General features: G+C 31.4%; 45 protein-coding genes and 1 riboswitch (1 of these 46 running past the window's edge). Of the genes, 34 read left to right on the forward strand and 11 right to left on the reverse strand.

What is annotated here, in order from left to right; all coding sequences use genetic code 11:
- Positions 1-274: 274 nt before the first annotated feature.
- The 3 genes from HMPREF2576_RS07840 to HMPREF2576_RS07850 are packed head-to-tail and all read right to left on the reverse strand — an operon-like array spanning position 275 to position 1,337.
- On the reverse strand, positions 275-628 hold the full coding sequence (locus tag HMPREF2576_RS07840; RefSeq protein ID WP_001830729.1) for a fluoride efflux transporter FluC: 354 nt from the start codon (positions 626-628) through the stop codon (positions 275-277).
- Positions 625-990, reverse strand: a complete 366-nt coding sequence (gene crcB / locus HMPREF2576_RS07845) for a fluoride efflux transporter CrcB (protein WP_001830726.1) — start codon at positions 988-990, stop codon at positions 625-627. Before crcB ends, HMPREF2576_RS07840 begins: the two co-directional genes overlap by 4 nt.
- 38 nt (positions 991-1,028) lie before the next feature.
- Positions 1,029-1,337 (reverse strand): hypothetical protein, encoded by a 309-nt coding sequence (locus HMPREF2576_RS07850; protein ID WP_002493962.1) that lies wholly within the window; start codon positions 1,335-1,337, stop codon positions 1,029-1,031.
- A 276-nt stretch (positions 1,338-1,613) separates the two neighbouring features.
- Here HMPREF2576_RS07850 and HMPREF2576_RS07855 point away from each other — a divergent pair, with 276 nt between their 5' ends.
- Both HMPREF2576_RS07855 and HMPREF2576_RS07860 read left to right on the forward strand, forming a co-directional pair.
- Entirely contained in the window at positions 1,614-2,327 is a 714-nt protein-coding gene (locus HMPREF2576_RS07855; RefSeq protein ID WP_001830731.1) for a transaldolase, read from the forward strand.
- A 139-nt stretch (positions 2,328-2,466) separates the two neighbouring features.
- Positions 2,467-2,910: a hypothetical protein gene (locus tag HMPREF2576_RS07860; protein ID WP_070856197.1), complete on the forward strand. Its 444-nt coding sequence runs from the start codon at positions 2,467-2,469 to the stop codon at positions 2,908-2,910.
- Here the strand turns inward: HMPREF2576_RS07860 and HMPREF2576_RS07865 are convergent.
- Both HMPREF2576_RS07865 and HMPREF2576_RS07870 read right to left on the reverse strand, forming a co-directional pair.
- Complete coding sequence (locus tag HMPREF2576_RS07865; protein ID WP_001830734.1) at positions 2,897-3,340, reverse strand: competence protein ComK; 444 nt, start codon at positions 3,338-3,340, stop codon at positions 2,897-2,899. The genes HMPREF2576_RS07860 and HMPREF2576_RS07865 overlap by 14 nt on opposite strands.
- A 5-nt stretch (positions 3,341-3,345) precedes the next feature.
- Complete coding sequence (locus HMPREF2576_RS07870; RefSeq protein ID WP_001830724.1) at positions 3,346-3,825, reverse strand: sigma-70 family RNA polymerase sigma factor; 480 nt, start codon at positions 3,823-3,825, stop codon at positions 3,346-3,348.
- Positions 3,826-4,032: 207 nt separating this feature from the next.
- Here HMPREF2576_RS07870 and HMPREF2576_RS07875 point away from each other — a divergent pair, with 207 nt between their 5' ends.
- The 7 genes from HMPREF2576_RS07875 to ribE all read left to right on the forward strand — a co-directional run bounded on the left by HMPREF2576_RS07875 (position 4,033) and on the right by ribE (position 11,096).
- Positions 4,033-4,248, forward strand: coding sequence for a hypothetical protein (locus HMPREF2576_RS07875; RefSeq protein WP_001830737.1), 216 nt, complete (start codon positions 4,033-4,035; stop codon positions 4,246-4,248).
- Positions 4,249-4,625: 377 nt separating this feature from the next.
- The gene (locus HMPREF2576_RS07880; protein ID WP_001830727.1) at positions 4,626-5,477 is read left to right on the forward strand and encodes a peptidoglycan release complex glucosaminidase SagB; all 852 of its coding nucleotides are present in this window, start codon (positions 4,626-4,628) and stop codon (positions 5,475-5,477) included.
- 347 nt (positions 5,478-5,824) lie between these two features.
- Entirely contained in the window at positions 5,825-7,309 is a 1,485-nt protein-coding gene (locus tag HMPREF2576_RS07885) for an FAD/NAD(P)-binding protein (RefSeq protein WP_070856195.1), read from the forward strand.
- Positions 7,310-7,457: 148 nt separating this feature from the next.
- Positions 7,458-7,596: riboswitch (FMN riboswitch) on the forward strand.
- Between the two features lie 149 nt (positions 7,597-7,745).
- Positions 7,746-8,789, forward strand: coding sequence for a bifunctional diaminohydroxyphosphoribosylaminopyrimidine deaminase/5-amino-6-(5-phosphoribosylamino)uracil reductase RibD (gene ribD / locus HMPREF2576_RS07890; RefSeq protein ID WP_002440254.1), 1,044 nt, complete (start codon positions 7,746-7,748; stop codon positions 8,787-8,789).
- Positions 8,790-8,795: 6 nt separating this feature from the next.
- Positions 8,796-9,428, forward strand: coding sequence for a riboflavin synthase (locus HMPREF2576_RS07895; RefSeq protein WP_001830723.1), 633 nt, complete (start codon positions 8,796-8,798; stop codon positions 9,426-9,428).
- 12 nt (positions 9,429-9,440) lie between these two features.
- Complete coding sequence (locus tag HMPREF2576_RS07900; protein ID WP_002467852.1) at positions 9,441-10,622, forward strand: bifunctional 3,4-dihydroxy-2-butanone-4-phosphate synthase/GTP cyclohydrolase II; 1,182 nt, start codon at positions 9,441-9,443, stop codon at positions 10,620-10,622.
- A gap of 12 nt (positions 10,623-10,634) precedes the next feature.
- Positions 10,635-11,096, forward strand: a complete 462-nt coding sequence (gene ribE / locus HMPREF2576_RS07905) for a 6,7-dimethyl-8-ribityllumazine synthase (protein WP_001830736.1) — start codon at positions 10,635-10,637, stop codon at positions 11,094-11,096.
- A 47-nt stretch (positions 11,097-11,143) separates the two neighbouring features.
- Here ribE and HMPREF2576_RS07910 read toward each other — a convergent pair whose 3' ends face one another.
- Positions 11,144-12,145: a proline dehydrogenase family protein gene (locus HMPREF2576_RS07910; RefSeq protein WP_002468815.1), complete on the reverse strand. Its 1,002-nt coding sequence runs from the start codon at positions 12,143-12,145 to the stop codon at positions 11,144-11,146.
- Positions 12,146-12,387: 242 nt separating this feature from the next.
- Here HMPREF2576_RS07910 and HMPREF2576_RS07915 point away from each other — a divergent pair, with 242 nt between their 5' ends.
- Together HMPREF2576_RS07915 and HMPREF2576_RS07920 are read left to right on the forward strand one after the other, a co-directional pair.
- Positions 12,388-13,215, forward strand: coding sequence for an alpha/beta fold hydrolase (locus tag HMPREF2576_RS07915; protein WP_001830886.1), 828 nt, complete (start codon positions 12,388-12,390; stop codon positions 13,213-13,215).
- A gap of 489 nt (positions 13,216-13,704) precedes the next feature.
- Positions 13,705-14,106, forward strand: coding sequence for a SarA family transcriptional regulator (locus HMPREF2576_RS07920; RefSeq protein WP_001830809.1), 402 nt, complete (start codon positions 13,705-13,707; stop codon positions 14,104-14,106).
- A gap of 236 nt (positions 14,107-14,342) precedes the next feature.
- On the opposite strand, the gene HMPREF2576_RS07925 is transcribed toward HMPREF2576_RS07920, so the two are convergent.
- Together HMPREF2576_RS07925 and HMPREF2576_RS07930 are read right to left on the reverse strand one after the other, a co-directional pair.
- Positions 14,343-14,906 carry a tRNA 5-(aminomethyl)-2-thiouridylate-methyltransferase MnmM gene (locus HMPREF2576_RS07925; RefSeq protein WP_001830894.1) on the reverse strand — a complete coding sequence of 188 codons (564 nt, stop codon included), beginning with the start codon at positions 14,904-14,906 and terminating at the stop codon, positions 14,343-14,345.
- Complete coding sequence (locus tag HMPREF2576_RS07930; RefSeq protein WP_001830802.1) at positions 14,903-15,856, reverse strand: tRNA modification radical SAM protein MnmL/YtqA; 954 nt, start codon at positions 15,854-15,856, stop codon at positions 14,903-14,905. Before HMPREF2576_RS07930 ends, HMPREF2576_RS07925 begins: the two co-directional genes overlap by 4 nt.
- Positions 15,857-15,962: 106 nt before the next feature.
- Here HMPREF2576_RS07930 and HMPREF2576_RS07935 point away from each other — a divergent pair, with 106 nt between their 5' ends.
- The 4 genes from HMPREF2576_RS07935 (at position 15,963) to HMPREF2576_RS07950 (ending at position 31,703) form a co-directional block, all read left to right on the forward strand.
- Entirely contained in the window at positions 15,963-17,177 is a 1,215-nt protein-coding gene (locus HMPREF2576_RS07935) for an MDR family MFS transporter (protein WP_001830884.1), read from the forward strand.
- Between the two features lie 288 nt (positions 17,178-17,465).
- Positions 17,466-19,883 carry a leucine--tRNA ligase gene (gene leuS / locus HMPREF2576_RS07940; RefSeq protein ID WP_001830785.1) on the forward strand — a complete coding sequence of 806 codons (2,418 nt, stop codon included), beginning with the start codon at positions 17,466-17,468 and terminating at the stop codon, positions 19,881-19,883.
- Positions 19,884-19,908: 25 nt separating this feature from the next.
- Entirely contained in the window at positions 19,909-20,220 is a 312-nt protein-coding gene (locus tag HMPREF2576_RS07945) for a rhodanese-like domain-containing protein (protein ID WP_001830891.1), read from the forward strand.
- Positions 20,221-20,624: 404 nt separating this feature from the next.
- On the forward strand, positions 20,625-31,703 hold the full coding sequence (locus tag HMPREF2576_RS07950; protein WP_070856193.1) for a SasC/FmtB family protein: 11,079 nt from the start codon (positions 20,625-20,627) through the stop codon (positions 31,701-31,703).
- A 371-nt stretch (positions 31,704-32,074) separates the two neighbouring features.
- Here the strand turns inward: HMPREF2576_RS07950 and HMPREF2576_RS07955 are convergent, their stop codons facing one another.
- Positions 32,075-33,337, reverse strand: a complete 1,263-nt coding sequence (locus HMPREF2576_RS07955) for a BaiN/RdsA family NAD(P)/FAD-dependent oxidoreductase (protein WP_001830813.1) — start codon at positions 33,335-33,337, stop codon at positions 32,075-32,077.
- Positions 33,338-33,609: 272 nt separating this feature from the next.
- Between HMPREF2576_RS07955 and HMPREF2576_RS07960 the strand changes: the two genes are divergently transcribed.
- The 7 genes from HMPREF2576_RS07960 to trmB all read left to right on the forward strand — a co-directional run bounded on the left by HMPREF2576_RS07960 (position 33,610) and on the right by trmB (position 40,814).
- Positions 33,610-35,271 (forward strand): putative polysaccharide biosynthesis protein, encoded by a 1,662-nt coding sequence (locus HMPREF2576_RS07960; protein ID WP_001830740.1) that lies wholly within the window; start codon positions 33,610-33,612, stop codon positions 35,269-35,271.
- Positions 35,268-35,960: a pseudouridine synthase gene (locus HMPREF2576_RS07965; protein ID WP_001830817.1), complete on the forward strand. Its 693-nt coding sequence runs from the start codon at positions 35,268-35,270 to the stop codon at positions 35,958-35,960. Before HMPREF2576_RS07960 ends, HMPREF2576_RS07965 begins: the two co-directional genes overlap by 4 nt.
- A gap of 17 nt (positions 35,961-35,977) precedes the next feature.
- Positions 35,978-36,406 (forward strand): YtxH domain-containing protein, encoded by a 429-nt coding sequence (locus HMPREF2576_RS07970; RefSeq protein ID WP_001830757.1) that lies wholly within the window; start codon positions 35,978-35,980, stop codon positions 36,404-36,406.
- A 307-nt stretch (positions 36,407-36,713) separates the two neighbouring features.
- On the forward strand, positions 36,714-38,123 hold the full coding sequence (pepV, locus tag HMPREF2576_RS07975; RefSeq protein WP_029376465.1) for a dipeptidase PepV: 1,410 nt from the start codon (positions 36,714-36,716) through the stop codon (positions 38,121-38,123).
- Positions 38,124-38,126: 3 nt separating this feature from the next.
- Positions 38,127-38,975 carry a D-amino-acid transaminase gene (gene dat / locus HMPREF2576_RS07980; protein WP_001830829.1) on the forward strand — a complete coding sequence of 283 codons (849 nt, stop codon included), beginning with the start codon at positions 38,127-38,129 and terminating at the stop codon, positions 38,973-38,975.
- Between the two features lie 386 nt (positions 38,976-39,361).
- On the forward strand, positions 39,362-40,153 hold the full coding sequence (locus tag HMPREF2576_RS07985) for a phosphotransferase family protein (protein ID WP_001830846.1): 792 nt from the start codon (positions 39,362-39,364) through the stop codon (positions 40,151-40,153).
- A gap of 13 nt (positions 40,154-40,166) precedes the next feature.
- Positions 40,167-40,814, forward strand: coding sequence for a tRNA (guanosine(46)-N7)-methyltransferase TrmB (gene trmB / locus HMPREF2576_RS07990; protein ID WP_002493957.1), 648 nt, complete (start codon positions 40,167-40,169; stop codon positions 40,812-40,814).
- Positions 40,815-40,976: 162 nt separating this feature from the next.
- Here the strand turns inward: trmB and HMPREF2576_RS07995 are convergent, their stop codons facing one another.
- A complete protein-coding gene (locus tag HMPREF2576_RS07995; protein WP_002470419.1) occupies positions 40,977-41,291 on the reverse strand; it encodes a PepSY domain-containing protein in 315 nt (104 codons plus the stop codon).
- Between the two features lie 84 nt (positions 41,292-41,375).
- Between HMPREF2576_RS07995 and HMPREF2576_RS08000 the strand changes: the two genes are divergently transcribed.
- The 11 genes from HMPREF2576_RS08000 to HMPREF2576_RS08050 all read left to right on the forward strand — a co-directional run bounded on the left by HMPREF2576_RS08000 (position 41,376) and on the right by HMPREF2576_RS08050 (position 55,978).
- Positions 41,376-42,461: a M42 family metallopeptidase gene (locus HMPREF2576_RS08000; RefSeq protein WP_002456454.1), complete on the forward strand. Its 1,086-nt coding sequence runs from the start codon at positions 41,376-41,378 to the stop codon at positions 42,459-42,461.
- Positions 42,462-42,466: 5 nt separating this feature from the next.
- Positions 42,467-42,778 carry a thioredoxin family protein gene (locus HMPREF2576_RS08005; RefSeq protein WP_001830792.1) on the forward strand — a complete coding sequence of 104 codons (312 nt, stop codon included), beginning with the start codon at positions 42,467-42,469 and terminating at the stop codon, positions 42,776-42,778.
- 137 nt (positions 42,779-42,915) lie between these two features.
- Positions 42,916-43,770 (forward strand): DUF1444 domain-containing protein, encoded by an 855-nt coding sequence (locus HMPREF2576_RS08010; RefSeq protein ID WP_001832670.1) that lies wholly within the window; start codon positions 42,916-42,918, stop codon positions 43,768-43,770.
- A 22-nt stretch (positions 43,771-43,792) separates the two neighbouring features.
- Positions 43,793-44,389 carry a YtpR family tRNA-binding protein gene (gene ytpR, locus HMPREF2576_RS08015; RefSeq protein ID WP_001830779.1) on the forward strand — a complete coding sequence of 199 codons (597 nt, stop codon included), beginning with the start codon at positions 43,793-43,795 and terminating at the stop codon, positions 44,387-44,389.
- 20 nt (positions 44,390-44,409) lie between these two features.
- Entirely contained in the window at positions 44,410-47,919 is a 3,510-nt protein-coding gene (locus HMPREF2576_RS08020) for a DNA translocase FtsK (RefSeq protein ID WP_070856191.1), read from the forward strand.
- A gap of 20 nt (positions 47,920-47,939) precedes the next feature.
- A complete protein-coding gene (gene murC, locus HMPREF2576_RS08025) occupies positions 47,940-49,253 on the forward strand; it encodes a UDP-N-acetylmuramate--L-alanine ligase (RefSeq protein WP_001830747.1) in 1,314 nt (437 codons plus the stop codon).
- A gap of 74 nt (positions 49,254-49,327) precedes the next feature.
- Complete coding sequence (locus HMPREF2576_RS08030) at positions 49,328-49,819, forward strand: DUF948 domain-containing protein (protein ID WP_001830868.1); 492 nt, start codon at positions 49,328-49,330, stop codon at positions 49,817-49,819.
- 77 nt (positions 49,820-49,896) lie between these two features.
- On the forward strand, positions 49,897-51,120 hold the full coding sequence (locus HMPREF2576_RS08035; protein WP_070856189.1) for a YtxH domain-containing protein: 1,224 nt from the start codon (positions 49,897-49,899) through the stop codon (positions 51,118-51,120).
- Between the two features lie 434 nt (positions 51,121-51,554).
- Positions 51,555-52,646, forward strand: coding sequence for a bifunctional 3-deoxy-7-phosphoheptulonate synthase/chorismate mutase (locus HMPREF2576_RS08040; protein ID WP_001830908.1), 1,092 nt, complete (start codon positions 51,555-51,557; stop codon positions 52,644-52,646).
- Between the two features lie 255 nt (positions 52,647-52,901).
- Complete coding sequence (gene ccpA / locus HMPREF2576_RS08045; protein WP_001830844.1) at positions 52,902-53,891, forward strand: catabolite control protein A; 990 nt, start codon at positions 52,902-52,904, stop codon at positions 53,889-53,891.
- Positions 53,892-54,310: 419 nt separating this feature from the next.
- Positions 54,311-55,978 carry a formate--tetrahydrofolate ligase gene (locus tag HMPREF2576_RS08050; protein ID WP_002440219.1) on the forward strand — a complete coding sequence of 556 codons (1,668 nt, stop codon included), beginning with the start codon at positions 54,311-54,313 and terminating at the stop codon, positions 55,976-55,978.
- 89 nt (positions 55,979-56,067) lie between these two features.
- Here HMPREF2576_RS08050 and HMPREF2576_RS08055 read toward each other — a convergent pair whose 3' ends face one another.
- Complete coding sequence (locus HMPREF2576_RS08055) at positions 56,068-56,973, reverse strand: transglycosylase domain-containing protein (protein WP_001830902.1); 906 nt, start codon at positions 56,971-56,973, stop codon at positions 56,068-56,070.
- Between the two features lie 403 nt (positions 56,974-57,376).
- Here HMPREF2576_RS08055 and tyrS point away from each other — a divergent pair, with 403 nt between their 5' ends.
- Positions 57,377-57,671 carry the 5' portion of a tyrosine--tRNA ligase gene (tyrS, locus tag HMPREF2576_RS08060; RefSeq protein ID WP_001830858.1) on the forward strand. 971 nt of this gene lie beyond the right edge of the window, so the window shows 295 of its 1,266 coding nt (coding positions 1-295); the start codon lies at positions 57,377-57,379; the stop codon falls past the right edge of the window.

Consider the following 57,671-nt stretch of genomic DNA (forward strand, 5'->3'; position numbering starts at 1 on the left):
AATTTCTATATTATTTCAATAGAAATTGTCTTTAAATACTTATCTTGGACCTTTTTCTCCCAGGCTCATTATTATATATTGGTATAACATCGTTGAGTTGAGAATATGTTTATTATTTTAACTACAATGATTCTAGTTGTCATGATAGCTTGAGGACCTTAATAAGGATTTAGTTTCGTTGAGCTTCTAAATTAATAAGAAAATTCAAGATACAAATAGAAATCATAATCTATGAAATAAATTAATATAACCGTTAGTAAAAGTTATTTTAATATTAGATGCGATATCCATAAAAGCAAGCAATGAAACCTAAAATAAATTGTAATAGGGAATAAACTACAAAACGTATTGGTTTAAATTGAGGGCTTAACATATTAACAAGTTCAGATGATAATGTTGAAAAAGTAGTTAAACCTCCGAGAACACCTGTAACAAAGAAAGGAAACATATGATGGCTATCGAGTGCGTGTCCCATCATAAACCCGATAATTAAGCTACCTGTAATATTTACTATAGATGTTGCAATAGGAATTTTACTATTGAATAAGCGTTGGCATATATTTGTGATAAGGGCTCTAAGTACAGCACCTATTCCTCCACCTAACATAACGAGCAAAATAGTAATCAAGAAAATCTACCTCCTATTTTGACACCGAGGTAACAACTTAGTATTCCTAGAATATAACTCGTCACACCATATATAGTAAATAGTATAAAATGATGCTGATTAAATAGTGTTACAAGTTCAAATTGAAATGTTGAAAAGGTAGTTAACGCACCAAGTAAACCAGTAGTAAGCCCTTTTTTTATGTTAGGATGAGTTTTAAAAAGTGAAAGGCTTAATGCGCCGATACTACCCATTAAAAAAGCACCTAATAAATTTGCAACAAATGTCCCCAACGGAATGGTTGAACCTTCATTAAGCATTGATAAACAGAATCTTATCAATGCACCTAAAGCACCACCTACAAAAATATATAGATATTGCATCTATATTTCACCTCAAAATATAAAAGAGTTGATTATTATTATTTAAAAATGTAACCAAAAGTATGTAAAGATGAAAGAATATGGATAATAACAGTGATTAAAATAATCAATGGTAATATTTTGCTTGCAAATCTAATCCAATCTGAACTTTCCTTAGCATACTTTATAGATTTATCGGCAAAAACAATCGATAAAATAAGTATTATAATATTAACGATACTTGTAACTACAACAATTTTCATAAACGATTGAAATATATTACTCAATAATGAATTATTGGTATTAAAGAAAAAACTTAAAATTATCATTAATAGACTAAGATAAAAGTACTTTTTTGACCGAGCCATAAACTGCCTCCTAGATAAACATTATTACAATATACTATCATATTTATTAAACTTAAACATAGTAATTTTCATTCCATTTTAAACAGTATATTTAAAATTAAAGCAAATAATTCGCTTACATTTCAAGGTCATGTTATAAATAAGTTATAAAATTTTTAAATTTAAAACGTGATAATAAATCGCTATCCCTAGTTTTAGTCTGATATACATACAAATAATCAATTCTATACATATAATTGATAGTATTGACCTTTCACGTTCAGGAGGAGAAATGACATGACAAAATTAAATGTTAAAGTGTTTGCGGATGGTGCAGATATTGAAGAAATGAAATCAGCATATAAGAATCAACTCGTTGATGGTTTTACAACGAACCCAAGCTTGATGGCTAAAGCGGGTGTAACTGATTATAAAGCTTTTGCAGAGGAAGTGGTTAGTGAAATACCCGACGCTTCAATTTCTTTTGAGGTGTTTGCTGACGATTTACCTACTATGGAAAAAGAAGCTGAGATTTTAAAACAATATGGTGATAATGTATTTGTAAAAATTCCTATTGTTACAACAACTGGTGAGTCTACACTACCATTAATTAAACGTTTATCATCGAAACAGGTAAGGTTGAATGTCACAGCTGTCTATACTATAGAGCAAGTAAAAGCAATTACTGACGCTGTGACTGAAGGTGTGCCAACATATGTGTCAGTATTTGCAGGACGCATTGCAGATACTGGGATTGATCCACTTCCTTTGATGAAAGAATCAGTTAAGGTCACTCATAGTAAAGAAGGTGTTCAATTATTATGGGCAAGTTGTCGTGAAGTATATAATGTAATTCAAGCTGATGAAATTGGAGCTGATATTATTACTTGCCCAGCTGATGTTGTAAAAAAGGTTAATAACAATTTAGGCCGTGATATAGGAGAACTTTCAGTAGATACAGTCAAAGGTTTTGCCAAAGACATTCAAAGTTCCGGTTTGTCAATTTTATAAATGTAAAAAAACAGCAATTAAGTGGATTTATTTCACTAGATTGCTGTTTTATTTTAGTTATATAAGAAGATTTGAAAGAATAGTTTGATTCATTTACTATTGATAAATATGACTAATTCTGAAAAGAGGTACCTATCAAATGAGTAAAAATGAATTCATCAAAAGAGTAAATAAGCAATTATGGTTTTTAAATGCTAAAGAGAAGAATGCGCTTAACAAATATATTGACTCAGTTGATCAGAATAAAAGTATTGATACCAATAAGCCAATAAGATTTTCAAATGAATATTTAAAGAAATTTATATTTAATCATAAGAAAAAATCGACTTCTCATGTGTTCGTACTTTTAATTTGTATGGTTTTAGCTTATGCATTTTTGCTCGGACTCTTTATTTTAGGGTTAGTGGCCAGCTTAGCTATCGTGCATGCCTATATCAACCCAAATATTGATTTATCAGTTTTTGTTATGTTAACTGTTTTGATTGTCGCGATAATTATAATGATTGCTAGTTTATATGCTATTAAACATACGACTTCATTGTTTACTAAGAAGCTTTTAGAATATAAATTTAATAAAAGGTAGTTTTCTCTATGATATGACCTACGGTAAGACTTTCTTGCCATTTTTTTGTTACAAGTGTATAGGGGATGTTCAGTTCGATAGTCGTACCATCTTCAAAAACAATCATTGTGGTATGAATTGAAGAATGAATTCCTATAATATTTCGTGCATTGATAAAATATTTAATCGGTGCACGTTTTTGCGTAACTGGAAATAATATGGTTTCCTCATTAATATAGATAGGTATGAATTTTTTAATGTTTAAAATATTTTTAGATAACATACATTGATTATGATAGGATTTTTGATGTAATTCCAATAAATAATGTAATGTTTTTTCAGGTGTACATGGTAAATGAATAGCGTAATGTTCATACTGAATATAGGTTTCAACATTTGTTGAAAACGCAGTTTGAATATATAAAAGTGAATGCGTTGATATACATTTCATAGATGTCAATCCTTTGTAGATGAATTTAAATAACGACGTAGTTTTCGTATTGCGTTAGATTTTATTTTTTTAATCGTTGTAGGTGAAAAATCTAAAATTTGGGAAATTTCATATTGTTTGTATCCTTGTAAATATAAGGTTAACCAATCTCGTTCGCGTGGAAGTAACTGTTGTGAAATATCTTTAATAAGTAAATCGATTTCGTTGATTGAAAATGACGGAGAAAGTTCTGAAAGGGCGTCAATGCTACATATATTAAGCGTATTGTCTTTTTGTCTAAATAAATCTATAAGATAGAATTTTAGGCGTATAAATAGATAAGATTTAAAAGAAGAAGATTGTTGTTCATCAAAATCGAGTGTAAGTTGCCACATTTTAATGAGCATTTGTTGATAAAATTCATCATAATTATAAGTGATTTGATAACTTTTTAACAAATAATGTATGATATTGTTGTATTTTTTATATGCTTCCTCAAATGACATGTAATTAACTCCTATTTGTGCACATAAAATGATTTCCGGATAAATAGAAGTTAACTTATTGTTTGAAAATAATCATTTGCGTAATTGAAGCAATAGGTGTTAAATAGTAGTCATAGACTTTATTAATATGTAAAAATAAGTGTTTTATTTGCACGCTAACTTGGCTTTTCAACATAAATACTTTTTGAGTAAAAAGGAGGAACTTTTATGGATTATGCACATTTAAATCTCGAGCACTTTTTTGCAAGAAATGATGATTTGGATATTATTAGAGATCGATCTGATTTTGTGATGATTAATAATTTCACCAATGAGATGAAATACCGTGAAGGTGAAATTGAAGGAACTATAGATTTGAATAAATACTATTATAAAAATAGATCACAAGCTGTAAGTTTCATAATGATGAATTATAAGAACTAATATTTAGAGTGTCACCATAGTGACTAAATTTGAGTTTATAAAACCTATTCAACACTATAATATTTAAATGATTTAAAATTTAAATCTAATTGCCATAAAAATAAGGGTTAATATTGTTGTTTAATAATAATTAATGAAATTTTTAAGTTTTGTCAATTTATAAAACATTCATTTGGCATCAAAAATTTTCGATTCTTGTCTTATTATTTTAATATGTGCAACGTGTAACCTATTTATTTAAATTTCAATTTGATTACCATTTATTTATGAATTTGTAACAAAAGAAGTTTCAAATTGTGAATGTGTTTGAATAATGTTAAACTTGATTATCGTAATAGAATGACTAGTTTAACAACAATGACCTAAGAGGTGTGAATATGACTAAGCACAAGAAAGGCTCAATATTAGCTATCATAGGTTTGCTAATTGTATTTGTTGTTACAGGTTTTATCTTCTTTTCAATGATTTCAGATCAAATATTTTTCAAACATGTCAAACCAGTTGAAAAGGTTGAAAAATTAGATAAAACTTTAGATAAAGCATCTAAAAAGCAAATACACAATTATACGAGCCAACAAGTATCTAACAAAGCAAATACAGCTTGGCGTGATGCGTCTGGTACAGAAATTAAAGAAGCTATGGATAGTAGTAAATTCATAGATGATGATAAACAAAAATATCAATTTTTAGATTTGTCTAAGTATCAAGGCATTGATAAAAACAGAATTAAACGCATGTTGTTTGATAGACCAGTACTACTAAAACATACAGATGATTTTATTAATGCTGCAAAGTCTAAACATGTCAATGAAGTATATCTTATTTCTCATGCTCTATTAGAAACAGGCGCAGCTAAAAGTGAACTGGCTAATGGTGTAGAAATAGATGGTAAAAAATATTACAATTTCTATGGTGTTGGTGCATTAGATAGTGACCCTATTAAAACAGGTGCCGAATATGCTAAAAAACATGGATGGGACACACCACAAAAAGCTATTTATGGTGGCGCTGATTTTATTCATAAGCATTTCTTATCTCATGACGATCAAAATACACTTTATAGTATGAGATGGAACCCTAAAAACCCGGGTGAACACCAATATGCTACTGATATAAAATGGGCTGAAAGTAACGCGAATATCATTGCAGATTTCTACAAGAACATGAAAACAGAAGGTAAATACTTCAAATTATATGTTTATAAAGATGACGATAAACACCAAAAATAAATTAAATAGTTAAACTAAACACCACTAATAAAAGTTGTGAAGTTAATCGTGCTAATTAAAATTAATTTAGATTTAAGCAATAGTTAACTCTCAATAGTTTTATAGTGGTGTTTTTAATTTATTGGATTAAATGTTAAATTATTCAGCTTTGTTTTTTCGCGATAGTATTGTAAACAGAACTGCAAAAGCAATTAAAACTTTAACTATAAATTTCATAAGCTTCACCTCAAATAAATTTTAGCATACTATTTTAAGATTAAAAGTCAATCAAATAGGTAATATAGATAAAGTGAAAAAGTGTACAGTAAAACGTAACTACTAATAATAAATACATAAGGATGATTTACATGCGTGTAGCAATAATAGGTATGGGAACAGCTGGTGTAAGTGTGTTACGCCAACTCGTTAAACATGAAAACTTTTCTCAATTAAAAGTAGATGTATATGACGATGATAGAAATATGGGCCAAGGTGTTCCATTTCAAAATGATAGTAGCGAACTACTTATTAACATGCCATCAAAATCCATGAGCTTAAATCTTGATGATGATCAAGAGTTTTGGAAGTGGTATCAAAATCAGACGGAATTTAATTTTAGTAATCCTCAATATTTGCCTAGATTTGTATTTGGTCATTATATGAAGTCTTATTTATCTTATTATAATGACCAATTTGATAATTTAACTATTATCAATGATAAAGTACAAGAAATTTTTACACAATGCGATGTTGATGACACAGATTTAAAATATCATGTATGTACATGTGATGATGAAAAAGAATGGCGTGAATACGATTATTTATTTTTAACTTTTGGAACTTTTAGTTACCATGACCCTTATGATTTGAAGGGAACTAAAGGCTATATACAAACGCCGTATCCTACATATCATACACTTGATAATGTTAAAGATTCAGATCGAATCGTGATTATTGGAACAGGGTTGGCTAGTTTAGATGCTGTGAGATATGTAGCTGCACATCATCCATCTTTACCCATTACTATGACAAGTCGTTCTGCAGCATTGCCAAGTGTTAGAGGGAAAATGACTAAAATTCAGTTTACGCATTTAACTAAATCACGATTTAATGGAATTATGAAAAATCACTTTGGTAATGTACCATTAGAAAAAGTAGTTTCATTATTTTTAAAAGAATGTGAAGATTATGGAATAGATTTTAAAAAACTTATTTATCGTAGAACTGGAAACCATGTCAAAGACTTGGAGTATGATTTAAATTATGAAGAAGAAATGGGGATATTCCAAAGTATCATTGAACATTTAAAAGAAAATTTAAACTGGATTTGGAATAGTTTGAGCGTTAAAGATCAAGAAACTTTTAATCGTAAATACACTAAAATTATTCAGTTAAATTCTAATCCAATGCCTCCTAGAACAGCTCGTTTACTTATCAAGTTAATACAGAATAATGAACTTGTCATTAAAAAAGGGCTAGAAGACATAGTCCATAAAAATAATCAATTTATGTTGAAGTATAACGACACTACGCAAAATTATGAGTTGTTTGACATCGTTATTAATGCAACGGGCTCTAAAACACATCTTTCTCAATTAGATGAGGATGATCAATTAATTTTAAACTTAGAAAATAGACAAATTGTTCAACGTCATCCTATGGGTGGCATTCAAATTATCCCAGAAACAAATCAAGTCATAAGCCCTAGATATGGAACCTTAAAAAATGTGATTGCAATTGGACAAATGACCAACGGTGTCAATAAACTTAGAAATGGCGTAAAGATGATTGTTAATCAAGTTGTTGATACAGTATCTCAATTATATATAACACAGGAAAATAGAAATAAGTAATATGCATTAAGCGTGTTTGTGAGTTTAATATATTCTTATAAAATCTTTTAATAAAGTAAGCTATAAAATTGTATTTTAAATTTAAATATAGTAAGATTTACAATGTAGTGAAGAACTACTGGACTCAATTAATCATAACAATTTCATATATTTCTTTCGGGGCAGGGTGAAATTCCCAACCGGCAGTAAATTGAGCCTGCGACCCACTAATATTGTTTTTGATGTTAGTGGCTGATCTAGTGTGAATCTAGAGCCGACAGTTAGAGTCTGGATGGGAGAAAGAAGTTGAATTATCGACTTACACAAATTCGTGTAGTTATGATAAGCGTATTGTATACTTATGTGCAATTTTAAGTATACTAATAGGCTTATTTAAAGATATAGATATCTCCTTATGCCTACAGTATAGGTATAAGGTTTTTTTTGAGGTGATCAATTGAGTAGATTTATGGATGATGCTATTCAACTAGCAAAAATGGTAAATGGACAAACAGGTGTTAATCCACCAGTAGGATCCGTTGTTGTTAAAAACGGTAGGATTGTAGGTTTAGGTGCACATTTAAAAAAGGGAGATAAACATGCCGAAGTACAAGCTATTGAAATGGCAGGTTTAAATACCCAAGGTGCTACCATATACGTTTCATTAGAACCTTGCACACACCATGGTTCAACACCACCTTGTGTGGATAAAATCATTGAAGCGGGCATATCTAAGGTCATCTATGCTGTTAAAGATACTACTTTAGTAAGTAAGGGTGACGAGATTCTGAGAGAAGCTGGTATAGAGGTTGAATTTCAATATAATGAAAATGCAGCTGCATTATACCGTGACTTTTTTACTGCTAAAAGAAACGAAGTTCCAGAAGTAACTGTAAAGGTCTCATCTAGTTTAGATGGTAAACAAGCAACAGACTTTAATGAAAGTAAGTGGATAACAAACAAAGAAGTTAAAGAAGATGTTTATCAATTAAGACATGAGCATGATGCAGTTATTACTGGGCGTAGAACCATTGAAGCAGACAATCCATTGTATACAACCAGGGTTCCTGATGGAAAGCATCCGATTCGAGTTATTCTTTCTAAGAAAGGTCAACTCGATTTTAATCAACAAATATTTAAAGATACTGCATCGGAGATATGGATTTACACTGAAAATGAAAAATTAAAAACAGATAAAAGTTTTATTAAAATAATAAATATAAGTAATTGTGATACAACGACAATATTACAAGACTTATATCAAAGAGGTATTGGGAAACTGTTAGTCGAGGCAGGCCCAAATATTACATCTCAATTTCTCCAATCCAAACATCTAAATGAACTCATTTTATATATAGCCCCGAAATTAATTGGTGGTTCTGGCAAACATCAATTTTATAAGACTGACGAGGTCATTGATTTGCCTGAAGCAACTCAATTTGAAATTGTTGATTCCAAGTTAATTAATCAAAATTTAAAATTGAAATTACGAAAGAAGTGAATGTCTATGTTTACAGGTATCATTGAAGAAATAGGTACTGTACAACAAGTTCGCTCTGAGCAATCAGTAAGAACGCTTGAAATTAAAGCACAAAACATTTTAGTTGATATGCATATTGGTGATTCAATAAGTGTTAACGGTGCATGTTTAACTGTGATAGATTTCACTGACTCAAGTTTTTCAGTTCAAGTCATCAAAGGGACTGAAAACAAAACATATCTTGGAAGTGTTCAACGTAATACAGAAGTTAATCTCGAAAGAGCCATGAGTGGAAGTGGGAGATTTGGTGGACATTTCGTGTTAGGTCATGTTGATGAGCTTGGAACAATTTCTAAAATCAATGAAACTGCTAACTCAAAAATTATTTCTATTAAAACAACTAAAAATATTTTGAATCAAATGGTAAAGCAAGGTTCTATAACTGTAGACGGAGTTAGTCTTACTGTATTTGATTTACATGATTATACTTTTGATATACATCTTATACCAGAAACACGTCGATCTACTATTCTTTCATCTAAAAAAGTAGGCAACAAAGTGCATTTGGAGTCTGACGTACTATTCAAATATGTTGAAAACATCATGAATCAAAATCAATCGCAGTTAACAGAAGAAAAGCTTAGAGCATTTGGTTTTTAGGAGGAATATCACATGCAATTCGATACAATTGAGTTGGCTATAGAGGCTTTAAGAAATGGAGACAGCATTATTGTAGTTGACGATGAAGATAGAGAAAATGAAGGAGATCTTGTAGCTGTTACGGAATGGATGGATGATAATACCATTAATTTTATGGCTAAAGAGGGTCGTGGTCTGATTTGTGCACCAATTGATAAATCTATAGCTGAAAGATTAAAACTACAATCTATGGAGCAAAATAACACTGATATTTATGGCACACATTTTACTGTAAGCATTGATTATTATAAAACTACTACAGGAATCAGTGCACATGAACGTACACAAACGGCTAGAGCACTCATAGATGAAAATACTAATCCTGAAGATTTTCATCGTCCGGGGCACTTATTTCCACTTATAGCAAAAGAGAATGGTGTGTTAACACGTAATGGTCATACTGAAGCTGCCGTAGATTTGGCACGGTTAACAGGAGCACAACCAGCTGGAGTAATCTGCGAAATTATGAATGATGATGGGACAATGGCTAAGGGTGAAGATCTCCAGTCATTTAAAGAACGCCACCATTTAAAAATGATTACTATAAAAAGTTTGGTTGCTTTTCGTAAGGCTGTTGAACTTAATGTTAACCTTAAGGCAAAGGTCAAGATGCCAACAGATTTTGGTCATTTTGATATGTATGGATTTACAACGGATTATAGCGATGAAGAAATCGTTGCTATTGTTAAAGGAGATTTAAAAAGCAATCCTAATGTACGTATGCATTCTGCTTGTCTGACTGGGGATATTTTTCATAGTCAAAGATGTGATTGCGGGGCACAACTTGAAGCGTCAATGAAATATATTGACGAACATGGTGGAATGATTATTTATTTACCTCAAGAAGGTAGAGGAATAGGGTTAATTAATAAGTTGCGCGCATATGAGTTGATAGAAAAAGGTTATGATACAGTTACTGCAAATCTTGCTCTTGGTTTTGATGAGGATTTGAGAGATTATCATGTTGCAGCTGAAATATTAAAGTATTTTGATATAAGTGAAATTAACTTGCTCAGCAATAATCCTAAAAAATTTGAAGGTTTAGAAGATTACGGCATTGAGATCGTAGATAGAATTGAACTTATCGTTCCAGAAACACCATATAACCATAGTTATATGGAAACTAAAAAAAATAAAATGGGACATTTAATATAGGAGGACTCGAAAATGAATTTTGAAGGTAAATTAGTTGGTAAGGATTTAAAAATTGCGATTGTTGTTAGTAGATTTAATGATTTTATTACTACACGTTTACTTGAAGGGGCTAAAGATACACTTATTCGTCATGAAGTAGAAGATACAAATATTGATGTAGCTTATGTGCCTGGCGCATTCGAAATTCCACTCGTTGCAAAAAAATTAGCTCAAAAAGGTGAATATGATGCTGTGATAACATTAGGATGTGTGATTAGAGGCGCAACTTCACATTATGACTATGTATGTAATGAAGTAGCTAAAGGTGTTTCTAAAGCAAACGACATTTCAGATGCTCCGGTGATTTTTGGAGTTCTAACAACTGAAAGTATTGAACAAGCAGTTGAAAGAGCTGGTACTAAAGCTGGAAATAAAGGTTCAGAAGCAGCAGTTAGTGCAATCGAAATGGCTAATCTAATTAAGCAAATCAATTAAAAAAATAAAGGCATGAAGTAGATATCAAAATACTCCATGCCTTTATTTTATTTTTTATGTCTTTTAATGCCAAGAATAAGAGACGTCAATAAAGTTGCAAATATACCTATACCCAAGGTTAGCTTTTTTAAGATTTTGGGTTTAGTAAATTCTTTTATAGCTAATGACAAGTTTTGAGGCCGTTCTGCTAGTCTTCTCATAAAGTACGCAAACCAATCATTACCGTATGGTACATAAACTGTAAAAAAATAACCTTCATTAGCTATTTTTTGTGCTAATTCCGTGCGAAAACCGTACAACATTTGAAATTCCATTTTATCTTTGCCAATATGATTTTCTTTCATAAATTGTTTGACTTGGTTGATTATTTCATTGTCATGGGTAGCCACAGATGTAAAGTTCTTTGAATTTAGTAGTCGTTTTTTAATAATTCTAATATAATTTGCGTCAATTTCTTCTTTTGATTGAAAAGCGATTGACGCATCTTCCTTATAAGCACCTTTCACAAGTCTCAAACGTAATTCAGGATATTTATCAATTATATCATCGGCTTCATACAGATAGGCTTGAACGACTGTACCCACATTTTTAAATTCACCTTTCAATCTATCAATAATATGTTGAATTTTAGAAAGACTATCGTACTTCTCTGTATCAATATTAATATGCATCTTCCCATTCTTATCAGCTTTAAGTAAAATTTCTCTCATGTTTTCATAAGCAAGATTTAAATCAAACTCACTTCCAAGTTGACTTATCTTGACTGACATATGTGCCTTTACATTATTGTTATATATTGCATCGATAATTTCTAAAATCTCTTCTTTAGCTTTAATGCTTTCTTCTCTAGTATTAACAAATTCACCCAATGAGTCGACAGTAACTGAAATATTATAATCATTTAAATATTGTATAGTCTCAATTAATTGATGAATCGTATTTCCTGCGACTACACGATTTGCTCCCATTTGAGGTCCCATCTTTTTAGCTATTTTATTAAGATATGTATGATTAGATAACGCAATGAAAAAATCTTTAAATAATGACATATGCAATACCTCCGTTATACTAGAGTATGATATTTTTAAATAGTGTATCATGAAAATTAAGCTTAAGAAAGCGTTTACATAAAGAGTGTGAACACTTAAAGAGTATTTTTACTTTTAGATGTATTTGAAGAGTTAAAGAAAATATTTAAATATCTATCAAATTTCACTTAAAATAGCATTCAATATGTTTGGTTTGCTATAATTATATTAATAAAGAACATATAAAAAGGGGCAATTAGAAAATGTGGAAGTGGGAAACAGAAAATGACGCAAAAGGCGTTGTTGTCATTGCTCATAATATTTTAGAACATACAGGTAGATATGCATATGTTATCACGATGTTAAGACGAAATGGTTATCACGTTATCATGGGCGATTTACCGGGACAAGGGCAAACTTCACGAGCTCAAAAGGGACAAATAGATGATTTTAATACGTATCATGAAAATATATTAGAGTGGATAAAAATAGCTAATGAATATAAAATTCCAACATTTGTTTTAGGTGTGGGACTAGGTGGTCTCATCATTTTAAATCTGCTTGAGAAAACAGAATTACCTATTGAGGGTATCTTGTTATTTTCACCTATGTTAGAACTAAAGAGAGACTATAAAGGGCGCAAAAATAAATTGATTTCTAATGTTGGTAAAATTTCTAAAGATACTAGATTTAAAGTTGGTATAACTCCTCAAGATTTAACACGTAATGATGAAATTATTGAAGAAACAGCAAATGATGGACTAATGCTTAAAAAGGTAACATATAGTTGGTATAACCTTATAAATGAAAAGATGAAAGAAACAATGGATCATATCAGAGATATTAAACCTATTTCAGCATTGATAATGTATGGTACCAATGATAAAATTTTAGAAACTCAATCTATTAATGAAATGAAAGATAAATTAAAGTCGAAAGAGATGTACTTTAAAGTTTGGGATGGATTATATCATGAAATACATAATGAACCTGAACGCGATTTGGTGATGAGATATGTTCTATCATTTTTGAATAATAGTGTAAATACTATGGGTTTTATAGTAAATGAAGAGGAAATTGAAGACATTTAAGTGAGCGAAAGAAAAATGATATCAATTCGTATACAATTCTATAATGTGAATAAGAAACTCGGTTTTATACTGGGACTATAGTAATGAGTCCGTACATCTTAAACTTGTACGGGCTCTTATAATTTTTAAGAATATATTTAGTTTGGTTTAATAAAAAATATATTTAACAATTTGTATAGAAAGTTTTGTCAAAATTATTGCGTTTTAAATGTAGAATTGATATATTTTGCTTATATAATTAATTTAATTTTAATATGTATTAACGCTAAGTTTTTGGGTTAGAATTTGAGTTGCACTAGATGTAAGATTTTTTTAAATCTCATTTTTAAATCTTTTTACGGATAAAGTTGATTTTAAGTAGCTCAATTATTGAAATAAAAGGGTATAATTCTAAAGTTTAATAACTTGACTATTTGTAAAATTAAATTTGGGGGAAATGGTTAAGTTAGTTTATAGAATTCACAATTTTTTATTTGGGAGATGTTAATTTTGGCTAATAGTGAAAAGAACAGGGTTTATGGTATTTTACAATTAGAGACATTATTCAAAGAGATTGATTCAATTTTTAATACAATCAAAGAAGAATATGGAATGTCTAAAGAGGAAATTTTGATTTTACTTACACTTTTGGAAAAAGGCTCAATGACTTTAAAGGAAATGGATAAATATGTTCATATTAAACCGTATAAACGTACACGTACTTATAATAATTTAGTTAATCTTGAGTGGATTTACAAAGAAAGACCTCAAGATGATGAACGTACAGTTATTATTCATTTTAATGACAAGCAAAATTCTAAAAAAGAAGATTTGTTAAAGTTTATTGATGACTCAATTAAAATCAAGTCTGAACCAATGCAATCTAGTTTACAATCTATTTTAGCAGTTTAATTTAACGTGCTTTAAATCTTTAACTGAACAAATTATTTTATTTGAATCATGGGTATAATTATGAGAATTAGTTGTTGAACTATATTAAAGAGTGTTTTCAAAATTATGAGGATCAGTAAACTTAATAGCACTTAAAAGTAAGGTATACTTCGTGATGAAATTTATAATTAAAAAAGAACCTGGGACAAAATGTTTGCTTGTCTCAGGTTCTTTTTACGTGCACGTGTATAAATTTTTTAATTACGTTTTTCAATAGCACAGATAAAAGGAGCGTTATTCTTTTGATTTATGAATTGATATTGTAATATATGAGCTTTATTTTGATCAAAGTTTTGTAAAAATTCAAGTAGTGCTTCTTTTTCTACTTTACCTTCTTCATGACCGTGATATATAACTAATATAATAATTCCTTCAATACTTAAGATATCAAAGATTTCATTAATAGCCATAATTGTTGTTTCAGGTTTAGTGACAATTTCTTTGTTACCTTTCGGTAAATAACCTAGATTAAAAATAGCAGCATCTATGCAACCGTGATGTTGGGCGGGAATGTGCAATTTAGCATTTTCATGACCAGATTGGATTAATTTTACATTCGAATAATCTTTTGTTTTTTTGTGCGTATTCAAAATTGCTTGTTCTTGTATATCGAATCCATAGACAAATCCATTTGGAACATGTTGAGCAAAATAAGCAGTATCATTCCCATTACCACATGTTGCATCAATTACAATACTATTATGATTAATATGAGAATCAATTAACGATTTAGAGAAGGGTAAAATACGTTCTAGTTTCATGATTGTATACTCTGCTTGTTCATTTTACCTTGATAGGAGTTTCGTCTAGCAAGCTCATTATCAATTTCATTTAATACTTCCCATTTATTAACACTCCACATTGGTCCAACCATTAGATCTATAGGTCCATCTCCAGTGATTCTGTGCACAATCATTTCTGGGGGTAATACTTCAAGTTGATCACAAACAAGATTGGTATAATCTTGTTGACTCATAAACTCGAGCATACCTTTTTCATATTGTTTAACCATAGGCGTTCCTTTTAGCAAGTGTAATAAATGAATTTTAATACCTTGAACGTCCATCTGAGCGACTTCTTTAGCAGTCTCCATCATCATGTCATAATTTTCACCTGGTAAGCCGTTGATTATGTGCGTACAAACATTTATATTATGTTTGCGTAATTTTGTTACGCCGTCATAGTATGTTTGCATATCATGAGCACGATTTATTAAATCGGAAGTTGACTGATGCACAGTTTGTAGGCCCAACTCTACCCATAAGTAAGTGCGCTGATTAAGTTCAGCTAAATATTCTACAACATCATCAGGCAAACAATCAGGTCTTGTCGCGATTGATAAACCAACGACGCCATCTTCTTTTAAGACAGGTTCATATTTTTCTTTTAGTACTTCAACAGGTGCATGCGTATTTGTAAACGCCTGAAAGTATGCAATATATTGACCTTCACTCCATTTTTCATGCATACGTTCTTTTATTTTTTTGAATTGAACTTCAATTGGTTCAGCTCTATTACCTGCAAAGTCACCGCTTCCTGCTGCAGAACAAAATGTGCAACCTCCATGAGCTACAGTACCATCTCTATTTGGGCAATCAAAACCTCCGTCTAATGCGACCTTAAATATTTTCTGACCAAACTTGTTTTTTAAATGATAGTTCCATGTGTGATAGCGTTTATCTTCAAAGGCATACGGGAAATAGTTACCCATAATACATTTTCCTTTCTATTTAGGTTCTAAGTACAGATTTTAACATATTTTAGTGTTATAGTGTCTATTGTAGATTGAGAAAAATATAAAGAGAGGGACTCATGATATGAATATACCTAAATCAGTATGGTGGCTAGTTATAGGTATGGCACTTAATATAACCGGCGCCAGTTTTTTGTGGCCTTTAAATACAATTTTCATGAAGGAAGAACTTCATAAGAGTTTAACAATTGCAGGTATCGTTTTGATGATTAATTCATTTGGAATGGTTGTAGGTAATTTGTTAGGTGGTTCTTTGTTTGATAAACTTGGTGGTTACAAAACGATTTTAATAGGTACATTTACGTGTTTATGTAGTACCACATTACTCAACTTGTTTCATGGCTGGCCATGGTATGCAATTTGGTTAGTACTACTTGGATTTGGTGGCGGAATGATAGTTCCTGCTATTTATGCGATGGCAGGTGCCGTTTGGCCTAATGGAGGAAGACAAACTTTTAATGCTATCTACTTAGCACAAAATATAGGGGTTGCTTTAGGCGCGGCATTAGGAGGTTTTGTGGCTGAATTTAGTTTCAATTATATTTTTATGGCAAACCTCATTATGTATGTACTTTTTGCCATCGTGGCGATTACACAGTTCAATTTAGAGATTAATGCTAAATTTAAACCACAAGATTCGATAGATTTAAAAAGCAAAGAAAATAAAAAACGATTTACTGCTATGATGCTAGTATGTGCAATGTTTGCAATTTGTTGGATTGCATATATTCAATGGGAAACAACGATAGCTTCATTCACACAATCAATTAATATTTCAATGTCTCAATATAGTGTATTATGGACAATCAATGGAATTATGATTTTAGTAGCTCAACCTTTAATAAGACCAATTATTATCTTATTAAAAGGTAATTTAAAACATCAAATGTTTGTAGGTATTTTAATTTTTATGAGTTCTTTCCTAGTGACGAGTTTTGCAAATCACTTTGCTATATTTGTAGTTGGCATGGTCATTTTAACTTTTGGAGAAATGTTTGTTTGGCCTGCAGTACCAACTATAGCAAATCAACTTGCACCAGTTGGAAAGCAAGGGCAATACCAAGGATTTGTTAATTCAGCATCTACAGTGGGTAAAGCATTTGGACCATTTATTGGGGGTATACTTGTAGATACATTTAATATGAGTATGATGTTTATTGGGATGATTATATTATTAAGTTTTGCACTGTTATTTTTAAGTTTCTATGATAAAGTGTTACCCAAGAATTTTAAAAATCAACATCAATCAAGAAGACGACGAAATCAGAATGGTATTTAATTAAAGTAATGATATTTAATTAACTACTTGCATTCATTGACCATATACAATAATATTAAACACGTATAGTATTAAGCATTTAGAGGCTTTTCTACAGAGAGCTAGTGTTGGTGAGAGCTAGTGTTAAGGACTAAATGACTTATTAACATAAACGACATTTAACTAGACATCTCTTACTATTAAAATGAAGTGCGCTAACTGTTAGCGAATAAGGGTGGTAACGCGGCACAGGTCGTCCCTTTCAAATCATTAATAGTAGAGATGTCTTTTTATGAATTAGGAGGAAATGTGTTGAATTATAATCATAAGGAAATTGAAAAAAAGTGGCAGAATTACTGGGAAGAAAATAAGACCTTTAAAACGAATGATAATTTAGGACAAAAGAAATTTTATGCATTAGACATGTTTCCTTATCCATCTGGTGCTGGTTTACACGTAGGTCATCCAGAAGGATATACGGCAACGGATATCATCTCACGATATAAAAGAATGCAAGGTTACAATGTATTACATCCTATGGGGTGGGATGCTTTTGGTTTGCCGGCAGAACAATATGCTTTAGATACTGGTAATGATCCTCGTGAATTTACACAGAAAAATATTCAAACTTTCAAAAGACAAATTCAAGAATTAGGATTTAGTTATGATTGGGATAGAGAAGTGAATACTACAGATCCTGAATATTATAAATGGACGCAGTGGATATTTATTCAGTTGTATAATAAAGGGTTAGCTTATGTTGATGAAGTTGCTGTCAATTGGTGTCCTGCATTAGGTACTGTTTTGTCGAATGAAGAGGTTGTCGATGGGGTATCAGAACGTGGCGGTCATCCTGTTTATCGTAAGCCTATGAAACAATGGGTACTCAAAATTACAGAATATGCTGATAGATTACTAGAAGATTTAGATGAGTTAGATTGGCCTGAATCAATTAAAGACATGCAACGAAACTGGATTGGACGTTCAGAAGGTGCCAAAGTAACATTTAAAATTGAGCAATCTGACCAAAATATTGAAGTGTTTACGACACGACCAGATACAATCTATGGTACTTCTTTCTTAGTTTTAAGCCCAGAACACCCACTTGTGAATGAAATTACGACAAGTGATAAAGAACAAGAAGTCAAATTGTATCAAAATGAAGCATCAAAAAAATCTGATTTAGAACGTACGGACTTAGCTAAAGAAAAAACAGGTGTGTTTACTGGAACATTTGCAATTAATCCGCTCTCTGGCGATAAATTACCTATTTGGATAGCAGATTATGTTTTATCAACTTACGGTACTGGTGCAGTAATGGCTGTGCCTGGACATGATGAGCGAGATCATGAATTTGCTACGAAGTTTAATTTACCAATTATCGAAGTTATAGAGGGTGGCGAAGTTCAAAAATATGCATACACAGGTGAAGGAAAACACATTAATTCTGGAGAATTAGACGGTCTAGAAAATGAAGCGGCAATAAGTAAAGCGATAGAATTGCTTGAATCTAAAGGTGCTGGTGAGAAAAAAGTCAATTATAAATTACGTGATTGGTTATTTAGTAGGCAACGTTATTGGGGAGAACCAATTCCTATTATACATTGGGAAGATGGATCAATGACTACAGTTCCTGAAGATGAATTGCCTTTACTACTTCCTGAAACAGATGAAATTAAGCCATCAGGTACCGGTGAATCTCCACTTGCAAATATAGATGCGTTCGTAAACGTTATCGATGAAAAGACAGGTATGAAGGGGCGCCGAGAAACCAATACAATGCCTCAATGGGCTGGCAGTTGCTGGTACTATTTACGTTACATTGATCCACATAACGAAAAAATGATAGCAGATCCTGAAAAATTAAAGCATTGGCTACCTGTTGATTTATATATTGGAGGCGTGGAACATGCAGTACTTCACTTATTATATGCAAGATTCTGGCATAAAGTGTTATATGACTTAGGTGTTGTACCAACAAAAGAACCATTCCAAAAACTATACAATCAGGGAATGATTTTAGGCGAAGGCAATGAAAAAATGAGTAAGTCTAAAGGTAATGTGATTAATCCAGATGATATTGTTGCATCACATGGTGCTGATACATTACGACTATATGAAATGTTTATGGGACCTTTAGATGCTGCGATCGCATGGAGTGAAAAAGGTTTAGATGGTTCTAGAAGATTCTTAGATCGTGTTTGGAGACTTATCATTACTGATGAAAATTCAATCAATAAAAAAATTGTAGATTCTAACAATCATTCACTTGATAAGGTTTACAATCAAACTGTGAAAAAAGTAACAGAAGATTTTGATACACTTAGTTTTAATACTGCAATCAGTCAATTAATGGTGTTTATTAATGAGTGTTATAAAACCAATGAAGTTTACAAACCTTATATCGAAGGGTTTGTAAAAATGTTATCGCCTATTGCACCACACATTGGTGAAGAATTATGGGATCGATTAGGGCATGAAAATACCATTACTTATCAACCATGGCCAACATTTGATGAAAGTTTATTAGTAGATGATGAAGTTGAAATCGTAGTTCAAGTCAATGGTAAAGTTAGAGCAAAAATCAATATTCCAAAAGATTTATCTAAAGAAGAAATGCAAGACTTAGCCTTGTCTAATGATAATGTTAAAATGAGTATTGAAGGAAAAGAAGTTAAAAAAGTTATTGCTGTACCTCAAAAGCTAGTTAATATAGTTGCTAAATAATATTTTTCTAAAGGAGTGCTATTAAATGGAGTCAATAACAGTAGATGAATTAAAGAAAAAAATATTAGATTCAAATCCAGTTAACATTGTAGATGTTCGCACAAACGAAGAAACTGAAATGGGTGTTATTCCTGGAGCAAAAACAATTCCTATGGATGAAATTCCTGATAATTTAAAAGAATTCAATAAAAATGACACGTATTATATTGTGTGTGCAGCGGGGTCACGCAGTGCTAAAGTAGTTTCATATTTAGAAGAACAAGGTGTTCATGCTGTAAATGTCGAAGGTGGAATGAATGCATGGGGCGATGAAGGTACTGTAATTGATAATATTTAAAGAACTTCGAAGTTGTAGATAACGATATTCTAAATTAAAAATTAATACAAATGAGTTTATAATTTATTCTAGTAAATTCTGGAATTACACTGTAAATCACAAATGTGGTCACTGAGTACGATTAAGATTTTTATTTGAAATCTTAGTCGTACTTTTTTTGATATAAAAATCATTAAATAATTCAATGTGGATCTCAAAAAACAAATTCTGATATCATTTAAAAATATATTAAGATAAATTTTTATACTACTAGATTTAGAATAATATAGATGATAAAATTAAAAAGACTTTAAATAGTTGTGTTTGATTAAATGAGCGATATTGGGATGAGTCATTACTTTAAATATTTTTCAAAGTTCATTAGACATACATCATAAAGAATTTACAACTAGGAGGCCAATTTAATGAATCTATTTAGAAAACAGAAATTTAGTATTAGAAAATTTAATATAGGTATTTTTTCAGCATTAATAGCTACAGTCGCATTTTTAGCTCATCCGGGGCAAGCAACAGCATCAGAACTGGAACCTTCTCAAAATAATGACACTACAGCTCAATCTGATGGAGGGTTAGAAAACACATCTCAGTCTAATCCTATAAGTGAGGAAACCACAAATACATTATCTGGGCAAACAGTACCTTCATCTACTGAAAATAAGCAAACACAAAATGTTCCTAATCATAACGCTCAACCAATTGCAATAAATACTGAAGAAGCTGAATCTGCTCAAACAGCATCTTATACCAATATCAATGAAAATAATGATACGAGTGACGATGGGTTACATGTTAATCAGCCGGCTAAACATCATATTGAAGCCCAATCTGAAGATGTAACAAATCACACGAACTCAAATCATTCAAATTCATCGATTCCAGAAAATAAAGCTACAACAGAATCATCAAGTAAACCTAAAAAAAGAGGGAAAAGATCATTAGATACAAATAGCGGAAATGACACGACAAGTACAACTCAAAATACGGATCCAAATTTAAGTAATACAGGTCCAAATGGCATTAACACTGTAATTACATTTGATGATTTAGGAATTAAGACAAGTACTAATCGCTCTCGACCTGAGGTAAAGGTAGTTGATAGTCTAAATGGCTTTACAATGGTTAATGGTGGTAAGGTCGGTTTATTAAATAGTGTGTTAGAACGTACAAGCGTGTTTGATAGTGCCGATCCGAAAAATTATCAAGCAATAGATAATGTCGTAGCCTTAGGACGTATTAAAGGAAATGATCCGAATGATCATGATGGTTTCAACGGTATAGAAAAAGAATTTTCAGTGAACCCTAATTCTGAGATAATATTTTCATTTAATACAATGACTGCTAAAAACAGAAAAGGTGGAACTCAATTAGTTTTAAGAAATGCAGAAAATAATCAAGAAATTGCTTCAACTGATATTCAAGGAGGCGGCGTATATCGTTTATTCAAGTTACCTGATAACGTACATAGGTTAAAAGTTCAATTTCTACCTATGAACGAAATACACTCAGATTTTAAAAGAATTCAACAGCTACATGATGGGTATAGATACTATTCTTTTATAGATACAATTGGTGTTAATTCTGGTTCACATCTATATGTGAAATCAAGACAAGTTAACAAAAATGTAAAGAATGGTAAAGAATTTGAAGTTAATACTCGTATAGAGAATAATGGTAACTTCGCTGCTGCTATAGGTCAAAATGAACTTACTTATAAAGTAACACTACCAGAAAATTTCGAATACGTTGATAATTCAACTGAAGTTTCATTTGTTAACGGGAATGTGCCTAATTCTACGGTAAATCCGTTTTCAGTTAATTTCGATAGACAAAATCATACTTTAACGTTTAGTAGTAATGGTTTAAATTTAGGAAGAAGTGCTCAGGATGTTGCTAGATTCTTGCCCAATAAAATACTAAATATTAGATACAAGCTTAGACCTGTCAACATCTCAACGCCACGTGAAGTGACTTTCAATGAAGCAATTAAATATAAGACATTTTCTGAATATTACATTAACACTAATGACAATACTGTTACTGGTCAACAAACACCTTTCAGTATTAATGTCATCATGAATAAAGACGATTTATCAGAACAGGTCAATAAGGATATCATCCCATCGAACTATACACTTGCTTCTTATAATAAATATAATAAGTTGAAAGAACGTGCTCAGACTGTTCTGGATGAAGAAACAAACAATACACCTTTTAACCAAAGATACTCTCAAACTCAAATTGATGATTTGTTACACGAATTACAAACAACACTAATAAATCGTGTGAGTGCTTCGAGAGAAATTAATGATAAAGCTCAAGAAATGACTGATGCTGTATATGATAGTACAGAATTAACTACTGAAGAAAAAGATACATTAGTTGATCAAATTGAAAATCATAAAAATGAAATTTCTAATAACATTGATGATGAACTTACAGATGATGGTGTTGAAAGAGTCAAAGAGGCTGGATTACATACTCTAGAAAGTGATACTCCACATCCAGTAACAAAACCAAATGCACGACAAGTTGTGAATAACAGAGCAGATCAACAAAAGACGCTTATACGTAACAATCATGAGGCAACTACCGAAGAACAAAATGAAGCGATTAGACAAGTTGAGGCACATTCATCTGATGCTATCGCCAAAATAGGTGAGGCAGAAACAGATACCACTGTAAATGAAGCTAGAGACAATGGTACGAAATTAATAGCTACAGATGTTCCAAATCCAACTAAAAAAGCAGAAGCTAGAGCGGCAGTTACCAACAGTGCAAATTCAAAAATTAAGGATATCAACAATAATACACAAGCAACATTAGACGAGAGAAATGATGCTATCGCACTTGTTAATAGATCAAAAGATGAAGCAATTCAAAATATTAACACTGCACAAGGTAATGATGATGTCACTGAAGCACAAAATAATGGAACGAATACGATACAACAAGTACCATTAACTCCAGTGAAAAGACAAAATGCAATAGCAACTATCAATGCTAAAGCGGATGAACAAAAACGTTTAATTCAAGCAAACAATAATGCAACGACTGAAGAAAAAGCTGATGCAGAGCGTAAAGTTAATGAAGCAGTCATAACTGCAAATCAAAATATTACCAATGCAACTACTAATAGAGATGTTGATCAAGCACAAACAACTGGAAGTGGTATCATATCTGCTATTAGTCCTGCAACGAAGATTAAAGAGGATGCACGTGCAGCAGTAGAAGCTAAAGCTATTGCACAAAATCAACAAATTAATTCAAATAATATGACAACAACTGAAGAAAAGGAGGATGCATTAAATCAAGTAGAAGCACATAAGCAGGCCGCAATAGCAACTATCAATCAAGCGCAGTCAACTCAGCAAGTTTCTGAAGCTAAGAATAATGGCATAAATACTATTAATCAAGATCAACCTAACGCAGTTAAGAAAAATAATACAAAAACAATATTAGAACAAAAAGGAAACGAGAAAAAGTCAGCAATAGCTCAAACACCTGATGCTACCACTGAAGAGAAACAAGAAGCTGTCAGTGCTGTTTCGCAAGCTGTTACCAATGGCATTACCCATATCAACCAAGCAAATTCTAATGATGATGTTGATCAAGAACTTAGTAATGCAGAACAAATTATTACTCATACTAATGTCAATGTTCAAAAAAAACCTCAAGCCAGACAAGCATTGATTGCTAAAACAAATGAAAAGCAGAGTGCGATTAATTCTGATAATGAAGGCACTATAGAAGAAAAACAAAAAGCAATTCAAAGTTTGAATGATGCTAAAAATTTAGCTGATGAACAAATTACACAGGCTGCTTCTAATCAAAATGTCGACAACGCCTTAAATATAGGTATAAGTAATATCAGTAAAATACAGACTAATTTCACTAAAAAGCAACAAGCTAGAGACCAAGTAAATCAAAAGTTCCAAGAAAAAGAAGCTGAGTTAAATTCAACACCTCATGCAACTCAAGATGAAAAACAAGATGCGTTAACTAGATTAACACAAGCAAAGGAAACTGCACTCAACGACATAAATCAAGCACAAACAAATCAAAATGTGGATACAGCACTTACTAGTGGAATTCAAAATATTCAAAATACACAAGTTAATGTTAGGAAAAAGCAAGAAGCCAAAACTACGATTAATGATATTGTTCAACAACATAAACAAACTATACAAAATAATGATGATGCTACAACTGAAGAGAAGGAAGTCGCAAATAATTTAGTTAATGCATCACAGCAAAATGTAATTAGTAAGATTGATAATGCTACAACGAATAATCAAATTGATGGTATTGTGAGTGATGGTAGACAAAGCATAAATGCAATTACACCTGATACATCAATTAAAAGAAATGCTAAAAATGATATTGATATTAAAGCAGCTGATAAGAAAATAAAAATTCAAAGAATAAATGATGCTACAGATGAAGAAATTCAAGAAGCGAATCGTAAAATTGAAGAAGCTAAGATTGAAGCAAAAGATAATATTCAACGCAATAGTACTAGAGATCAAGTAAATGAAGCGAAAACTAATGGAATAAATAAAATAGAAAATATAACACCAGCAACTACTGTGAAATCTGAAGCTAGACAAGCAGTACAGAATAAAGTAAATGAACAGATTAATCATATTCAAAACACGCCTGATGCAACTAATGAAGAAAAACAAGAGGCAATAAATAGAGTAAGTGCTGAATTAGCAAGAGTTCAAGCACAAATAAATGCAGAACATACAACCCAAGGTGTCAAAACTATCAAAGACGACGCGATAACTTCTTTATCTCGAATTAATGCACAAGTTGTTGAGAAAGAGTCTGCAAGAAATGCAATCGAACAAAAGGCAACACAACAAACGCAATTTATTAATAATAATGATAATGCTACAGATGAAGAAAAAGAGGTCGCCAACAATTTAGTTATCGCTACAAAACAAAAATCATTAGATAATATTAACTCCTTATCTTCAAATAATGATGTTGAAAATGCTAAAGTAGCAGGAATAAATGAAATAGCTAACGTTTTACCAGCAACCGCTGTTAAGTCAAAAGCAAAAAAAGATATTGATCAAAAACTCGCGCAACAGATTAATCAAATTCAAACGCATCAAACTGCTACAACTGAGGAAAAAGAAGCGGCTATTCAATTGGCAAATCAAAAATCAAATGAAGCAAGAACAGCAATTCAAAATGAACATAGTAACAATGGTGTCGCACAAGCTAAATCTAACGGCATTCATGAAATTGAATTAGTTATGCCAGATGCGCACAAAAAATCTGATGCTAAACAAAGTATCGATAATAAATATAATGAGCAAAGTAATACTATCAACACTACACCAGATGCAACAGATGAAGAAAAGCAAAAAGCATTAGATAAATTAAAAATAGCTAAAGATGCAGGATACAACAAAGTTGATCAAGCGCAAACAAACCAACAAGTATCTGATGCAAAAACTGAGGTTATAGATACGATAACTAATATTCAAGCAAATGTTGCAAAAAAACCATCCGCTCGAGTGGAATTAGATTCAAAGTTTGAGGATTTAAAGCGTCAAATCAATGCAACGCCCAATGCTACAGAAGAAGAAAAACAAGATGCAATTCAAAGATTGAATGGTAAAAGAGATGAAGTTAAGAATCTAATAAATCAAGATAGACGTGACAATGAAGTTGAACAGCACAAAAATATTGGACTTCAAGAATTAGAAACGATTCATGCTAATCCAACTAGAAAATCTGATGCGCTCCAAGAGTTACAAACTAAATTTATTTCACAAACAGAGTTAATTAATAATAACAAAGATGCAACTAATGAAGAAAAAGATGAAGCCAAACGACTTCTTGAGATTAGTAAAAATAAAACTATAACAAATATCAATCAAGCGCAAACTAATAATCAAGTTGATAATGCTAAAGATAACGGCATGAATGAGATTGCTACCATAATACCAGCAACAACAATTAAAACAGATGCAAAAACGGCTATTGATAAAAAAGCTGAGCAACAAGTTACAATCATCAATGGTAACAACGATGCAACAGATGAAGAAAAAGCAGAGGCTAGAAAGCTGGTTGAAAAAGCGAAAATTGAAGCCAAATCTAATATTACAAATAGTGATACTGAAAGGGAAGTCAATGGTGCTAAAACCAATGGGTTAGAAAAAATAAACAATATTCAACCATCAACTCAAACTAAAACAAATGCTAAGCAAGAAATAAATGACAAAGCTCAAGAACAATTAATCCAAATTAATAACACGCCTGATGCAACCGAAGAAGAAAAGCAAGAGGCAACAAATAGAGTCAATGCTGGATTAGCACAAGCAATACAAAATATTAATAATGCACATAGTACTCAAGAAGTAAATGAATCTAAAACAAATAGTATTGCTACAATCAAGAGTGTACAACCCAATGTGATCAAAAAACCGACTGCTATAAATAGTTTGACTCAAGAAGCTAATAATCAAAAGACGTTAATAGGTAATGATGGTAATGCTACTGATGATGAAAAAGAGGCTGCAAAGCAATTAGTGACCCAAAAATTAAATGAACAAATTCAAAAAATTCATGAAAGTACACAAGATAATCAAGTTGATAACGTAAAAGCACAAGCTATCACTGCAATTAAATTGATTAATGCAAATGCACATAAAAGACAAGATGCCATTAATATTTTGACTAATCTAGCTGAAAGTAAAAAATCAGATATAAGAGCCAATCAAGATGCAACTACTGAAGAGAAAAATACGGCAATACAATCTATAGATGATACGTTAGCACAAGCACGTAACAATATTAATGGTGCAAATACAAATGCGTTAGTGGATGAGAATTTAGAAGATGGTAAGCAAAAGTTACAACGTATTGTGTTGTCAACTCAAACTAAAACACAAGCTAAAGCAGACATTGCTCAAGCAATAGGTCAACAAAGGTCGACAATAGACCAGAATCAAAATGCTACAACAGAAGAAAAACAAGAAGCCCTTGAGAGACTTAATCAAGAAACAAATGGAGTCAATGATAGAATACAAGCAGCTTTAGCAAATCAAAATGTTACAGACGAAAAAAATAATATATTAGAAACAATAAGAAATGTTGAACCTATTGTAATTGTAAAACCAAAGGCTAATGAAATAATTAGAAAAAAAGCTGCGGAACAAACGACTTTAATAAATCAAAATCAAGATGCGACACTAGAAGAAAAACAAATAGCACTTGGCAAATTAGAAGAAGTAAAGAATGAAGCGTTAAATCAAGTATCACAGGCACACTCAAATAATGATGTGAAAATTGCGGAAAATAATGGAATTGCTAAAATTTCTGAGGTCCATCCTGAGACTATAATTAAACGTAATGCTAAACAAGAAATTGAACAAGATGCGCAAAGTCAAATTGATACTATCAATGCAAATAATAAATCAACTAATGAAGAAAAATCAGCCGCTATAGATAGAGTTAATGTAGCTAAAATTGATGCTATTAACAATATTACTAATGCTACAACTACACAATTAGTTAATGATGCTAAAAATAGTGGTAACACGAGTATTAGCCAAATATTACCAAGTACAGCAGTCAAAACTAATGCATTAGCAGCTCTAGCTAGCGAAGCTAAAAATAAAAACGCTATAATAGATCAAACACCAAATGCGACAGCAGAAGAAAAAGAAGAAGCAAATAATAAAGTTGATCGTCTTCAAGAAGAAGCAGATGCTAATATCCTAAAAGCGCACACTACTGATGAAGTTAATAATATTAAAAATCAAGCTGTTCAAAATATTAACGCTGTTCAAGTTGAAGTTATCAAGAAACAAAACGTTAAAAACCAATTAAATCAATTCATTGATAATCAAAAGAAAATTATTGAAAATACGCCTGATGCAACACTAGAAGAAAAAGCTGAAGCTAATAGATTGCTTCAAAATGTACTAACTTCCACATCAGATGAAATTGCTAATGTAGAGCATAACAACGAGGTTGATCAAGCTTTAGATAAAGCTAGACCAAAAATCGAGGAAATTGTACCACAAGTTAGTAAGAAACGAGATGTTTTAAATGCAATCCAAGAAGCATTTAATTCACAAACTCAAGAAATACAAGAGAACCAAGAAGCTACGAATGAAGAAAAAACTGAAGCATTAAATAAAATAAACCAATTACTTAATCAGGCTAAAGTAAATATTGATCAAGCACAGTCAAATAAAGATGTAGATAGTGCGAAAACACGTAGTATTCAAGATATAGAGCAAATTCAACCACATCCACAAACAAAAGCAACCGGGCGTCACAGATTAAATGAAAAAGCTAACCAACAACAAAGTACTATTGCAACTCATCCTAATTCAACAATTGAAGAAAGACAGGAAGCAAGTGCAAAACTACAAGAAGTTCTTAAAAAAGCCATAGCTAAAATAGATAAAGGTCAAACCAATGATGATGTAGAAAAGACTGTAGTAAACGGAATAGCTGAAATTGAAAATATATTACCTGCTACTACAGTTAAAGATAAAGCTAAAGCTGATGTAAATGCTGAAAAAGAGCAGAAAAACCTACAAATTAATAGTAATGATGAAGCAACGACTGAAGAAAAATTAGTTGCTAGTGACAATTTAAATCACGTTGTCGAGACAACAAATCAAGCTATTGAGGATGCACCAGATACCAACCAAGTGAATGTAGAAAAGAACAAAGGTATAGGTACAATTAGAGATATTCAACCACTTGTAGTTAAAAAACCTACTGCCAAATCTAAAATTGAAAGCGCAGTAGAAAAAAAGAAAACTGAAATTAATCAAACACAAAATGCAACTCATGATGAAGTAAGAGAGAGTTTAAATCAGTTAAATCAAATTCATGAAAAAGCCAAAAATGATGTAAATCAATCTCAAACTAATCAGCAAGTTGAAAATGCTGAGCAAAATAGTTTAGATCAAATCAATAACTTCAGACCAGATTTTAGTAAAAAACGTAATGCAGTAGCTGAAATTGTTAAAGCGCAACAAAACAAAATTGATGAAATAGAGCAAGAATTTAGTGCTACACAAGAGGAAAAAGACAATGCTTTACAACATTTAGATGAACAGGTTAAAGAAATCATTAATTCTATAAATCAAGCTAATACAGATAATGAAGTAGATAATGCTAAAACTTCTGGGTTGAATAACATAACTGAATACAGACCAGAATATAATAAAAAGAAAAATGCTATATTAAAATTATATGATGTTTCAGATACTCAAGAAGCTATAATTAATGGTTATCCTGATGCAACTGAAGATGAACTTCAAGAAGCTAATAGTAAGTTAAATAAAATACTTTTAGATGCAAAAAAACAAATTGGTCTTGCGCACACAAATAATGAAGTTGATGATATTTATAATGAAGTTTCCCAAAAAATGAAAACTATTTTACCACGTGTAGATACAAAAGCGGTAGCACGTTCTGTACTTAATGCACTTGCTAAACAATTGATTAAAACTTTTGAAAATACTGCAGATGTTACTCACGAGGAACGTAATGATGCGATTAATCATGTAAAAGAACAATTATCTTTAGTATTCAATGCCATTGAAAAAGACCGAAAAGATATACAAGTTGCGCAAGATGAATTATTTGGATTAAATGAATTAAATAGTATATTTATCAACATAACTCAAAAGCCAACTGCCAGAAAAGCAATTAGTGGTATGGCGAGTCAATTAAACAACTCTATCAATAATACGCCATATGCTACAGAAGAAGAACGACAAATTGCACTGAATAAAGTTAAGGCGATTGTTGATGATGCAAATGAAAAAATACGAGAAGCTAACACTGATAGCGAAGTACTTGGAACAAAATCAAACGCAATAACATTGTTACAAGCAATCAGTGCGGATGTACAAGTTAAACCACAAGCATTTGAAGAAATCAATGCACAAGCTGAAATTCAAAGAGAACGAATTAATGGAAATAGTGATGCGACAAGAGAAGAAAAAGAAGAAGCTTTAAAACAAGTTGATACATTAGTAAATCATTCATTTATTACAATTAATAATGTTAATAAAAATCAAGAAGTTTATGATACTAAAGACAAAACGATTGAAGCTATTCATAAAATCAAACCAATATCAACTATCAAACCACAAGCATTAAATGAAATCACTATTCAACTAGACACTCAACGTGATTTAATAAAGAATAATAAAGAGTCTACAGTTGAAGAAAAAGCCTCGGCTATCGATAAATTAATTAAAACTGCAGCAAGAATAGCCGAAGCAATAGATAAAGCTCAAACAAATGAAGAAGTTAAAAATATTAAAAAACAAAGTATTGATGAAATTTCTAAAATACTACCTGTTATTGAAATTAAATCAGCTGCAAGAAATGAAATTCATCAAAAAGCAGAAGTTATTCGCGGATTAATTAATGATAATGAAGAAGCGACTAAAGAAGAAAAAGATATCGAATTAAATCAATTAGACACAACTCTAACACAAGCAAATGTTTCAATTGACCAAGCATTAACAAATGAAGCTGTTAATAGAGCTAAAGAAATAGCAAATTCTGAAATTAATAAAATTTCTGTCATTGCCATTAAAAAGCCTGAAGCTATAGCAGAAATTCAAGAACTAGCAGATAAAAAATTAAATAAATTTAAACAAAGTCAAGAAGCTACTATTGAAGAAAAGCAATCAGCTATCAATGAATTAGAACAAGCTTTAAAATCAGCTATTAATCATATTCATCAATCTCAAAATAATGAATCAGTGAGCGCTGCATTAAAAGAAAGTATATCTTTAATAGACTCGATTGAAATTCAAGCACATAAAAAATTAGAAGCTAAAGCATACATTGATGGATATAGTGACGATAAAATTAATGACATATCTTCTAGAGCGACTAACGAAGAAAAACAAATATTTGTAAGTAAACTTAAAGCATTAATCAATCGTACACATAAACAGATTGACGAAGCTGAAACATTTGTTTCAGTTGAAACAATTGTCCGAAACTTTAAAGTTGAAGCGGATAAATTAAACTCAATTGTACGTAAAAAAGCTAAAGCATCGAAGGAAATTGAATTAGAAGCAGACCATGTAAAGCAAATGATAAATGCAAATTTAAGTGCTAGTACTAGAGTGAAACAAAATGCTCGTACATTGATAAATGAAATTGTTAGTAACGCTTTAAGTCAACTTAATAAAGTAACCACAAATAAAGAAGTTGATGAAATAGTTAACGAAACGATTGAAAAACTTAAGTCAATACAAATAAGAGAAGATAAAATATTGAGTAGTCAACGTTCATCAACATCTATGACGGAAAAATCTAATCAATGTTATAGTTCCGAGAATAATACAATTAAATCTCTACCAGAGGCAGGAAATGCTGATAAATCACTACCATTAGCAGGAGTTACTTTAATATCTGGTTTAGCAATCATGTCCTCACGTAAAAAGAAAAAAGATAAAAAAGTAAATGACTAAATTTATAAATCACAAAACCGGAGATATCAATTGATAAACTCCCTTCAAAGTAGACATTAATATAATGAAAACTTTGAAGGGAGTATTTTTAGATATTCAATATAAAATCGACGCTAATCTATTATTATACGTCTTTTAAGAATAGCAAAATGTAAATTCTTTTCAATACTAAATCAGTTCATTTAAGGTAGTTATTAATATTTACCATCTATATGTGAAATATAATAATTATAAATTTAATGGAGTTGAATACCTTTATCACGTTCTAATAACAAATTATTAATTGTAATGGTGGTTATGTTGTGGAAATATTAAGAAATACTATTTATGAATTAGTTTATGTACAATCTAGATAAGTTTAATAATAAAAATTATTTGTTTTGATCTATTTTAAATTCACCAGCAAACATTCCAGCAACATGACCCGTAACTAATGCGCTTGTTATATTATAACCTCCAGTGTATCCATGAATATCTAGGACTTCGCCACATAAAAATAATCCTGGCACTAATTTAGACATCATAGTTTTTGGTTCTATTTCTTTTAAAGAAATACCGCCGCCTGTCACAAAAGCTTTGTCTAATGGAAGTGTGCCATCTACTGTAAAGGTAAAAGTCTTTAGAAGATTAATAAAAGTTTGAAACTGTTGATTTGATAAATGATGTGCAGTCATTTCATCATTAATACCAGATTGTTCGAGAATAAACAATAAATACCGCTCTTCTATTAATCCTCGCAAGCTATTTTTAATATATTTATCTGGTTCTGCATTAAGTATTTTTCTCACTTTTTGAGATAGTTGATCTACGTTTAGTTCAGGAAAAACATCTAATTGCATATGGATATTTTTCTTTTTTTGATTTTTCTGCTCTTTATAAACAAACTGACTACATCTAAGAGCAGCAGGACCACTAATTCCAAAATGTGTGAATATCATATCCATTTGATGACTTACTCTTTTTTTACCATTTTTCTTTAAGACCGATAAATTAACATCTTTTAAACTTAACCCTTTTAAGCGATTTGATTTGATAAAAGTTTCTGATGAAGTGATAGGCACTTCAGTAGGGAATAATTCTGTTATAGAATGACCTAGAGATTTTGCAAATTTGTAACCATCTCCAGTAGAACCGGTTTGAGGAACTGATGTACCGCCTGTAGCAATAATTAAACTGTGACTTTCAAATTCACCTATTTGTGTTTTAACTTTAAAATTATGGTCATAGGAAACACTGACAACTGGTGTTTCTTCCTTAACCTCAACATGATTTTCTTTGAGTTGGTTAATAAGCACATCAACAACATCTTGAGATTTATTTGAAACTGGAAACATTCTACCATGATCTTCTTCTTTAAGTTTGACTCCACGGGTTTCAAAAAAATTTATAATAGAAAGATTATCAAAAACTGAAAAAGGGCTATATAGGAATTTACCATTACCCGGAATATTTTTTATGATTTCATCATATGGAAGTCTATTAGTTACGTTGCAACGACCACCACCTGAGATTTTTAGTTTCCGTCCAAGACCTTTTTTCTTTTCGATTAATAAAACTGATTTATTTTTTTCACTTGCAGCAACTGCAGCCATAGCCCCACTTGGGCCACCTCCGATAACAATTGTTTGATACATGATGATAACCTCCACACCTTTTTATCTTAATTATTGTAAATGGAATAGGATGACAAAGCTTAAGATAATAATTATAATATAAAACTTGGCAAATAATATTAAAATTGAAGTTGAGAGTCTATTAAAGTCCATATTGATTTTAATTAAAGTTATCTTTATAGGACAAACAACTATTATTTTGTGATATATTTTAAAGTAATGCAAGATAATGAGTTTAACAGTAAAAATAGAACTGACAAGCATTAATAATTATTAAGATAGGAAGATAGGTTATGAGTGAAAGTAAAGAAATGGTTCGTGGAACCTTTTTAATTACAATAAGTATTTTAATTACAAAAGTATTAGGTGTCTTATTTATTATTCCGTTTACTGCTTTAATAGGTGGACAAGCCAACATGGCACCTTTTACTTATGCTTATGCACCATACAATATAGCTATAGCTATAGCAACAGCTGGTGTTCCGCTTGCCGCGTCAAAATATGTTGCTAAATATAATGCACTAGGTGCATATAAGGTCAGTCAGAAGTTTTATAAATCAAGTTTTGTAGTCATGAGTATTACAGGAATTGTAGGTTTCCTAGTTTTATATTTATTAGCACCATACATAGCTGAACTAACCTTATCACGTAATACTCATGGTAATAGTGGATGGACAGTAGCTGATATCACTTGGATTATTAGAATAATAAGTATGGTAGTTATATTTATTCCAGTTCTCGCAACTTGGAGAGGAATATTTCAAGGATACAAATCGATGGGACCTACTGCAGTGTCAGAAGTTACAGAGCAAATTGCAAGAATTGTATTTATTTTAGTAGGTAGTTATTTAACGCTCAATGTATTTGGAGGTACAGTTCTTCAGGCAAATGGTATTGCAACGTTTGCAGCTGCAATAGGTGCAATCGCAGGAATACTTACATTATGGTATTACTGGATTAAAAGAAGAAAAAATATTAAAAAAATGGTCGACTCAGATACAGCGAATCTAAATGTTTCATACGGGAAAATGTATAAAGAAATTATTGCTTATAGTATACCGTTTGTCATAGTAAGTTTGAATTTTCCACTATTTAATTTGGTCGATCAGTTTACTCATAATGGTGCGCTTAACCTTGTAGGTGTCAAACCTGGTTTGCAAGATATATTCTTTAACATGTTAAACATGTCTACAAACAAAATAGTAATGATTCCAACATCATTAAGTGCTGGATTTGCTGTCAGTTTAATACCATTTATAACTAAAACCTATGAAGAAGGTAGATATGCAGAGATGCATCGACAAATTAGAACTTCGATTGGAGTTTTAATGTTCATTACTGTTCCAGCTAGTATTGGTATCATGGCATTAGCGCAACCTTTGTTCACAGTATTCTATGGTTTTGATCCAGTTGTTCACGGTCACGATCCAAATTTCGATGGAAGTAGATTATTATTTTATTATGCTCCTGTTGCAATTTTAATTTCATTATTAAGTGTTACAGCATCAATGTTACAGGGTATCGATAAACAAAAACTAACAGTTTTTGTTATTTTAGGATCTGTTTTAATTAAACTGATTCTCAATTATCCTTTAATTATGTTATTACACACACCTGGCGCTGTATTAAGTACAGCAATAGCTTTATTATTTGCAATTTGTTGCAATTTCTATATTCTTAAAAAATATGCAAACTTTAAATTTAGTTACAGTTGGATACATTTAGCTAAGATTATTCTAATTTCAATCATCATGATGATTGGGGTTGAGGTGATTTTCTTCATTTTAAGATTATTCTTGGAACCAACTAGATTTAATTACTTGATTATTGTTGCAATTGGTGTCATTGTGGGAGCAATCATTTATGGTGGTATTACAATCAAGACTAAATTAGCTGATGAATTTTTAGGTGATATTCCCGCTAAAATAAGACGTAAAGTGAAGATGTTGCGATGAGATTAGATAAATTTCTAGCTAATATGGGTGTTGGAACGCGATCAGAAGTTAAACAGTTACTCAAAAAAGGATCTGTTAAAGTCAACCAAAATATAGTTAAGTTACCTAAACTTCATGTTAATCCTAATTCTGATGAGATAATGGTAAATGATGAAGTAGTTAGTTATATCGACAAAGTGTATATCATGTTAAACAAACCAAAAGGTTATATTTCAGCGACAGAGGATGAGGTGCATCCTACTATTATTGATTTGATACCTGAATATGCACATTTAAATATTTTTCCGGTCGGACGTTTGGACAAAGATACAGAAGGATTACTCCTTGTTACAAATGATGGACAGTTTAATCATGAAGTAATGAATCCCAATAAGCATGTTTCAAAGACTTATGAAGTCTATTCAAAACACCCAATAACTCAATTCGATATTGATAAATTTAAATCCGGAATAGAATTATCAGATGGAAAATTAAAGCCTGCAATTTTAAAGAAAGTTGATAATTATGTATCGCATGTCACTATTTACGAAGGAAAATATCATCAAGTTAAAAGAATGTTTCATAGTATCGAAAATGAGGTATTAGAATTGAAACGCATAAAGATTGCTCAACTAGAACTAGATCATAATTTAGATTTGGGTAGTTACCGTTTGTTAACACAAATAGATTTTGATAATCTTAAGAACTAACAAAGGAGAGATGTAAAATGGGAAAAAGTACTAATTTATTTAAAATTGCATTAGGCATTGGTGGTGCAATTACTGCTGTAGCATTATCACGTAAAGAAAGTCGAGATAAACTTAAACAAGAATATAATAAATATAAAGAAAATCCTGAATCATATAAATCTAGCGCTAAAGATTTAGCAACTCAAATAGGTAATAAAGCTAATGAAACAATTCAAGAAGTTAAGAAGAACCCTAAAGACTATGTTGAACGTATCAAAAGTAATCCTAAAGAATTTTTAGAAGAAGAAAAGTCTAAAATTATTGGCAAAAATGATCAGACACAAGATGATATTGAAGAAGGAAAATTTGATGCTGAAGGCGGCGCAACTGTCAATAACAATTTAAGAGTTGTTACTGAAGATGACTTAAAAAATAATAAAAATGCATTACAAGATAAAAAAGAATAATTATACATTTTAAATTTAGTGGAACAGAATTTGAATTCAATTCGTTGTTCCACGGTGATTACAAAGATTCGTTTTAAACATAAGTGTTATTAGTTTATTTTCAATCCGTTCATCGATTGTTAAGAATAAGAGAAGCCTAGGACATTAATTTGTACCTAGGCTTTTATATATTTTTTAAATATAAGTTAATCATTTAGTCACTACTTATTAATAAAAATTAAGTTATTTTTCTGACATCTTACTGTAGTTTCTTTTAAACATCATGTAAAATGGAACATAACTTAGAAAAAAAGGAAGTTGATCTCGAATGTGGAAAGAAAAGGTTCTAGAGTACGAAAATCAAATGATTGAAGATCTTAAAGGTTTATTATCTATAGAAAGCATCAGAGATGATTCTAAAGCCACTGCTGATGCACCTGTGGGACCAGGACCGAGAGAAGCTCTTGATTACATGTACAATTTAGGTAAAAGAGATGGTTTTTCAACGCATGACGTTGATCATATAGCTGGTAGAATTGAAGCTGGTAAAGGAGAAGATGTATTAGGTATTTTATGTCATGTCGATGTAGTACCCGCAGGCGATGGGTGGGATTCAAACCCATTCCAACCAGTAGTGACAGACAATGCAATTATAGCCAGAGGGACACTGGATGATAAAGGACCCACCATTGCTGCCTATTATGCAGTTAAAATTTTAAATGAGATGAAGGTAGATTGGAAAAAACGTATACACATTATTATCGGAACTGATGAAGAATCAGATTGGAAATGTACAGACAGATATTTCAAAACAGAAGAAATGCCTACCTTAGGTTTTGCTCCAGATGCAGAATTCCCAGCAATACATGGTGAAAAAGGTATAACAACCTTTGATTTAGTACAAAATGAAGTGACAGAAGATACAGATGAACCTGACTATGAGTTATTAAAATTTGAATCTGGTCAAAGATACAATATGGTTCCTGATTATGCTAAGGCAGAAGTGCTCGTCAAAGAAAATATGACAGATGTCATTCAAAACTTTGAAAACTTTTTACAACAAAATCAACTACAAGGTGAAAGTACAGTTGACAGTGGTATTTTAATATTAACAATTGAGGGTAAAGCAGTTCATGGCATGGATCCATCTTTAGGTGTTAATGCAGGATTGTTTTTACTTAAATTTTTAGCAAGTCTTAATCTAAATAAAAGCGCAAAAGATTTCGTAGAATTCAATGAGCGATACTTATTTGAATCTCACTTTGGTGAAAAAATGGGTATGAAGTTCCATACTGATATTATGGGAGATGTCACTACTAATATCGGGGTTATCAGTTATGATAAAGAAAAAGCAGGCCGTTATGGTATTAATCTAAGATATCCCGAAGGATTTAAATTTGAAGACGCAATCGATAGATTTAGAAGTGAAATTAATGAACTAGGTTTTAATTTAGAACTTGGCAAAGTTCAAAAACCACACTATGTCGATAAAAATGATCCATTTGTAAAAACACTTGTAAACGCATATAGAAATCAAACAGGTGATATGACTGAACCATATACGATTGGTGGAGGAACATATGCGAGAAATTTAGATAAGGGTGTCGCATTTGGTGCGATGTTTGCAGATTCAGAAGATTTAATGCATCAAAAAAATGAGTATATAACTAAAAAGCAATTGATCAATGCAACAAGTATTTATTTAGAAGCTATTTACGCTTTATGTGTGGAGGATTAATTTATGACAAAAGTTTTTATAAATGGTGAATTTGTTAATGAAGAGGATGCTAAGGTTTCATACGAAGATCGAGGCTACGTGTTTGGGGACGGAATCTATGAATATATACGGGCATATGATGGGAAATTGTTTACCGTTAAAGAGCATTTTGAAAGATTTTTAAGAAGTGCTGAAGAAATAGGACTAGATTTAAATTATACTATTGAGGAATTAATTGAATTAGTACGCCGATTATTAAAAGAAAATAATGTAGTGAATGGCGGTATTTATATACAAGCTACTCGTGGTGCTGCTCCTCGAAATCATTCATTTCCTACACCACCTGTAAAACCTGTTATTATGGCGTTTACAAAAAGTTATGATAGACCTTATGAAGAATTAGAACAAGGAGTTTATGCCATTACAACTGAAGACATTAGATGGTTACGTTGTGATATTAAAAGTTTAAATTTATTAGGAAATGTATTAGCTAAAGAATATGCTGTTAAATATAATGCTGCAGAGGCTATACAACACCGAGGTGATATTGTCACTGAGGGTGCATCTAGTAATGTTTACGCAATTAAAGATGGAGTGATATACACGCATCCAGTTAATAATTTTATATTGAACGGAATTACTCGCCGTGTCATAAAATGGATAGCAGAGGATGAACAAATACCATTCAAAGAAGAAACATTTACAGTAGAATTTCTTAAAAGTGCTGATGAAGTTATCATTTCTAGTACTTCTGCAGAAGTTATGCCAATTACAAAAATTGATGGTGAAAATGTTCAAGACGGACAAGTTGGTACTATAACACGACAATTACAACAAGGATTTGAAAAGTATATTCAATCGCATAGTATTTAAAATTTTTAAATTTATAGTTTGAGGATGAAAATTTAAAATAATTGTCTTATTTCACCGTAAATCTGATCTTATAATGTGTTATAATTTATAATAAAGCGATTTAGAAATCAAAGAGACATTAGACTAGTAAAATGTATCTTTTTGTTTCTGATTTTTAGTTGAAATGTAACCCTAAAAATTATAAAATCTTTTATGAGTGATAAATTATGAACGGATTAAATAAGTCTGATTAAGATGGGACTAAGTATTGACTTAAATAGCTCACATAAACTGTTAACAAATTAAATGTAAAGCGTAAAAAACAAACGCTTTGTAAAAATTAGAATATATGGCTCACGAAAAACTATTTCTTGAGCCATTTTCTAGTTGAAAGTGAGGTGAACGTGTTGGAGCAGTTTTATCAGTTAGGGTGGACACTTGATTCGGCAGGAGGAGCTTCTGGTGAAGCATATATGGCTGAACAAGATGGACAAAAATTATTTTTAAAACGAAATTCAAATCCTTTTATTGCTGCGCTATCTGCAGAAGGAATTGTACCTAAACTTGTTTGGACGAAACGTATTGAAACAGGTGAAGTAGTAACAGCTCAGCATTGGAAAAATGGCAGAGAATTAAATGAAGATGAAATGAACCAAACAAGAGTCGCTGAACTACTACATAAAATTCACGGTTCAAGACCTTTATTAACTATGCTAAAGCGTATGGAGATGGAACCTATTACGCCTGACATTATGTTGAATAAAATTAACGCATCACTTTCAAGAGAAGTTTTGACACATCATGTTGTGAGAAGAGCTTTAACTTACCTTGAAGATCATATACCGAATTTAGACGCACGTTTCTTTACTGTTGTACATGGAGATGTTAATCATAACAACTGGTTATTATCAGATCGGGATGAACTTTACCTTGTGGATTGGGAAGGTGCAATGATTGCAGACCCAGCGATTGACATTGGTATGCTGCTTTACAATTACGTTCCTCAAAACAAATGGTCTCAGTGGTTTAAAACTTATGGCGTTGAAGAAAGTGTCAATTTGAATAAACGTATGAAATGGTACACAGTTATTCAAGCAATAGGTCTTATTCAATGGTATGAAGAACAAAAACGCTATAGAGATATGAATACATGGCTGAAATTTTTAAATGAAGTAATGAATAGTAACTTATTTATATAAGGAGTAATTAATGATGAGAGTTCGTTACAAACCGTGGGCCGAAGATTATTTAAAGAACCATCCTGATTTAGTAGACATGGATGGTGCTCACGCAGGTAAAATGTCTGAGTGGTTCGAAAAAGAACAACCGATTTATATTGAAATTGGTTCAGGAATGGGACAATTTATAACAACATTAGCAGCACAATATCCAGAGATTAATTTTGTATCAATGGAACGTGAAAAAAGTGTGATGTACAAAGTTCTTGATAAAACAAAAGAAATGGGTCTTAAAAATTTAAAAATGATTTGTAATGATGCTATTGAGCTTAATGAGTATTTCAAAGATAAAGAAATATCTAGAATTTACTTAAATTTTTCAGATCCTTGGCCTAAAAAGCGCCATGCAAAAAGACGTTTGACGTATCATACATACCTTGCATTATATAAACAAATACTTAAAGATGACGGTGAAATTCATTTTAAAACTGATAATCGTGGTTTGTTCGCATTTAGTATAGAAAGTATGTCGCAATTTGGAATGTACTTTACTAAAATGAATTTAAATTTACACGATGAAGATGATGAAGATAATATAGTGACAGAATATGAGAAGAAATTCTCTGAAAAGGGATCTCGTATTTATCGAATGGAAGCTAAATTTCATAAATGTTTCGAATAGAATAGGTAACTTATCATTTATATCAAATCAACTTTTATGTTTAAAATTATCATGAAAGTTGGTTTTTTTACAAAAAGCCCCAAATGATTTTAAATATAAATTCATTTGGGGCGAAGTTATTGTGATAGGTTTTTATTATTATTATATAATATCAATTTTACCTCAGAGTTCAATTATATCAATGATTTGTCCTGACACAGCATCTGCATAAAATTCATAATTAATAAGATGGTCATTTTTTAATACTGTGATACCACCTTGGTATATTGGTTGATTATGATTTATATTTTCTAAAACGATTGGTTCTTGCACAATATAGGAACCTTTTACTTCTCTAAAATAAGTTTTGACTTCATTTAGTAATAATTCGGCGTTATACAGTTTTTTCTTCGTCAAAAAAATGAGAGAAAAGATTAATATAAAAAAAGCTGTAGAAAAAAACAATATAGTTATTTTTTTAAAATTAACTGACTTCATCACAAATTCTCCTCTTACATAATTCATATCATTAGTTTACCACATTGAAGATGATATAATTAAGCATAAGGAGTGAGATTTTATATGACTATTGATAACTCAAAAACATTGGAACGAATTAAAATATTAACAGAGCTTCATGGAGCACCTGGTTTTGAAGATGAAGTGAGAAGTTATATGAAAAGTGAAATGGAACCATACGTGGATAAGTTTATTCAAAATAAGATGGGTGGTTTCTATGGTATAAAAAAATCAAATAAAGAAAACGCACCTCGAGTTATGATAGCAGCACATATGGATGAAATAGGTTTTATGATTACTCATATTAATGATAATGGAATGATTCAATTTACGAATTTAGGTGGCGTGGCTAATGATATTTGGCAAGGACAAAGATTAAAAATAAAAAATAGATACGGTAAAGAAATCATAGGTGTAGTTGCTAATATTCCTAAACATTTTAGAACAGGAAATGAAAGCATACCTCAAATCAAAGATTTAATGCTAGATATTGGTGCTTCTTCATCAGAAGAAGTGCGCAATCGGGGTGTAGAGGTGGGCGATACAATAGTTCCTCACACAATAATGACTCAGTTGTCAAAAAACAGATACAGCGCGAAAGCCTGGGACAATCGATATGGTTGTGTCTTAGCTATTGAGATATTAGAATTATTAAAAGACGTTCAACTAGATGTTGACTTATATGTTGGTGCCAATGTACAAGAAGAAGTTGGACTTAGAGGAGCTAAAGCTGCCGCAAAGCAAATTGATCCTGATATTGCATTCGTTGTCGATTGCTCCCCTGCAAATGATATCAAAGGTAAACAACAACTTTCTGGTGTGTTAGGGGAGGGGACTTTAATTCGTATCAAAGATGGTACTATGATACTTAAACCATTATTTAGAGATTATCTCCTTAAGCTAGCAGAAGAAAATCAGATTGCATATCAATATTATATATCACCAGGTGGTACAGATGGTGGGGAGATTCATAAAGAAAATGAAGGTATACCAACAGCTGTTATTGGAGTATGTGCGCGTTATATTCATAGCACTGATGCGGTCTTTGATATTAGAGATTATTTTTCTGCACGTCACTTGCTAAAAGAAAGTATTATTCATTTAACAAGTGGACAAATTCAACAATTACAATATGGAAAGGAATTTTGATATTTATGATTAAACTTGAATCAGAACAACAATTTGAAGAATTAAAAAAAGGGTATACAGTATTTGAATTCACTGCTGGATGGTGTCCAGATTGTAAAGTAATTGAACCGGATTTACCTAAATTAGAGAAAAAATACAGTCAATTACAATTTGTGTCTGTAGATAGAGATCAATTTATAGATATTTGTGTTCAAAATGATATTTTAGGCATTCCTAGTTTTCTTATCTTTAAAGAAGGTCAACTTTTAGGAAGCTATATAGGTAAAGAGAGAAAATCAATTGATCAAATTGATCAATTTTTATCTCAACACATTTAATAATTAGTCAGAAAATGACTCAGCAAATCTACATTAATTTATAATAACAAATTAATGTGATTATCTGAGTTTTTTCTGTTAACTCAACATTATTTATTGTAAACTGTAAAAAGGTGCGAAAATAGGGAGTGTTAATAATGAATGTCTTCCAAATGAGAGATAAATTGAAAGCGCGTTTAAAACATTTAGACGTAGAATTCAAGTTTGATAGAGAAGAAGAAACGTTACGTATTGTAAGAATTGACAATCACAAAGGTGTAACGATTAAACTTAACGCTATCGTCGCAAAATATGAAGAACAAAAAGAAAAAATTATAGATGAAATTTGTTATTATGTCGAGGAAGCAATCGCTCAGATGGGTGATGAAGTGATTAATAATGTTGAGGACATACAAATTATGCCGGTTATAAGAGCTACAAGTTTCGACAAAGAAACTAAGGAAGGTCATGCATTTGTGTTAACAGAACATACTGCTGAAACTAATATATATTACGCTCTTGATCTAGGGAAATCTTATCGGCTAATAGATGAAAATATGTTACAAACGTTAAATTTAACTGCTCAACAAGTGAAAGAAATGTCACTATTTAATGTTCGTAAGTTAGAGTGTCGCTATAGTACGGATGAAGTTAAAGGTAATATTTTTTACTTCATCAACACAAATGATGGATATGATGCAAGTCGTATTTTAAATACTTCTTTTTTAAATCATATTCAACACCAATGTGAAGGTGAAATGCTTGTTGGTGTGCCACATCAAGATGTATTAATTCTTGCAGATATTAGAAATAAAACAGGTTATGATGTTATGGCTCATTTGACTATGGAATTCTTTACTAAAGGACTTGTTCCGATTACTTCTTTATCATTTGGTTATGATAACGGACATCTAGAGCCAATATTTATTTTGGGGAAAAATAATAAACAAAAAAGAGATCCTAACGTTATTCAACGTTTAGAAGCGAACAGAAAAAAATTCAAAAAAGATTAATGATAGAAATGGAGTTTTATAAATGAACTTATTTTACAATCCTAAAGGTGTTGGAGATGTTGCATTTATTCAAATTGAACCTTCAGTTGGTCCTTTTGAATATGAACAAAAACATGGTGTGGTAGAAATCAAAAAAGAAAATGAGGTAGTAGGTTATAATATATTTAATGTGTCTAATAATGTGACAATAAATGATAATGGACATATTAAACTAACTACTGAATTAATCAAAGATTTACAACAACTGATTACTGAAGCAGGTTTTGATTATCAACTTGATACTGATGTATCGCCTAAATTTGTAGTTGGTTACGTAGAAACTAAAGAAAAACACCCTAATGCAGACAAACTAAGTGTGTTGAATGTAAATGTCGGTACTGAAAAACTTCAAATTGTTTGTGGGGCTCCAAATGTAGAATCTGGTCAGAAGGTCGTTGTTGCAAAAGTTGGGGCCGTTATGCCAAGCGGAATGGTAATTAAAGATGCCCAATTACGTGGGGTAGATTCTAGTGGTATGATTTGCTCAATGAAAGAATTAAATTTGCCTAATGCTCCTAAAGAAAAAGGAATTATGGTACTTAACGATGACTATGATATTGGTCAGGCATTTTTTGAATAATTAAGAAAGGTAGTGTAATTATGAGCTGGTTTGATAAATTATTTGGCGATGACAACGGTTCGAACGACGATTTGTTACGCAAAAATAAAAATAGACGTCAGTCTCAGCAAACAAAACAAAATAATCAAGACTCATTACTGCCTCAAAATAATGATATTTATAGTCGACCAAGAGGTAAATTTAGATTTCCAATACAAGTTTCTGAAAATGAATATACGCAAAAAAATGAAAATTATAATGAACATAACCAAGAAGAAACAAACGATATAATGAGATCATATAACCAGCATGATAATCCTGAATTTGATTCTTCTGGTAAAAGACATCGACGCCGACGCCAAGCGTATTCAAAACACGATCAATCTAAGATTACACAACAAAAGCAATTTGCAGATAACAATTATACAAATAATAACAGTGTTTTTAATCAAAACGACAATAAGAAATCTTCACAACAACGTAAATCAATACAATCTGAAAATATCAAAAACAAAGCAAACACTAAGAATACGTCGACATCTCCTGAATTTACATATTTAAATCATAGTTTTAAATCAAGCGAGGTACCCTCAGCAATTTTTGGTACAAAAAAACGAAGACCGATTGAGAATGGTGTCATACCGCCAGAACATAAGGAATTAAATGATAAAGAGACTGTTCAACAGGATGAAGTCTCGCATTCAACGAAATCAATAGATGCATCAAAAAATGTTTCTAATAGTAACGATAACAATATTGAAAAAAATCAACAGAAAAAACAACAAACAACTGCTCAAACTGAGTCATCATCAGAAAATATGCATAATGTTGAAAAGTCAAATTATCAAACTACTAAGCGTAAAACACCAAATTACTCTAAAGTAGATAATACGATTAATATTGAAAATATCTATGCTTCACAAATTGTAGAAGAAATCAGAAGAGAAAGAGAACGTAAAGTTCTACAGAAACGACGTTTTAAGAAAGCCTTACAACAAAAACGTCAACAAAATCAACAGTCAGAAGAGGATTCAATTCAACAAGCTATTGATGAAATGTATGCTAAGCAAGCCCAACATTACACAGGCGAAAGTTCATTGGATTTAGAAAATGAAAGTAATCAAGATTCGTCATCTAATAGTCTAGAGAAACAATCAAATAGCAGCAACATTGACAATAAAGAAGCCCAAAATAACACACCTTTATTTAACTACGAAGAAATTAACTTAGATACGACATCAGATGTATATAAAGTTAATGAAGAAGAAACTGAATCTAAAAATGATGAAGATTTAGTATCATCAAATCATTATCATTCTAATGATGATGCGGAAGTAGAAGATGCCGAATATCACGAATTAGATGATAACCGACAACAAAACCAAAGTAACTCTCAAGACGATATAATTAGTTCAAAATCAAGTACTTCAAATATGTATGATAATGCAATCAGTGCAAGTGTAGATAATAACACTGAAAGAGCTAAATCAAATGAAGATAAAAATGATACAGAAATTACACACTTAGATGGAACAACAAGTGCAAAAGTTAGTGACGAGATAATTGAATCTAATACAAACAATCATTTAGAACAAGATAAGAATGTAAAATTAAAAAATGTAAATTCATCAAAATCTTCAAATTCTGATACAGGTCAAACAAGAAAACAACGTTTTGGTGGTAGTAGACCGTTTAATGTTTTAATGACACCATCAGATAAAAAGAGAATGATGGATCAAAACCACAAAAAAGTAAGTGTTCCAGAGCTTAAACCTGAAAAACAAGCGAATGCAAATCATAGAAAAGACAGCGAATCTAATAAATCTGAAGAATTTAAACAAATCAATACTAATAGAGAAACCGATTCTAATAGTTATGAATCTAATGGCATAGAGCATGATATGAATTCATCAAGTGATGAGCACGTATATGAAACACCATCCAAACAACAGGATGAGCAAATACAAAAGCTACAAGATGATTTTCATTTTGAAAACGCAAATCATGCTAAAATTAACAATTCAAATGAAACTGGCAATCAAAGTAATATAAGTCATTCAAAACGGTCACAATATTCAACAAATGAAAGTAAAAATATTGATACACAAACTTCAAATTCAAGTACATCAAATCAAAATTTTCAACGTATTCGTAAAGGACCGAATATTAAATTGCCGAGTTATCAATTATTGGAAGCCCCAGAACCACATGAAAAAGATCAAGATTGGATAGATAATAAAAAGCAAGAATTAAACGACGCATTATATTATTTCAATGTGCCTGCGGAAGTGAAAAATGTAACAGAAGGACCGAGTGTTACTCGATTCGAATTATCTGTTGAAAAAGGTGTCAAAGTATCAAGAATCACGGCATTACAAGATGATATAAAAATGGCTTTAGCTGCTAAAGATATTAGAATTGAAGCACCAATTCCAGGTACAAGTTTAGTAGGTATTGAAGTGCCAAATCAAAATCCTACTAAAGTGAATTTAAGGTCAATTATTGAATCACCTAAATTTAAAAATACAGAGTCCAAACTTACAGTTGCAATGGGTTATCGAATTAATAATGAACCCTTATTAATGGATATCGCTAAAACGCCTCATGCACTTATCGCTGGTGCTACAGGGTCAGGCAAATCGGTATGTATCAATAGTATCTTAATGTCTTTACTTTATAAAAATCATCCAGAAGAATTGCGTTTATTACTCATTGATCCGAAAATGGTAGAACTTGCACCGTATAACGATTTACCACATCTTGTATCACCCGTAATAACAGATGTAAAAGCAGCTACACAAAGTTTAAAATGGGCTGTTGAAGAAATGGAAAAACGTTATAAATTGTTTGCTCAATATCATGTCAGAAATATTACTGCTTTCAATAAAAAAGCACCTTATGAGCAAAGAATGCCTAAAATTGTTATAGTAATTGATGAGTTAGCTGATCTTATGATGATGGCACCACAAGATGTAGAACAATCAATTGCACGTATAGCTCAAAAAGCTCGAGCTTGTGGTATCCATATGTTAGTTGCTACACAACGACCATCAGTGAATGTAATCACTGGTCTTATTAAAGCTAATATACCTACTAGAATTGCATTTATGGTTTCATCGAGTGTTGATTCTAGAACGATTTTAGACAGTGGTGGCGCTGAAAGATTATTAGGTTATGGTGATATGCTTTATTTAGGTAGCGGTATGAATAAACCTATACGTGTTCAAGGTACATTTGTTTCAGATGACGAAATAGATGAAGTTGTTGACTTTATTAAGCAACAGCGTGATCCTGAATATTTATTTGAAGAAAAAGAATTATTAAAGAAAACACAAACTCAAGCACAAGATGATTTATTTGATGATGTATGTGAGTTTATGGTTGAAGAGGGACATATTTCTACTTCTCTTATCCAAAGACATTTCCAAATTGGTTATAACAGAGCGGCAAGAATTATCGATCAGCTAGAACAATTAGGATATATTTCAGGTGCTAATGGTTCTAAACCAAGGGATGTTTATATTACAGAAGCGGATTTAAGTAAAGAATAAAATGAGTAAGGAGTATTGAAATGACACACTATCATTTTGTCGGAATTAAAGGCTCAGGCATGAGTTCATTAGCACAAATCATGCATGACCTCGGTCATGAAGTACAAGGTTCAGACATAGAATCATACGTTTTTACAGAAGTTGCATTAAGAAATAAAGGGATTAAAATTTTACCTTTTGATGCAAATAATATTACAAAAGAAATGGTTGTCATCCAAGGTAATGCATTTCCTGATAATCATGAAGAAATTGTTAGGGCACATGAATTAAAGCTTGATATTATAAAATATCATGACTTTCTTGGTCATGTTATAAATCAATATACATCTGTTGCTGTTACAGGTGCACACGGTAAAACGTCTACAACTGGTTTGTTGTCACATGTGATGAATGGAGATAAAAAGACATCATTCCTAATCGGTGATGGTACAGGTATGGGACTACCAGGAAGTGACTATTTTGCTTTTGAGGCTTGTGAATACCGTAGGCACTTCTTAAGTTATCATCCAGATTATGCAATTATGACTAATATTGATTTTGACCATCCAGATTATTTTAAAAATATCGATGATGTTTATGATGCATTCCAACATATGGCGTTAAATGTTAAGAAAGGAATTATTGCTTGGGGTGATGATGAATATTTACGTAAATTAGATGTAGATATTCCGGTTTATTATTATGGCTTTAAAGAAACAGATGACATCTATGCTAAAAATATTCAAATTACTGAAAAGGGTACGCAATTTGATGTATATATTAAAGGCGAATTTTATGATCAATTCTTATCCCCACAATATGGAAATCACAACATTCTAAACGCACTTGCTGTAATAGCAATTAGTTATTTAGAAAACATGAATGTAGAAAATATTAAAGAAGCACTGATAACATTTGGTGGTGTAAAACGTCGTTTTAATGAAACAAAAGTATCAAATCAAGTATTAGTAGACGATTATGCACACCATCCAAGAGAAATTAGTGCTACAATTGAGACAGCGCGAAAAAAATATCCGAAAAAAGATGTTGTTGCCGTTTTTCAACCACATACGTTCTCAAGAACTCAAGCATTTTTAAACGAATTTGCTGAGAGTTTAAGTAAGGCAGACCAAGTATTTTTATGTGAAATATTCGGTTCAATAAGAGAAAATACGGGAGATTTAACTATAGAAGATTTAATCAATCGTATTGACGGCTCGACGCTTATAGATGAAAATAGTATTGACGTATTAGAAAAATTTGATAACGCTGTAATTTTATTTATGGGCGCTGGTGACATTCAAAAGTTACTAAAAGCTTATTTTGAAAAATTAGGCGTAAAAAATGATTTTTAATATGTTTATATAAAAGCATCATGGGTATTAAATATTAATGACTTTTATTTTATGGTAATTAGGAGGCGTTTTTAATGGATTGGATTTTACCAATTGCAGGAATCATTGCTGCGATAGCGTTTTTAATTTTATGTATCGGTATCGTCGTGGTACTTATTTCTGTTAAAAAGAATTTAGACTATGTGGCTAAAACACTAGATGGTGTTGAAGGTCAAGTTCAAGGTATTACTCGTGAAACGACTGATTTACTTCATAAAGTGAATCGCTTAACTGAAGATATTCAAGGTAAAGTTGATCGTTTAAATTCTGTAGTTGATGCTGTTAAGGGCATTGGAGACTCAGTACAAAACTTAAATGGATCTGTAGATAGAGTTACAAACTCAATTACGCACAATATTTCTCAAAATGAAGATAAAATTTCTCAAGTTGTACAATGGTCAAATGTTGCAATGGAAATTGCTGACAAATGGCAAAACAGATACAATCGTAGAGGAAGTGCAAACTACAAAACAAACACTGTAGCAGATGATGCAAATCATAGCTACAATTCACGTGTTAATAAATAATTAATACTATTTAATGACAAATGCACTTAAATGAGGCTTTTACTTATTTAAGTGCTTTTGTTTTAGGAGGAAAGTTTATGGAACATTATAATCGTGATAATTTCGAGAAAAGCCATACAAGCGAAGAATTGTATCATCGCACATCTCGTTCACAATCTAACTCATTGAAGCGTAAGGATTTTGTAGTTAGTTTCATAGCAAGTGCGATAGTAGGTTCTGCTGTTGGATTGTACTATAAAAATAAAATATATAAAAAAACGGATGAATTGAAAGAAAAAGAACAAGATTTACGTAGTAAAGTTGAAAACTATAGACAACGAGCGGAAGATACAGTGGTTTCTGTTAAATCTAAAGTTGAGCAATTAAAATATGATTCCAAAGATAATATCCATGCAGATGAATTACAAGCTCAAAAAGCTGCTATTCAACGCGAAACAGACTTAGCGGATGAATCACCGGAAGCGCAAGCAATTCAAGAAGCAAAAAAAGAAACAAAACAAGTGGATGATGTGAGACCATCAGCAACAGAATTAGCAGCTCAACAAAATGCTATTCAACACGAAACAGACTTAGCGGATGAATCACCGGAAGCGCAGGCAATTCAAGAAGCTAAAAGTGAAGTTGATTCAAACAATAAAACATCTACGACGCACATAGATAGTGAGAAAGAACCTTCTGCTGAAGAAATTGCAATTGCTCAAACGGCAGTTAAAGAAGAAGCACGCAATCATGATTTAGCAAACCCTTCTGCAAGTGGAGAAGATACTAAAAGTAAGTCAGAAACTGAAACAGAAAAATTAGCTGCAGCGGCAAAAGCAAAAAAAGATAGAATAAATAATAATAATGAAGTTGCTAGTAACACGAAAAATCTAATGCAAGAAGAAGCTATAAAAGCTTCAAATAACTCTGATGTTCCAAATCTTGTAACTAATTTAAATCAATCTCAAGCATCAGATACTAATTCAGTTGCTTATCGCTTAGCACAGGCAGCAAAAGAAAAAAGATCTAAGCTCACAAATGGCTCTAAAGAAACACAACTTACAGAAGCGTTGTTAAAAGAACCATCAATTGCTAAAGCTCAAACAAAATTGAAGCGTATCCCTACACTTATTACTGAATCTAAAAAACATTCAAATAATCCGCACAGCCAAAAAAATTCGAATCAGACTAAGAATATAACAGCAAATAAAGAGGATTCCAAAGGCAAACAGCAACATACACCTAACCAAAACAAACGTAATAAACAACAAAAAGTAGAAAAAACTAGTAGCAAAATTGAAAAACGAACATTTAATGATTAATCTCGAGTTTTAAATATTAACAATGATAAAGAGTAAAATGAAGTGTATTGAACATTATAAAAGTTATATTCTTTATCTACTTAACACGATTTACTAACTATTGTAATTATTATGTTAAATTTTAAATTTAAGTCATTAATTTAAGAGATTATTTCACTTTAAAATTAGATATTTAAATAATATCTGAAATCTTGAGGTAGGACGACGAATTTATATTCAGTTCGTTCCTATCTCTTTTAACATTTAAATAATATTGTAATGTCATTATTTAACAAATTATTACTTACATAAATTTACAGAAGATTTAGTATTTTCTGTAAATTGACGCTTGAACTATAAATGTGAAATTGTTAAAATTAGATTTGAATATTTTTAATTTTATCGCTTTAAAGTAACATACTTTATGCGGAACTATATCTTAGAGGTGAGTAGAAATGACTAATAAACTAGAACAGTATAGAGAAGAAATTGTTTCCTTAAATGATCAAATATTAGAATTACTATCGAAGCGAGGAGAATTAGCACAGAAAATTGGTGAAGAAAAAATTAAGCAAGGTACACGAGTATATGATCCTCAGCGTGAAAAGGAAATGATTAATCAGCTATTAGATAAAAATAAAGGTCCATTTAACGACAATGTGATTAAGCAATTATTTAAAGAAATTTTTAAAGCCTCTACAGATTTACAAAAATCAGAAAATGAAAAACATCTTTATGTATCACGTAAATTGAAACCTGAAGATACGATCGTTAAATTTGATAATGGTGGAATCATTGGTGATGGTAATAAATCATTTGTATTTGGTCCTTGTTCTGTAGAATCACAAGAACAAGTTGATGCTGTAGCACAAGATTTGCAGGCTAAAGGCGAGAAATTTATTCGTGGCGGAGCGTTTAAGCCGAGAACTTCTCCTTATGATTTCCAAGGTCTTGGAGTAGAAGGTCTCAAAATTTTGAAAAATGTTAAAGATAAATATAACTTAAATGTAGTAAGTGAAATAGTTAACCCAAATGATTTCGAAATCGCTTCAGATTATTTGGATGTTTTCCAAATTGGTGCTAGAAATATGCAAAATTTTGAGTTACTCAAAGAAGCTGGTCGTACAGATAAACCTATTTTATTGAAACGTGGTTTATCAGCAACGATAGAAGAATTTATCTATGCAGCAGAATATATTGCTTCACAAGGTAACCGAAATATTATTTTATGTGAGAGAGGTATTCGTACATACGAAAAAGCAACTAGAAATACATTAGATATCTCTGCTGTACCTATTTTAAAGCAAGGAACACATCTACCTGTTATGGTTGATGTAACGCATAGTACAGGTAGAAAAGATATTATGTTACCGACAGCGAAAGCGGCTTTAGCCGTTGGTGCTGATGGAGTTATGGCTGAAGTTCATCCAGATCCTTCTGTTGCGTTAAGTGATGCCGGTCAACAAATGGATCTTAATGAATTCAATCAATTTTATCACGAATTAAAACCACTTGCTGATATGTACAATTCGAAGAAACTGAAATAGTAAATCATGTATCGTTATACAATTAAATAAGTGATAATTTCCCATAGTTCAATATACTTTTGAGCTATGGGAAATTTTATTTATACCAACCCATTAATAAAAAATCACATAAAAAATATTAAATGTAACGGAGTTTTTAACAGAATTGTGACAAAAACATAAAATGATTTCACAAACTATACAAATATGATAAACTTTGAAAATGATATGAAAACACGTTATAATAACAAATAAAACGTTTACAAGGAGGAAATTATGACAGTTACAATTTATGATGTAGCCCGAGAGGCTAGGGTATCAATGGCAACTGTTTCACGTGTAGTAAATGGAAACCAAAATGTTAAACCAGAAACACGTAATAAAGTAAATGAAGTCATTAAAAGGTTAAACTATCGACCTAACGCAGTTGCAAGAGGTCTTGCAAGTAAACGTACAACGACAGTTGGAGTTATAATTCCCGATATTTCAAATGTTTATTATTCTCAACTTGCAAGAGGTTTAGAAGATATTGCAACAATGTACAAATATCACTCAATTATCTCAAACTCAGATAATGATCCAGAAAAAGAAAAAGAAATTTTTAATAATTTATTAAGTAAACAAGTCGATGGTATTATTTTCTTAGGTGGAACTATTTCTGAAGAAATTAAAAGTCTTATTAATCAATCATCTGTACCAGTCGTAGTTTCTGGAACGGATGGTAAGGATGATCATATTGCATCTGTAAATATTGATTTTAAACAAGCAGCCGAAGAAGCAACACAATATCTTATAGAGAAGGGTGCTAAAACATTTTCTTTAATAGGTGGAGAATACTCTATAAAGGCACAAGATGATGTTTTAGAGGGCCTTAAAAATGTTTTAAGTCAGCATCAACTAAAATTAGACGATACATTACATTTAACTGGCAATGAAAGTTACAAATCAGGTATAAAAACATTTGAACAATTGCAATCGAATTTACCAGATGCTGTTCTTTGTATTAGTGATGAGCAAGCAATAGGTATATTGCATAGTGCACAAGATGCTGGAGTGAAAGTACCTGAAGACTTACAGATTATTAGTTTTAACAATACACGTTTAGTAGAAATGGTGAGACCACAGTTATCTAGTGTTATTCAACCATTGTATGATATTGGTGCTGTTGGAATGAGATTACTGACTAAATACATGAACGATGAAGAAATTGAAAATCCTAATGTCATATTGCCTCATAGAATAGAATACCGTGGGACAACTCAGTAATAATAATTAGTGACATATAAGATATCTATATTAATGCTCTATAGTGAAATAAATATTTTCATTATAGAGTGTTTTTCATATTCACTCATTGTATCTGAATCAATCAATTTTTCTATTTAAATTCACTTTAACACACATTACTAAGGAATAACTTTATAACTGTTCTTGTTAGTACAATTAAATATTTAGTAATTTTATGGGTAAATACGATTATTTTCATATCAATGAATTACAAGTATTGTTATACGTGTAACTTTTGTGAAAAATTTCTTATGTATCCAGAATACGAATAGCATGATTATTTCTAAAATAACGAACTTTTAGCACTAAATATATTAAAATATTCGACATTTAAATGTAAGTCGGTTATCATGATTCATATAACTCGTTAATTATATAAAATCAAGGGGCTGAATATTTTGGCACAATTATCAGATTTAGAAATAGCAAACTTATCAAAACTTAAACCAATAAGTGAAATTGCAAGAAAAGTAGGGATTACTGAGGATGCTTTAGAACCATACGGCCACTATAAAGCTAAAATAGATATTAATCAGATACAAGAACAGGAGAAAAAAGGGAAAGTCGTATTAGTAACTGCTATGAGCCCAACACCAGCTGGTGAAGGAAAATCCACAGTAACTGTAGGTTTAGCAGATGCATTTAACAAGTTGAATCATAATGTTACTGTTGCATTACGAGAACCTGCCTTAGGACCAACTTTTGGTATTAAAGGAGGCGCAACAGGTGGTGGTTATGCTCAAGTACTTCCTATGGAAGATATTAATTTACATTTTAATGGTGATTTTCATGCAATTACTACTGCAAACAATGCACTTTCCGCATTTATCGACAACCACCTACATCAAGGAAATGAATTGGGAATTGATCAACGAAGAATTGAATGGAAACGTGTTTTAGATATGAATGATCGTGCGTTACGTCATGTTAACGTAGGATTAGGTGGTACAACTCACGGAGTACCTAGAGAAGATGGTTTTAATATAACAGTTGCGTCAGAGATAATGGCTATTTTATGTCTAAGCCGAAATATCAAAGATTTAAAAGAAAAAATAAGTCGAATTACCATTGGTTATACACGTCATCATAAACCTATAACAGTTTCTGATTTGAAAGTAGAAGGTGCATTAACTTTAATACTTAAAGATGCGATTAAACCAAATTTAGTTCAAACAATTGAGGGAACTCCAGCTCTTGTTCACGGAGGCCCTTTTGCCAATATTGCTCATGGTTGTAACTCTATATTAGCAACTGAAACTGCTAGAAACTTATCTGATATTGTTGTTACAGAAGCAGGATTTGGTTCTGATTTAGGTGCCGAGAAGTTTATGAACATTAAAGCTCGTGAAGCAGGTTTCGATCCATCAGCAGTTGTTGTTGTAGCAACGATTCGTGCTTTGAAAATGCACGGTGGTGTTGCAAAAGACCAACTTCAACATGAGAACATAGAGGCTGTTGAAGCGGGACTTGTTAATCTTGAAAGACATGTGAATAATATTAAAAAATACGGTGTCGAACCAATAGTAGCTTTAAATGCATTTATTCATGACACACCTTCTGAAACAGCGTGTGTGAAACAATGGGCTAAAGATAATCAAGTGCGTATTGCTTTAACAGAAGTATGGGAAAAAGGTGGAGAAGGTGGAATTGAACTTGCTAACCAAGTGTTCGATGTAATGCAGGAACCTCAAAACTTTAAGCATTTATATGAGTTAAAACAACCACTCGAAGCTAAAATTGAAACAATTGTTAAAGAAATTTATGGAGGTTCAAAAGTAAATTTCAGTAGTAAAGCACAAAAACAATTAAAGCAATTTAAAGAGAATGGCTGGGATGAATATCCGATTTGTATGGCTAAAACTCAATATTCATTTAGTGATGATCAGACATTGTTAGGTGCCCCGAATGATTTTGAAATAACAATTAGAGAACTTGAAGCCAAAACAGGCGCTGGATTCATCGTTGCATTAACTGGTGCTATAATGACTATGCCTGGTTTACCGAAGAAACCAGCTGCACTAAATATGGATGTTACTGATGATGGGAAAGCAATAGGTCTTTTCTAAGAAAATAAAAAAGAGAGTGAGACAGTGTTATTAATAAATATTGCTCGCTCTCTTTTCATTTCAAAAATTTCGATAAATATATCTGATTTTTATTCGTCTTTCGATTGTTTCAGCAAGTGCTGTTTAATATTGTATTTTTTAGCGTTTTCGTATTGTTGTTTAGAAATTTTTCCTTCAACACGCATACGTTTAAGTACGTATTGTTGACGTTTCATGCTCAATTTTAAAAGATGGTAAGGCTTTACTTTGCCGTGTTCGTCATAAGGCGTATAGCCGTATGGACTTTGCAGTAAGCCAATGAGATAAGCTGATTGTGCAATATTCAAATCTTTTGCAGGTATACCAAACAGACTATATGAAGCAGACGATATACCAGTTATATTGGCACCGTTGTAGTCATGACCAAATGGGACGATATTTAAATACGTATATATGATTTCATCTTTTGATAATAAATTTTCGACCCGTGTAGCCAAGATAATTTCATTTGCTTTACGACTATAAGTTTTTTTATTTGAGAGCACTTGATTTTTTACTAATTGTTGCGTGATAGTACTACCACCAGAAGATTGGTTTGAATTTGTGATATCTTGAAGCATCGCCCTTAAAAGTGCTTTAGGCATAATACCGTTATGTTTATAAAATAATGTATCTTCAGAGGCTGTAAGTGCATGTATAATATTTGAATTTACATGGTTCGGTCCAACTATGAGTGTATTTTGTGAATGATCATATTCTTCTAAAATTTGATTATTATGATTTATTAGCTCATCGCCAGGTATATGAAGGATTTTTGCTTTCAACTCTCGATCACTTATTGACGAAGCATCTTTAGTTAGTTGTTGGAAGTATAATACTAATGACAACAGTATAATAAAACCAATCAAAAAAACCACCAAAAAAATTACGACACATATATGTTTGACCTTCTTATATAAATGTTCAAATTTAGTATATTTATCTGTAGTTAGTATTTGATACTTGTTGAAATGCATTAGATACCTCCTAAAGTTAGATATAGTATACCATATCTTGAAAGTTGACTTTTAAAATAATGTTAACTATAATAATATTCAATTCAATATGTTTTGAATATAAAGGACAAGTAACTTTTGAGAAAGCTTAAAGAGAACTAGTGGTGGCTGTGAACTAGTAGTTTCTTATTGGTGAATACACCTTGCTATTTTTATTATTCAACGTTTTATTAATGAACGTATCATTAATAGAGATATTTATGAGTAACGAACTCTATCTAAGTATGGTGGTACCGTGCACAAGCGCCCTTACATTTTGTAGGGGCGCTTTTTAATATGTTTGAATAAATCACTTATATCACTATATTTATTAAATATCTTTAACTTTTTTAAATTTATAAAATAATTTAGGAGGATTTTATCAATGGCTAATGCTTTAATAGAAGATTTAAAATGGAGAGGGTTAATTTATCAACAAACAGATGAAGAGGGTATCGAAGAATTATTAAATAAGGAACAGGTCACTTTATATTGCGGCGCAGATCCTACAGCTGATAGTTTACATATTGGTCACTTGTTACCTTTTTTAACATTAAGACGCTTCCAAGAACATGGGCATCGTCCTATCGTCTTAATTGGTGGAGGTACTGGTATGATAGGAGATCCTTCTGGAAAGTCTGAAGAGCGCGTGTTACAAACAGAATCACAAGTTGAAGCTA

The sequence above is a fragment of the Staphylococcus sp. HMSC063F05 genome, assembly GCF_001837075.1.
GTDB classification, from domain to species: Bacteria; Bacillota; Bacilli; order Staphylococcales; family Staphylococcaceae; genus Staphylococcus; species Staphylococcus epidermidis.

Excerpts from the sequence above, each read along its gene's own strand:
- murC (WP_001830747.1), top strand. The coding sequence starts at position 47,940 with ATGACACACTATCATTTTGTCGGAATTAAAGGCTCAGGCATGAGTTCA.
- crcB (WP_001830726.1), bottom strand. The coding sequence starts at position 990 with ATGCAATATCTATATATTTTTGTAGGTGGTGCTTTAGGTGCATTGATA.
- HMPREF2576_RS07895 (WP_001830723.1), top strand. The coding sequence starts at position 8,796 with ATGTTTACAGGTATCATTGAAGAAATAGGTACTGTACAACAAGTTCGC.
- HMPREF2576_RS07865 (WP_001830734.1), bottom strand. The coding sequence starts at position 3,340 with ATGAAATGTATATCAACGCATTCACTTTTATATATTCAAACTGCGTTT.
- ribE (WP_001830736.1), top strand. The coding sequence starts at position 10,635 with ATGAATTTTGAAGGTAAATTAGTTGGTAAGGATTTAAAAATTGCGATT.
- HMPREF2576_RS07900 (WP_002467852.1), top strand. The coding sequence starts at position 9,441 with ATGCAATTCGATACAATTGAGTTGGCTATAGAGGCTTTAAGAAATGGA.
- HMPREF2576_RS08005 (WP_001830792.1), top strand. The coding sequence starts at position 42,467 with ATGATTAAACTTGAATCAGAACAACAATTTGAAGAATTAAAAAAAGGG.
- HMPREF2576_RS07850 (WP_002493962.1), bottom strand. The coding sequence starts at position 1,337 with ATGGCTCGGTCAAAAAAGTACTTTTATCTTAGTCTATTAATGATAATT.
- pepV (WP_029376465.1), top strand. The coding sequence starts at position 36,714 with ATGTGGAAAGAAAAGGTTCTAGAGTACGAAAATCAAATGATTGAAGAT.
- HMPREF2576_RS08000 (WP_002456454.1), top strand. The coding sequence starts at position 41,376 with ATGACTATTGATAACTCAAAAACATTGGAACGAATTAAAATATTAACA.
- HMPREF2576_RS07995 (WP_002470419.1), bottom strand. The coding sequence starts at position 41,291 with ATGAAGTCAGTTAATTTTAAAAAAATAACTATATTGTTTTTTTCTACA.
- HMPREF2576_RS08035 (WP_070856189.1), top strand. The coding sequence starts at position 49,897 with ATGGAACATTATAATCGTGATAATTTCGAGAAAAGCCATACAAGCGAA.
- dat (WP_001830829.1), top strand. The coding sequence starts at position 38,127 with ATGACAAAAGTTTTTATAAATGGTGAATTTGTTAATGAAGAGGATGCT.
- trmB (WP_002493957.1), top strand. The coding sequence starts at position 40,167 with ATGAGAGTTCGTTACAAACCGTGGGCCGAAGATTATTTAAAGAACCAT.
- HMPREF2576_RS08010 (WP_001832670.1), top strand. The coding sequence starts at position 42,916 with ATGAATGTCTTCCAAATGAGAGATAAATTGAAAGCGCGTTTAAAACAT.
- HMPREF2576_RS07870 (WP_001830724.1), bottom strand. The coding sequence starts at position 3,825 with ATGTCATTTGAGGAAGCATATAAAAAATACAACAATATCATACATTAT.
- HMPREF2576_RS07855 (WP_001830731.1), top strand. The coding sequence starts at position 1,614 with ATGACAAAATTAAATGTTAAAGTGTTTGCGGATGGTGCAGATATTGAA.
- HMPREF2576_RS07935 (WP_001830884.1), top strand. The coding sequence starts at position 15,963 with ATGAATATACCTAAATCAGTATGGTGGCTAGTTATAGGTATGGCACTT.
- HMPREF2576_RS08020 (WP_070856191.1), top strand. The coding sequence starts at position 44,410 with ATGAGCTGGTTTGATAAATTATTTGGCGATGACAACGGTTCGAACGAC.
- HMPREF2576_RS07955 (WP_001830813.1), bottom strand. The coding sequence starts at position 33,337 with ATGTATCAAACAATTGTTATCGGAGGTGGCCCAAGTGGGGCTATGGCT.
- HMPREF2576_RS07950 (WP_070856193.1), top strand. The coding sequence starts at position 20,625 with ATGAATCTATTTAGAAAACAGAAATTTAGTATTAGAAAATTTAATATA.
- HMPREF2576_RS07945 (WP_001830891.1), top strand. The coding sequence starts at position 19,909 with ATGGAGTCAATAACAGTAGATGAATTAAAGAAAAAAATATTAGATTCA.
- HMPREF2576_RS07925 (WP_001830894.1), bottom strand. The coding sequence starts at position 14,906 with ATGAAACTAGAACGTATTTTACCCTTCTCTAAATCGTTAATTGATTCT.
- HMPREF2576_RS07970 (WP_001830757.1), top strand. The coding sequence starts at position 35,978 with ATGGGAAAAAGTACTAATTTATTTAAAATTGCATTAGGCATTGGTGGT.
- ytpR (WP_001830779.1), top strand. The coding sequence starts at position 43,793 with ATGAACTTATTTTACAATCCTAAAGGTGTTGGAGATGTTGCATTTATT.
- HMPREF2576_RS07885 (WP_070856195.1), top strand. The coding sequence starts at position 5,825 with ATGCGTGTAGCAATAATAGGTATGGGAACAGCTGGTGTAAGTGTGTTA.
- HMPREF2576_RS07860 (WP_070856197.1), top strand. The coding sequence starts at position 2,467 with ATGAGTAAAAATGAATTCATCAAAAGAGTAAATAAGCAATTATGGTTT.
- ccpA (WP_001830844.1), top strand. The coding sequence starts at position 52,902 with ATGACAGTTACAATTTATGATGTAGCCCGAGAGGCTAGGGTATCAATG.
- HMPREF2576_RS07910 (WP_002468815.1), bottom strand. The coding sequence starts at position 12,145 with ATGTCATTATTTAAAGATTTTTTCATTGCGTTATCTAATCATACATAT.
- HMPREF2576_RS08040 (WP_001830908.1), top strand. The coding sequence starts at position 51,555 with ATGACTAATAAACTAGAACAGTATAGAGAAGAAATTGTTTCCTTAAAT.
- HMPREF2576_RS08055 (WP_001830902.1), bottom strand. The coding sequence starts at position 56,973 with ATGCATTTCAACAAGTATCAAATACTAACTACAGATAAATATACTAAA.
- HMPREF2576_RS07930 (WP_001830802.1), bottom strand. The coding sequence starts at position 15,856 with ATGGGTAACTATTTCCCGTATGCCTTTGAAGATAAACGCTATCACACA.
- HMPREF2576_RS07880 (WP_001830727.1), top strand. The coding sequence starts at position 4,626 with ATGACTAAGCACAAGAAAGGCTCAATATTAGCTATCATAGGTTTGCTA.
- HMPREF2576_RS07960 (WP_001830740.1), top strand. The coding sequence starts at position 33,610 with ATGAGTGAAAGTAAAGAAATGGTTCGTGGAACCTTTTTAATTACAATA.
- HMPREF2576_RS08030 (WP_001830868.1), top strand. The coding sequence starts at position 49,328 with ATGGATTGGATTTTACCAATTGCAGGAATCATTGCTGCGATAGCGTTT.
- HMPREF2576_RS07915 (WP_001830886.1), top strand. The coding sequence starts at position 12,388 with ATGTGGAAGTGGGAAACAGAAAATGACGCAAAAGGCGTTGTTGTCATT.
- HMPREF2576_RS07965 (WP_001830817.1), top strand. The coding sequence starts at position 35,268 with ATGAGATTAGATAAATTTCTAGCTAATATGGGTGTTGGAACGCGATCA.
- HMPREF2576_RS07875 (WP_001830737.1), top strand. The coding sequence starts at position 4,033 with ATGGATTATGCACATTTAAATCTCGAGCACTTTTTTGCAAGAAATGAT.